Source organism: Nitrospira sp. BLG_1 (assembly GCF_047338595.1).
Classification (GTDB): domain Bacteria; phylum Nitrospirota; class Nitrospiria; order Nitrospirales; family Nitrospiraceae; genus Nitrospira_D.
In genome coordinates, this window is sequence record NZ_JBLFBO010000018.1 from 1 (window position 1) to 50,523 (window position 50,523).

The 50,523-nt window shown below is 57.7% G+C and carries 43 protein-coding genes; 7 read left to right on the forward strand and 36 right to left on the reverse strand.

What is annotated here, in order from left to right:
- The 3 genes from ACMTNU_RS13450 to ACMTNU_RS13460 all read left to right on the forward strand — a co-directional run.
- The coding region (locus tag ACMTNU_RS13450; RefSeq protein WP_413935771.1) for a hypothetical protein at positions 1-334 on the forward strand (334 nt) is incomplete at its 5' end.
- A 12-nt stretch (positions 335-346) separates the two neighbouring features.
- Positions 347-490, forward strand: a complete 144-nt coding sequence (locus ACMTNU_RS13455; RefSeq protein ID WP_413935772.1) for a hypothetical protein — start codon at positions 347-349, stop codon at positions 488-490.
- Between the two features lie 571 nt (positions 491-1,061).
- Entirely contained in the window at positions 1,062-2,423 is a 1,362-nt protein-coding gene (locus ACMTNU_RS13460) for a sigma-54 interaction domain-containing protein (protein ID WP_413935773.1), read from the forward strand.
- 48 nt (positions 2,424-2,471) lie between these two features.
- Here ACMTNU_RS13460 and ACMTNU_RS13465 read toward each other — a convergent pair whose 3' ends face one another.
- Genes ACMTNU_RS13465 through ACMTNU_RS13590 form a run of 26 tightly spaced genes read right to left on the reverse strand, consistent with a single transcriptional unit; the run spans position 2,472 to position 39,673 of the window.
- Positions 2,472-3,455, reverse strand: a complete 984-nt coding sequence (locus ACMTNU_RS13465; RefSeq protein WP_413935774.1) for a pentapeptide repeat-containing protein — start codon at positions 3,453-3,455, stop codon at positions 2,472-2,474.
- A 53-nt stretch (positions 3,456-3,508) separates the two neighbouring features.
- On the reverse strand, positions 3,509-4,051 hold the full coding sequence (locus tag ACMTNU_RS13470) for a hypothetical protein (RefSeq protein WP_413935775.1): 543 nt from the start codon (positions 4,049-4,051) through the stop codon (positions 3,509-3,511).
- Entirely contained in the window at positions 4,048-10,632 is a 6,585-nt protein-coding gene (locus tag ACMTNU_RS13475) for a DUF4157 domain-containing protein (protein WP_413935776.1), read from the reverse strand. Before ACMTNU_RS13475 ends, ACMTNU_RS13470 begins: the two co-directional genes overlap by 4 nt.
- Positions 10,633-10,658: 26 nt before the next feature.
- Complete coding sequence (locus tag ACMTNU_RS13480; protein WP_413935777.1) at positions 10,659-11,093, reverse strand: hypothetical protein; 435 nt, start codon at positions 11,091-11,093, stop codon at positions 10,659-10,661.
- The gene (locus ACMTNU_RS13485; protein WP_413935778.1) at positions 11,090-12,283 is read right to left on the reverse strand and encodes a DUF4157 domain-containing protein; all 1,194 of its coding nucleotides are present in this window, start codon (positions 12,281-12,283) and stop codon (positions 11,090-11,092) included. The genes ACMTNU_RS13480 and ACMTNU_RS13485 overlap by 4 nt, the downstream gene beginning before the upstream one ends.
- A gap of 4 nt (positions 12,284-12,287) precedes the next feature.
- Complete coding sequence (locus ACMTNU_RS13490; RefSeq protein ID WP_413935779.1) at positions 12,288-14,432, reverse strand: ATP-binding protein; 2,145 nt, start codon at positions 14,430-14,432, stop codon at positions 12,288-12,290.
- Positions 14,429-16,159 carry a hypothetical protein gene (locus ACMTNU_RS13495; protein ID WP_413935780.1) on the reverse strand — a complete coding sequence of 577 codons (1,731 nt, stop codon included), beginning with the start codon at positions 16,157-16,159 and terminating at the stop codon, positions 14,429-14,431. Before ACMTNU_RS13495 ends, ACMTNU_RS13490 begins: the two co-directional genes overlap by 4 nt.
- Entirely contained in the window at positions 16,156-16,380 is a 225-nt protein-coding gene (locus tag ACMTNU_RS13500) for a hypothetical protein (RefSeq protein WP_413935781.1), read from the reverse strand. The genes ACMTNU_RS13495 and ACMTNU_RS13500 overlap by 4 nt, the downstream gene beginning before the upstream one ends.
- Before the next feature lie 2 nt (positions 16,381-16,382).
- Entirely contained in the window at positions 16,383-18,638 is a 2,256-nt protein-coding gene (locus tag ACMTNU_RS13505; RefSeq protein ID WP_413935782.1) for a hypothetical protein, read from the reverse strand.
- Positions 18,639-18,641: 3 nt separating this feature from the next.
- Positions 18,642-20,351, reverse strand: coding sequence for a hypothetical protein (locus ACMTNU_RS13510; protein ID WP_413935783.1), 1,710 nt, complete (start codon positions 20,349-20,351; stop codon positions 18,642-18,644).
- A gap of 38 nt (positions 20,352-20,389) precedes the next feature.
- A complete protein-coding gene (locus tag ACMTNU_RS13515) occupies positions 20,390-22,966 on the reverse strand; it encodes a YncE family protein (RefSeq protein WP_413935784.1) in 2,577 nt (858 codons plus the stop codon).
- Between the two features lie 26 nt (positions 22,967-22,992).
- Complete coding sequence (locus ACMTNU_RS13520; protein ID WP_413935785.1) at positions 22,993-25,185, reverse strand: phage tail protein; 2,193 nt, start codon at positions 25,183-25,185, stop codon at positions 22,993-22,995.
- A complete protein-coding gene (locus tag ACMTNU_RS13525) occupies positions 25,182-27,155 on the reverse strand; it encodes a putative baseplate assembly protein (RefSeq protein WP_413935786.1) in 1,974 nt (657 codons plus the stop codon). The genes ACMTNU_RS13520 and ACMTNU_RS13525 overlap by 4 nt, the downstream gene beginning before the upstream one ends.
- Before the next feature lies 1 nt (position 27,156).
- The gene (locus ACMTNU_RS13530) at positions 27,157-27,570 is read right to left on the reverse strand and encodes a GPW/gp25 family protein (protein WP_413935787.1); all 414 of its coding nucleotides are present in this window, start codon (positions 27,568-27,570) and stop codon (positions 27,157-27,159) included.
- Position 27,571: 1 nt separating this feature from the next.
- Positions 27,572-28,342: a hypothetical protein gene (locus tag ACMTNU_RS13535; RefSeq protein WP_413935788.1), complete on the reverse strand. Its 771-nt coding sequence runs from the start codon at positions 28,340-28,342 to the stop codon at positions 27,572-27,574.
- A gap of 10 nt (positions 28,343-28,352) precedes the next feature.
- Positions 28,353-28,865 (reverse strand): phage baseplate assembly protein V, encoded by a 513-nt coding sequence (locus ACMTNU_RS13540; protein WP_413935789.1) that lies wholly within the window; start codon positions 28,863-28,865, stop codon positions 28,353-28,355.
- A complete protein-coding gene (locus ACMTNU_RS13545) occupies positions 28,862-30,124 on the reverse strand; it encodes a phage late control D family protein (protein WP_413935790.1) in 1,263 nt (420 codons plus the stop codon). The genes ACMTNU_RS13540 and ACMTNU_RS13545 overlap by 4 nt, the downstream gene beginning before the upstream one ends.
- Positions 30,121-30,864 carry a LysM peptidoglycan-binding domain-containing protein gene (locus ACMTNU_RS13550; RefSeq protein ID WP_413935791.1) on the reverse strand — a complete coding sequence of 248 codons (744 nt, stop codon included), beginning with the start codon at positions 30,862-30,864 and terminating at the stop codon, positions 30,121-30,123. The genes ACMTNU_RS13545 and ACMTNU_RS13550 overlap by 4 nt, the downstream gene beginning before the upstream one ends.
- Entirely contained in the window at positions 30,864-31,049 is a 186-nt protein-coding gene (locus ACMTNU_RS13555; RefSeq protein ID WP_413935792.1) for a hypothetical protein, read from the reverse strand. Before ACMTNU_RS13555 ends, ACMTNU_RS13550 begins: the two co-directional genes overlap by 1 nt.
- 2 nt (positions 31,050-31,051) lie before the next feature.
- On the reverse strand, positions 31,052-31,606 hold the full coding sequence (locus tag ACMTNU_RS13560) for a phage tail protein (RefSeq protein ID WP_413935793.1): 555 nt from the start codon (positions 31,604-31,606) through the stop codon (positions 31,052-31,054).
- Entirely contained in the window at positions 31,603-33,624 is a 2,022-nt protein-coding gene (locus tag ACMTNU_RS13565; protein WP_413935794.1) for a phage tail sheath family protein, read from the reverse strand. The genes ACMTNU_RS13560 and ACMTNU_RS13565 overlap by 4 nt, the downstream gene beginning before the upstream one ends.
- An 18-nt stretch (positions 33,625-33,642) precedes the next feature.
- Positions 33,643-34,098: a phage tail protein gene (locus ACMTNU_RS13570; protein WP_413935795.1), complete on the reverse strand. Its 456-nt coding sequence runs from the start codon at positions 34,096-34,098 to the stop codon at positions 33,643-33,645.
- A 17-nt stretch (positions 34,099-34,115) separates the two neighbouring features.
- Positions 34,116-37,583, reverse strand: a complete 3,468-nt coding sequence (locus ACMTNU_RS13575) for a phage tail sheath family protein (protein ID WP_413935796.1) — start codon at positions 37,581-37,583, stop codon at positions 34,116-34,118.
- Positions 37,584-37,615: 32 nt separating this feature from the next.
- Positions 37,616-38,791, reverse strand: coding sequence for a hypothetical protein (locus tag ACMTNU_RS13580; protein ID WP_413935797.1), 1,176 nt, complete (start codon positions 38,789-38,791; stop codon positions 37,616-37,618).
- Between the two features lie 13 nt (positions 38,792-38,804).
- Positions 38,805-39,431 carry a DUF4255 domain-containing protein gene (locus tag ACMTNU_RS13585; protein WP_413935798.1) on the reverse strand — a complete coding sequence of 209 codons (627 nt, stop codon included), beginning with the start codon at positions 39,429-39,431 and terminating at the stop codon, positions 38,805-38,807.
- The gene (locus ACMTNU_RS13590; protein ID WP_413935799.1) at positions 39,428-39,673 is read right to left on the reverse strand and encodes a hypothetical protein; all 246 of its coding nucleotides are present in this window, start codon (positions 39,671-39,673) and stop codon (positions 39,428-39,430) included. Before ACMTNU_RS13590 ends, ACMTNU_RS13585 begins: the two co-directional genes overlap by 4 nt.
- A 555-nt stretch (positions 39,674-40,228) precedes the next feature.
- Between ACMTNU_RS13590 and ACMTNU_RS13595 the strand changes: the two genes are divergently transcribed.
- Both ACMTNU_RS13595 and tnpA read left to right on the forward strand, forming a co-directional pair.
- Entirely contained in the window at positions 40,229-40,426 is a 198-nt protein-coding gene (locus ACMTNU_RS13595; protein ID WP_413935811.1) for a transposase, read from the forward strand.
- Positions 40,381-40,584, forward strand: coding sequence for an IS200/IS605 family transposase (tnpA, locus tag ACMTNU_RS13600; RefSeq protein ID WP_413935812.1), 204 nt, complete (start codon positions 40,381-40,383; stop codon positions 40,582-40,584). Before ACMTNU_RS13595 ends, tnpA begins: the two co-directional genes overlap by 46 nt.
- A 495-nt stretch (positions 40,585-41,079) precedes the next feature.
- Here the strand turns inward: tnpA and ACMTNU_RS13605 are convergent, their stop codons facing one another.
- The 8 genes from ACMTNU_RS13605 to ACMTNU_RS13640 all read right to left on the reverse strand — a co-directional run bounded on the left by ACMTNU_RS13605 (position 41,080) and on the right by ACMTNU_RS13640 (position 47,600).
- Positions 41,080-41,832: a hypothetical protein gene (locus ACMTNU_RS13605; RefSeq protein ID WP_413935800.1), complete on the reverse strand. Its 753-nt coding sequence runs from the start codon at positions 41,830-41,832 to the stop codon at positions 41,080-41,082.
- Positions 41,833-42,196: 364 nt separating this feature from the next.
- A complete protein-coding gene (locus ACMTNU_RS13610) occupies positions 42,197-42,571 on the reverse strand; it encodes a DUF4870 family protein (RefSeq protein ID WP_413935801.1) in 375 nt (124 codons plus the stop codon).
- Positions 42,572-42,849: 278 nt separating this feature from the next.
- Positions 42,850-43,155 (reverse strand): RNA recognition motif domain-containing protein, encoded by a 306-nt coding sequence (locus ACMTNU_RS13615; RefSeq protein ID WP_413935802.1) that lies wholly within the window; start codon positions 43,153-43,155, stop codon positions 42,850-42,852.
- Positions 43,156-43,427: 272 nt separating this feature from the next.
- Positions 43,428-43,724 carry a hypothetical protein gene (locus tag ACMTNU_RS13620; protein WP_413935803.1) on the reverse strand — a complete coding sequence of 99 codons (297 nt, stop codon included), beginning with the start codon at positions 43,722-43,724 and terminating at the stop codon, positions 43,428-43,430.
- A gap of 623 nt (positions 43,725-44,347) precedes the next feature.
- On the reverse strand, positions 44,348-44,617 hold the full coding sequence (locus ACMTNU_RS13625; protein WP_413935804.1) for a hypothetical protein: 270 nt from the start codon (positions 44,615-44,617) through the stop codon (positions 44,348-44,350).
- Positions 44,618-44,674: 57 nt separating this feature from the next.
- Positions 44,675-45,046, reverse strand: coding sequence for a hypothetical protein (locus ACMTNU_RS13630; RefSeq protein WP_413935805.1), 372 nt, complete (start codon positions 45,044-45,046; stop codon positions 44,675-44,677).
- A 790-nt stretch (positions 45,047-45,836) separates the two neighbouring features.
- Positions 45,837-46,571: a response regulator gene (locus ACMTNU_RS13635; protein WP_413935806.1), complete on the reverse strand. Its 735-nt coding sequence runs from the start codon at positions 46,569-46,571 to the stop codon at positions 45,837-45,839.
- Positions 46,572-46,649: 78 nt separating this feature from the next.
- A complete protein-coding gene (locus tag ACMTNU_RS13640) occupies positions 46,650-47,600 on the reverse strand; it encodes a hypothetical protein (protein ID WP_413935807.1) in 951 nt (316 codons plus the stop codon).
- A 335-nt stretch (positions 47,601-47,935) separates the two neighbouring features.
- Between ACMTNU_RS13640 and ACMTNU_RS13645 the strand changes: the two genes are divergently transcribed.
- Both ACMTNU_RS13645 and ACMTNU_RS13650 read left to right on the forward strand, forming a co-directional pair.
- Positions 47,936-48,421 (forward strand): thermonuclease family protein, encoded by a 486-nt coding sequence (locus tag ACMTNU_RS13645; protein WP_413935808.1) that lies wholly within the window; start codon positions 47,936-47,938, stop codon positions 48,419-48,421.
- 624 nt (positions 48,422-49,045) lie between these two features.
- Positions 49,046-49,546: an NUDIX domain-containing protein gene (locus ACMTNU_RS13650; RefSeq protein ID WP_413935809.1), complete on the forward strand. Its 501-nt coding sequence runs from the start codon at positions 49,046-49,048 to the stop codon at positions 49,544-49,546.
- 139 nt (positions 49,547-49,685) lie between these two features.
- On the opposite strand, the gene ACMTNU_RS13655 is transcribed toward ACMTNU_RS13650, so the two are convergent.
- Together ACMTNU_RS13655 and ACMTNU_RS13660 are read right to left on the reverse strand one after the other, a co-directional pair.
- Positions 49,686-49,988 carry a hypothetical protein gene (locus ACMTNU_RS13655; RefSeq protein ID WP_413935810.1) on the reverse strand — a complete coding sequence of 101 codons (303 nt, stop codon included), beginning with the start codon at positions 49,986-49,988 and terminating at the stop codon, positions 49,686-49,688.
- Between the two features lie 167 nt (positions 49,989-50,155).
- Complete coding sequence (locus tag ACMTNU_RS13660; RefSeq protein WP_086425239.1) at positions 50,156-50,503, reverse strand: 4Fe-4S dicluster domain-containing protein; 348 nt, start codon at positions 50,501-50,503, stop codon at positions 50,156-50,158.
- Positions 50,504-50,523 lie beyond the last annotated feature (20 nt).

Genomic DNA, 50,523 nt, shown 5'->3' on the forward strand with positions numbered 1-50,523 from the left:
CGGCGGCGTGAGACTGTCATTCATGGCGTCCACTATTGACAACCGGGGTCAAACCACGAGCCGGATTCACCGCACCACGCATGAACGATGGAGGGTTCAACATCTCCGCGATCGTACGACCAAGGCAAAGGTGCTTGATCGTCAGCAACGCCAGACGCACCTGCCGAGAAAACAGCGCGAGGTGATGCATCACTACCAACAAGTCATGAAGTCGCTCGCACGATCGGATCGCGGAGAGGACCGACAACTGGCCGTGGATCTCGTGCGCTATCTCGAGGCACCTGATCGTACTCCGGAGACTGAGAGGGAACGAGGGAAGGACCGTGAACGATGAGACGTTCTGCCATTGACACCATTAGGAGACAACGGCAAAGACGATCGGCACACGATGTGTGCGCTTCTCAATGATGCGAATCTGCTGCCGGAGATTTATGTGGAAGAATTGCAGAAACTGCTGGAGGGGAAGGAGAAGCTGGTCATGCAGAAATAAGCCCGTGCGATCTCTGATCATTGGCGCGGTGTTGCCAGTACACGAGTCGTAATTGCATCTGCTCCTGAGTTTTTAGCCACACCTCATTTCTCTCTTGATCAGCACAGCCAAACCATGGTTCCGAAGCAGCTCCGGGCGGACCAAAGTGTTTCATTGTGAAACAGTTATTATTCCTCATCGCCGTATCTTTTTCGATTCATAGTGAATCGAATTGGATACACGTGAAACCTTCGGTCCGTCCCCACCTATCTACCAAATTGAATTCACATCAAAATACTTGTCGAGTCTAAGTGAAGAAACACCGCGACGGTCAAGCATCATTCTTGCTGAGGATATTGAAAGATGCGAGACATTGTAGAGATCGATGTCTAGTAGGTTTACTTTCATATGGAGTTGGTTTAAGAGATGACGCACAGCAAGTTGTCCGGTCGGAGCGTGTGTCCGAAAAGAGCCCGTGAGAGTCACACTGCATCCAGTGTGTTGAGTGCACTCGAAGTGGCGCGTCGCTGCGCATAATCAGTTTTCGTTTTCGTGATTTCCAATAGGATTCTGCCGACACGGGAGAGCAGACATGGCCTGCACTGCACTTCTCACAGGTGTTCCGCCGCTCACGCCTGCGTCACTCACCGACTTCGAGCGCGTGCTGCGGAACTGTGATCTGGATCCTCAAGTTATTCCGTTTGGCGATCGCTTCTGTCCCAACAATCTATTGACGGTCGGAGTTGCCATGCGTCGGGGGCCTGGGATGAATGTTTTCTTCTGGGACCCGAGTTTCTGGACTCTCCTCAATTTTAGACAAACCACGACAGAGCTGTATGAGGTGCTGCTGAAGGGTTGCATCGATTTTATTGCGTGGCCCTGCTGTGAGGACGAACTGGCCGCTCGCTTGCGACGGGTGAAGGCACTGAACGATGAGCAGAATGCCCCCAACGGTCAGTCGGTGAGTGCCGACGTCATTCGGGATCTGAGTTTGGTAGGTTGTTCAGACTGTTTCCTGTCGGCATTGCGGCTGACGGAGAAGTTTGCGCGGTACGAGGTGCCTGTGCTGCTCGAGGGCGAATCGGGGACGGGCAAGGAACTGTTTGCCCGTGCGCTGCACTACCTGGGGCCCCGCCGCGGCCAGCCCTTCGTGCCGGTCAATTGCGCTGCACTACCAGACACCCTCATCGAAAACGAACTGTTTGGGCACGTGTCCGGGGCGTATACCGGCGCCCACGGTCCGATGGATGGAGTCATCGCTCAGGCTAATGGCGGCACGCTGTTTTTTGACGAAGTCCACTGTCTCTCGCCAAAGGGACAGGCGACTCTGCTGCGTTTCGCGCAGGACCTGCACTATCGTCCCCTGGGCGCATCGACCCGGCCGCGTCGGGCTAATGTTCGACTCGTCGCTGCGACCAATCAATGCCTATGGGACTGTGTGTGCGACGGACGCTTCCGTGAGGATCTCTACTACCGACTCAACGTCGGTTTCGTCCGCTTGCCGCCACTGCGCGAACGCAAACAGGACATCGTCGCATTGGTGAACGACATCATTATCAAGCTCTGCACGCGATACGGGACGGGCCCACGCCGGTTCGATGCGCCCTCGCTCGCTTGGTTATCAGCTCAGCCGTGGAAGGGGAATGTGCGAGAATTGGAAAATGTGATTCAGCGGGCCTTCATGCTGTCCGATGATCCTGTCATTCGCATTGATCCTCGCTGTGTCAGTGTTTCCCGTGACAGCCAGGCGACGGAAATGAATCAGGAAGCACTCTTTAAAGACGCCAGACGGCGAGCGCTGCAGGAGTTCGAAGCAGACTATCTTCGCAGGATGTTAATTGTTGCTGCCGGCAACGTCACCGAAGCAGCGCGGCAGGCGGGCAAAGACCGGCGTGTGTTCGGGCGGCTGATGAAAAAGTATGGGATCGATCGAGGAGAATTCGTTTCTGACTAAGCCATCGACTGAGGCAGAACCATCATTGCCTGTCGCCGTCTTCTCAATTCATGAACCCTTCGTGAGCCGTTCGAGGACCTCGTCCACAGTTGCCGATTCATCCATCCTGAGTTCTTGCCTAAGCCGACGGATGAGGTCCATCGCCTCAGGCGGCGGGCTGTCCTTGTTCGGCTGCCTGAGCATAGTCAATAGTCTGGGCACCGCATCATCGCCCAGCGCTTCAAGAACCTTGGTCACGGCCTTCAGCGTATCGTCATGGGGCCTGTTTCTCGGTGAGGTAGACCGCTGTAGGGCAGCAACCTCCTCAGTCAATTTCGCGGTTGTCTCGACATCGATGACACCTTGCCGCCCAGCCGTCTGGAGGATTTCAGCGACAATGGGGGCCATAGTGCCCGCAAGAGCTTTGAACTCAACAGGCAGCTCTGCCGTCGCCTCAGCCTCCTTCGGCAGCGCCAAATTCTCGCCCACAACGCCACGGAGATCAGCCCCCCGTAAGTCGGCTCCCGTGAGATCGGCATCGGTAAGATCGGCCCCGCGCAGATCCGCATCGACAAGTTCAGCGTTTCCGAGCCGGGTGCCGCGCAGGTCGGCCCCGCGAAAATCGGCGCCTGACGCCGAGACACCCTCGAGGTTCGCCCCACGCAAGCTGGCACGGGAAAAATCCGTATCGGTCAACACGGCCCCTGTCAGGTCGGCGCCATCGAAGCGCGCGCCGCGTGCTCTGCAGTTCTCGATGCGAGCCCCCACGAAGGTTGCGCCGTTCGCTCGTGCTCCATCCAGATCGCACAGGCGCAAGACCGCGTCCGTCAAATCCGCTGCGTCCAGGCGCGCATCACGTAGGATGCAGCCTTTCCACTTCACCTCTGTTAAGGAAGATTCCCGCAGATCAGCCTCTTCAAGATCGAGGCCGTCGGCGCGCAAGCCCGCCAAGCGTAGCCCGCCCAAATTCGCTCCCTTGAGCATGATATTGCGTGCAGTACGGGAAGTTGCCTGGTAGGACTTGAGCATGTCCGCCACGGTTTCTTTAATCATCTGGGGTACTCCGCCAGTCTACCAATCGCCGAGCCGAGCGCACTTGTACTAACCTATGGTATCCTTTCAAGCATGATGGCCTGTCCTTGCGCCACAGTGTGGATAAGGGCGATCTTGGCTTCGAAGGTCAGCTCCCTGAGAGAGAGTGCGCGCCTGCCACGCCAGTCGTCTTCGATCGCAAACCCGAGGATCTCTTGGCCCTCTGAAATCCTGAGCCGACATTCGAACTCTTGCTGCTTGCCCTCAGTTAGGAATGCCCCCATTATACAGAGAGCGCTTCGCAGCTTCTTGAAAGCTATTTCGAACATCTCGCCTGCGGCGTCCTTCAGCTGCAGCGGCCCGCCGTCCGTAAGCAGGAGTGCTTCCAAGCGCAAGACCGGCTCAGCCGCGGATCCGAGTCCATACAGTTCGACGGCGCGGATGGGCCGTCCGCCCGTTTCGATGCGCGGCTCTACGGCGTACAACTTAACCCACTCATCGCCGATATGGACATCATAGGTGTCAGGGCGAATGCTCCGGTGAGCTATCATGTCGCGCAAGGCAAGTTTTGTTCCGATCGAATGGATCTGAAGATATGGCTCGGTGCTGGCAGTCATTGTGTCTCCCTAGAAGTTCTCAAGTCCAAACCCTCGTCGATCTCACGCTGCATCATTTGTTGGATGTCGTCAACCGATAGATCCAGGAAGGGATCTCGTCCAATCGTGTGCGGCAATTCTGATACAGGTACCTCCGCTGACCGGGGAAGAACAAGGGGCCGGCCCTGGGTGTCGGTTCCACTAGCCATTTGGATCTTCATCAGCCTTTGAAGAGTCTCGACATCATGAGGAGTCAACCCAAATAGTTCATGATGACGAATCATGAAGTCTTTGACGTGCAGTTCATACACCGGATACGGGAAACGCGTCTCGAAATCAGGCACCATGTCTTGCACATGGTGAAGCACTTCTTCAAGAATCTCGATCTTGCGAGGATTCTCGCGGTGCAGAATATGAGGATTCCCGGGACTCATCTCAGCATTGGTTCTGCTCTCCATCCAGTCGAGCCAACGCTCGTGCCCTCGTGTGACCTCCGTAAGCTTGAGCAGTTCGCCCTTCGCGGTTTGTTGGCGCCCGACCCAATCCCGCAGCTCGGGGGACGCCACTTCTGAACCGCGAATCCATCGGAGATCACCTTCCTGTGCCCATCGATTGAAGAACTCAAGCTCTTCCTGGAGCCTCATTCTAGCTCGCGCAGCCTGGTATTCGTTGATCTCGCCACTACCGAGGCGCGCCTCGACTTCTTCAATTGCGTTGCGGAGGCTGTTGAGCTGAGTCAGAATCTCGGAATCTGCGCCACTTGTTCCTCGGAGCCGCTCTACATCGTCGATTAGCTCTTGCGACGAACGTCGCACCGGTATCGTGGGCTGTTCACCACGTGGCGTGTGAAGTGGTCCACCCTCGGATCGACGTGGGTGTAGCGCCGCACCTTCTTGCTCACGTGGGCGCACACGTGGCACAACGCCTTCTTCGGTCGGCCGCGGCCGTGCGTCAGCTGGCGTTTCAACCGGCGGCGCAGACCCACCCGGCGTACCGGAGGTTCTGGGTGCAGGTATGTCGTGAACCACGCCGCTGCCCGGGAGAATGAAACGGTTCAGTTCATTAATCAGACTGCCAGGTATTTCCAGCTGCCCTTCAGCGAAGCGAACATCGACTAAGCGTGGTTGGCGACCCGGTAGCGGTGCAGTCTCGTGTTCAGGGATGGCGGCAGAGCGGGCAGCGCGCACCCAGTTCTCGTCCACCTCGAAGCGGATGATTCGTGCATTACCTTGGCTGTTCTGCATCACGAATTCGACCGCGCGCTCGAAGGAGCCGAAATTGAGATGTGCAGCTGCCCCGCCTTCCACGCGCACGTTTCCCTGAGCATCGACATGCACCAAGCTACGGCTGCGTTCACTTTCGACACGGAAAACCATGCGCCCGCCACTTTCGCCAGACAGTAAGGGGCGAACTAGGCGAGGCAACAGAGCTGGGTTCCGTTCGACGTCGGATAGTGGTACCCGAACAAGGCCGGAAGCTTCGGCTTGGAGCCCCGTGAACATCGTCTCGATATCTTCTGGACCAGGGAGGTCTTCAGTGGCGGAGCGACGACCTGACGCGAATTCTTCGGCCTCGCGGCGAACGGCGCTGGCACGTTGCTCAAGGTCAGCCGCCCTGTCAAGCATGCGAGCGGCTTCTTCACGAAGTGCACGTGCACGACGTGGGTTATAGGCTTCTGCTAGACCCGCCTGCTCTTCTACACTGATGGCTCGATTCACGAGACCGTTAGCTTCTGCCATCAGAGCGTTCGCCTGATCCTGGAGTGCGCCAGCGCGTTGGCGTTGTTGCAACGTTGCTTCTCCTGTAGCACGCGATGGCGCGGGGCGTGTGTCAGCACCCAAGCTGCCTGCTTCGACTCGCACCAAAGGTCCTGCTTCCGCCCTCGCGATCGCAGCCTCGATTTCAGCATCCGTTAAGCGTGGGAACAGGCCTTCGCCTTCTGACGCTTCGATACTTCCACGGCGTGGCACAGCTGAGGGTTCTGTTTCCGCCGCCTGGGGCCTGGTGCCGGTTTCTAGGGCTTCCTCGCGCAGCGAGGTGGGTGGTTCGTCAGTAACTTGTGCCCGGCTCGCTAACGGCGACTCGATTTCTGGTCGCGCACCGAACATGCGCCCGCCGAAACCTTCGAGGCGTTCTCCAAGCCGAGCGCCAACACCGCTGGGGTCGAAAGTGCGGAAGCGTTCAAGGGCGCGGCCCGCGCGAGTGGTCAGCTCAGGACGGGGTTCTGGGGCTCTACCACCGTGCATACGCGATATGCGAGCTGCCACTGCTGCCGAGGCCGCCGCGGAGGCGATGCGGGTGGGATCGAGCTTCTCTCCGGTGATGGCCGATGCCGCCAATTCGATACCCAAGCCAACAAGTGCACCACCGGCCACCTGGCCGACTGCCCCGCGCCGCGCCGCTGCCGCGCCAGCGCGCGTAGCTGGTGACGGGGCGCGAGGTGCCAGGACAGGCGGTGCCTCAGCGTGCGGCGCACCAGCACGGGGAGTGGACGTGTGTGGTGTGGCGGCGTGCGGCGTTGGGGCATGGGCTGCGGGGGGATGTGGTGTGCTGGGGTGGGCCCGGAAGCTCACGCCAGACATAGCACCGGCCATCACAAACCCCTGCCAGTTGAACTGTTGGCCGAAGGCGAAGTAGCCGAACGTCTGTGTGAGCCCTTCCGCCACGAGATCCGAGGTCACCGTGATGGCCAGCTGCGTGACTGCGCGCGCCCCCGCCGCCGCTGCGCCCGAGGCAAGGGCTCCACCCGCGAAGCCTAAACCACCGCCGATGGCACCGCCAATCGCCCCCATGACCATCGCGGTGACAAGACCCTCGTGCCAGGTCTCGCCCGAAGCCCAGTTGTTGAGGATCTGAATCAGACCCGCGCTCACCGCGCCAACGAGGGCACCTACGAGTATCACCGCAAATAGGCTTGCCCCCGCGCCCAGCGTCACGATGCTGATGACCGCCGCCGCGATGATGACCACGATGATGAGGACAATCGCGAGGACTTTCTTCCAGGCAGGCTGCTCTTTCTCCGCGGCTTTCCACGCCTCACGCGCGATCTGGCCGTCAAGCTCACCAAGCTTGTCGCTCAGTTCCTTCTCCAACCCTTTCAGTGATTTGCCGAGCGCCTCGTCGATCTTGCCACCGATAGTCCCTAGCGATTTGTCGAAGCCGGCGACGGCCTTTTTCATGGCGGTCGTCCCTTCGGTCGCACTTTGTTTGGCCTTTTGGACGTGGTTCTTGGTGAGCTGTCCGAAGGCGCGGCTCGCGCCGGTCATCAAGCCGCTCATCTGACTGCCGAAGCCACTCTCCGACTGGGCGCTGAGCTCATCGTTCTGCGCAGTGATTCCCGCCAAGCCATTCAGGGCCGCGGCACCCGAATTGGCGATCGATCCCTCCGCCGAGGCCGCGCCCATTTCCATCGTGCCAAGCAGCGTGCCCATGCCACCGCCGAGCGAGGTCTCGATGTTGGCTAGGATTTGCGCGAGCGTCGCCGGATCGGGAACTTCGCTGCCGGCGATGCGTTCGCGCAACCCCGTGAGTGATTGGTCGAGCGAATCCATCGCCGCCGAGATGCCACGCGCCAGGTTGGCGGCGCTCGCATGGGCCAACTGCTCGATAGAGAGTTGATTCACATAGCCGGCGTCGTTGACTGCCTGCCGCTGAGCGTGTTCCTGGGCAGACAGGGCCTTCACTGTTGTCGCCAGTGCCTTGTCGATCGCAGCGAGGTTGTGGGTACGCGCGAATCCGAGCCCTTCGAGTGCCTGTTTGCGTCCGCTTTCGAGCCCCGAAACGAGCTTGTCATGAGTGTCATCCAGGGTCTTATTGACCTGGCGCGCTCCCTCGATCACCGCACAGCGATATTGCGTGCGCAGCTCCTTGAGATCGTAGCCTTTCTTGTTGGCCGTTCTGAGAAAGGTTTTCTTGTACCCGGCCGCGGTCTTGCAGGCCGCATCTTGTTGGGCTTTGGCACGGCGTACGGTGAGGCAGCCGTCCCAGAATCCGTCGTCGCTGTAATCGCCTTTGCATCGCTCATATTGGTGGGCGTGCTCTTGTCCGCGTGTGATGGCGCGATTCGAATATTCGGGTCCCTTGTCCTCATGCTGCTTACGACCCGTCGCGAAGCGGGAGGTTACGTCTTCAAGGCCCGTAGTCTCCTTTTGATCGACCTGGTCGAGCGACGATATGTGTTGCGCATCGAGCGCGGCAATGGCGGCTGTCGTCTCCACCTCGATTAGCGCGACGTTGCTTGCATACTCAGCGTGAACGTGGGCGCGTGCCATTTGCGCCGCAATCATCGCCTGTAATCGAGCCTGTACGATGCGCGCAGAAATGTTTAGTTTTTCACTTTCGATCGCGGCCTGTATATTCGCCTTAGTAGCCTCGGCCAAGCCGCCCAGTCGTGCGGGGACCTGTTCGCGCGCAAACGCCACGGCACCGGCGACCTGCTCGGCCACTCCACGCATGAAGGACTGCACCTGCTCGACTGCCTTGTCCCGCTTAGCACTTTCGCCGCCCGGTGTAAAGGTTACGCCTTGTTCCAAGTTGCGGGCACGAATGAGTACGGCGTCCAGGCCACCCGATTCGGTTTCATACTCGATCACAGCACCGTCGCGCCCGCTTTCCGCACTGCCTATGGAACTACTCATCGAGCCGGGCGCTTCTGCACCAGGCTCGGCTTCGGCCTTTGCAGCACCAGCCGAGGTGCTACTACCTTCGGAACTCTTGGCGGCGGCCAGTGGTGTGACTGCGGCACCTGGTGCGGCGCCACCGGCCGCCGGAGCTACCTCAGCCGCAGGCGCTGCAGCAGGACCCATACTGCCCGCCACCTGCTGGGCGCCTTGGGTCATCGCTCTTGGAGGACACTGGTCGGGCTCGGGTTGCCACGCGTCGAAAGTGACTCTAGGTTCTTCCTGTGACTCGCCGGACCGTTCGTCCGAGCTGGGTTCCGGTGCGTTTTCGGGTGGCGGTGGCGGGTCGACGTTGTAACACGGCGCATTGATCCCGCCACCACCACCCGGGGCCGTTGGCGCCTCTGGGGCCGATGCCGGTGGTGGGGTGCCTGCAGCGGCCGGTGTACCGGTACCACCCGGGGCGGGTACGGCTCCGTCCACCGTGATTCCGACTGGTGGTGTTTCTCCTTCTCCCCCTTCCTTGGCGGCTTCGAGGGCGATGCCTGCTTCACCACCATCCGGTGGTCCAGTGGCCTTGCCAGAAGCGGCTTCTTTCCCCTTGCCTTTGGCACTCGGTGTGGACATTGCGGGGACCCGCGGAGGCGGTTCGATCAGATGAGTCGCGCCGGACGTGAAGCGATGCTGCACTATCTGTTCTTGCGCGACATTCCCACCACTGGCGCCGGTCTGTCTTCCAGAAGGGTTTGGCCTGGCGACTTCGTCAAGGAGCTCTTCAGCCGATCGACCACCGACCACTGCATCAGCGACACGATCCGCATGTTGCTCCCAACGGTCTCCAGCGCGTCCAACGTTGCCCGGCAGACTCAGGCCTTGGCGTTGCTGGATCACGTGCGCTGCCTCATGCGCTGCCAAGTGGAGATCCGGCGACTGTCGGAAGGCGATGCGAGGCCCCGACGTGAAGGCGAGGGCACCTATGTGCCGGTTGGCAGTTTCAGCGGCGCCGCCCATACTGCTGCGCACGTGCGAGACATCGTGGTGCCCAAACGAGGCCTGTATCCGATCAGCATGGGGGAGGGGCGAACTCGCATTGCTCAGGCCGTGTTTGGCCTCACGATGAATTAAGGTGGCGCTGCGGACCGGTGCCTTGGCCCTATCCTGTTGGACTGGCTCCTCGTCCTGGCAATCCGTGCACTTTGCCTGTACGCAGGTCGGCTCGGTGAGATCGGTACAATCCCACAGTTGCACTGGTTCTTGCTCGATCGTTTGGTCGGCACCCGCTTCCTCTGCATCGCACCCTGCGCATTTCGACTGTACAGGCTCTTCTTCGGCAGCTGCACCTTCAGCCTCGCACGTTGCACATTTCGCCTGCACTGGTTGCTCTTCTACCATCGTGTCTTCGGCTTTGCAGGCCGCACACCTTGATTGCACCGGTTCCGTTTCGCGCTGCTCGTCCTCAGTTTCGGCGGCACGTTGCATGGGTGGTTCCGCCATAGCTTGCTTGCTCTGCACGCAGGTGGGCTCGGTGAGATCGGTGCAATCCCACAGCTGCACCGGCTGTCCTTCTGTACTCGCCTCCTCTGCCACGCAGGTGGCACATTTGGTCTGCACAGGCGTTACGGCGTTACCATGTTCTGTGCGTGTTGACACGAGATTCGAACCGAAGCCCGAGTGGGAGGAAGATTGACGAGGGGAATTTGCTGATTGACGGTTGTTTTGCTCGAGTGACGTTATCCCGTGATTGCGGAGGGTTCCCGGTCTGGCGCTGCGTTCTAGCGCTTTCTGTTGAAGTGGGTCATTGGGGTTGTCGCCGTTGAGGTTGCCATGGCGAAGGCTTCCCGAAAGTACGCCTTGTAACTGCAGATTACCGGCCGTGTGGAACGCAGTGGGCGAGGCCTGCCGTGTACTGGTAGTGACCGGACGCTTCGCATCAGGAGCTGACGAGCGGGTCTTTTGCTGGGTAACGGTGGTCGCTCCCGCCATGGGTAGCCTCGTTCAATGTGGGAGCATCATGGGCCTGGACTCGCTGGCGCGCGATGGCCGGTGTCGACGATGAGGGCGTAGGCACGACCATTTTCCCATTTCACAGCGATGGAGCCATACACGCCCAACTGGCCGCTGGCCGCATCGGCGGGTGTCTTGGCTGAAGGCTGCCACCAATCTGGCGCAGCAACTTCTCTAGGAGACGACCAGTCAATCGGCAGATGCACATTGGGTCCGCTGACCGAGAAGGGCGTGAGGCCACGGGCCAGTACGAAAGCCTGATAGTCGTTCATAGACGTATCAAAACGGACCAATGCCTCCTGGTACGCGAGGTCGCCGCTCGGTTGCCAACAGAGGTACCGTACGTCACGTGCAGATCTGGGAAGTGGCGCTCCCAGCAGACGCGCAGCAGTTCGCCGATCAAAAAAGGCAAACAAACCACCGCGGCTTTTAGAAGTCATGGATTCAGATCCTCAGCTGATTGAGCACCGACTTCACCACCACCCACTTCGGTTTCCGGTCCACCGACTGAGCTTGCAGCACCTCCCACTTCGACATCGACACCAGCCCGACCGGCCTGATCGCCGACGTGTTGCGGCGTCCCCCCAAACCAAAGTGCCCCTGCGTCGCTGTCTTTCTGTATGCAGGGTGATGGTACACTGAAGATTTCGAACGGCTTGCCGGGCAGAAAGACTGCTGCTACCCGTGTCTTCACTTCCCCCGCCGTCGAACGTCCAGAAGTTCCAAATGGTTTTGGATCAAAGTCCCACACGTCGTAGAACTCCATGCTACCGGTGAAGATCCAAGTGCCGTCGGAATTTACCGTGAGCACACCTTTGTACTGTATGGTGAAGTTGCCCAAAGTGCCGTTGGTTAGGGCTTGTCCTGGACCGTTCACTTCGATGTATTTGCTAGCCGGTGCTGGTTTACCGGCTGCATTAGATACCCGGGCCTGTGTCTGCAACGCTGTCAACTCGGAGGCGAATCCCGGGCTGCGCCTAATATTGACAATGGGATTAACATTTATCATATCCCATGGCATTAAGGTGATCGGTGTGCCCGTATCGTCCATGTAGTTGTCAAGGAACATGCGCGGGAGGTAATGATCAAAGAAGGCAAGCCAAGCACGTCTCTCAATCCAGGTCGCCGAACGCAGATGCAGGCCAGATATGCCCTGCGAGACATGCGCCAGCTCGTGGGCCATCAGATCACCATCGTCTTCGCGCTCGCCCCGACCGAGCCAGATATGGGCGCCATCTGCGAAGGCGCGCGCACCCAGCATTCCGGCGGCTAGCTGAGCATCACGGTCGGCATGCACCCGAATTGCCTCGGCATTGAGGCCCAGACCTCGTTCGGCCAGCTCGCGCATTTCGGGGTGTAGCGGCCTTCCACCTTGGGGAGGTGTGAGGGTGCTGGCCGTCGGGCTCCCTTGGCCCAGTCGAACCCGGTCGCCTTTGCGTATGCGGTCTGCCGCCGTGTCTGCCTGTTGCTCCAAACCCTCTCGCCCTTCATGCGCCTGGGCCGTCAGGTTGTCGAGTTGAGCAGCACTTCGCTTACGACGACGAAACCGGGCGAAAGCTCGACCAGCATTTGGTCGGTTCTGATTGCGAGAGGATTCCGGGGACTTGGGTGAAAAGCCGTGCTGTGCCATGTCCCTATCTGCCGTGCACCAACCCGTGGTACTGCCTAAATCCACTCACCGCCGGGGGGCTTCCCTGTTTCTGCTGGTGGCGGGCCATCGCCTGGACGATCTCGGCCATGCCGATGACTTGCCGCCCAGCGCTGGCCAGGAAGGCAGCGTCCAGAGAGATCATCTGAATCTCGCCTCCCGAGGTCTCAAACTGTTCGGCTAGGAACCGGAAGTCCACGTCCTCGCCGAGCGGTGCGGCGGGTGGAAACATGCCACGCCACAGTCGCTCACGTAGGACTGCATCTGGCTTGGGGAAATCTATTACGTAATGCATACGGCGGGAGAAAGCCTGGTCCAGGTTCTTGGCTAGATTGGTCGCGAGAATGACGACGCCCTCATGTTCCTCCATCTTCTGGAGCAAGTAGGCGATCTCGATGTTGGCGTAACGGTCATGGGCATCCTTCACTTCGGAGCGCTTGCCGAGCAATGCGTCGGCTTCGTCGAAGAAGAGAATCCCGTTGCTATGCCGAGCTGCAGAGAAAATGCGGTCGAGATTTTTTTCAGTTTCGCCGATGTATTTGGACACCACTGTGGCGAGGTCGATGCGATAAAGATCGACCCCTAGGTCGTTGGCGATGACACTAGCCGTCATGGTTTTCCCAGTGCCCGATGCACCGGCGAAGAGAATCATCAGTCCGTTTCCACGACCGGTGCGTTCAGCCATGCGCCAGCGTCCATAGACACGTTCTCGCTGAGCGATCGCCGCAGCGATCTCACGGACTTGGCGCAAGGTCGTATCAGGTAGCACCAGGTGCTCATAGCGATGCGGTTTCACCACTCTCGATGCGAGTTGCCCGAGTGATTGCGTGGAGTGTCGGCGTGCAGCCTGCCAGAGGGCGTCGTGCAGCATGGCAGGGTCGTCAGCCTGGTATCGTGCGGCGGTTTCCGCCGCGGCGGCGATGCGGGAACTCGGTAAACTAAAACGCTCGGCCAGGTTGTCCACGAACAAGATATCTGGCTTCACGCCCAGGCTGCGCAAGGCGCTCGTCCAAGTCGTAGCCCTGTCGTCGGCGCTGGCCTGGGGCAAATGCAGTTCGAGGTAAGACAGATCGGCTATGCCTTCGGCCCATGGGGCGTCGTGCGGTACAGCCCAAAACACGGTGAGACCAGAGGAGGCCAACTCCCGTATCTGTTGGGTCAGCTGCGTGTGCGGCGCTGGTTCTCGTGGATATCCACCCAGTTCGTCGAATACCACCACAGTTGCATCGGAGAGCAAGGCGACTAGATACACGCGGGTGCGTAAGGTGGACCACCCGCCGCCGGTCTCTCTCGTGAGCACGCTCAGCGGCAGCGTCAAGACACCTTGGCCATGGCTGGCAGTGTAGAGACGTGCAGCAGCAAATTGTTCGATGGGTGTCTCACCTGTACAAATGACCAGGCCCGGACGTAGCGGATGCCGGGCACTGAACTCATGCACAGCCGCTCGCGCTGATGCGGAGAACAGTTCTAGGTCGACGGTCAACGGTGGTATGATCCGGACGGCATCGGGCAGCCGTGCATCGGCCAGCGGAAGGTCTAAGAGGTAGTGCACCGTGGGCGGAGAAGCGACGAAACCCTGTGCCAAACCGGAACGTGATTCGCTCGGCTCCAACCAGTCCAAGAACCCGAGGACGAATAGCCTTCCGCATATGCTCAGTGCTGCACGCCTAGACGCATCACCAAGACCATCCAACAGCCGCAAGGCAAGGTCAACGGTTGGGTACTTACGGGTTATGTCGTTGTTGAGGTAGGCGTAGAGGGTCTCGTATTTCAGGGAAAGTTCTGGGGCGATGGCGAACAGGAGCAGATCGGTTTCGAATTCAGACAGACCAAAACGCGTCGCGAGCCGAGCCAACGGCGTCTCGGTGCTCCGCAAGGCGCGCAGGGCTGATGCTTCGCTACTAAGTTGCTTCACCGGATCAGCGGTTCCTCCCGCTCCCACCGACTGCCGGCGCAGGAGTTCATCCACCTGTTGGTCGGAAATGTACAGACCGCGCAGCTCGTCTAGCGACAGCTCGTAGTGCGCGCGCAGCCTCAAAATTTCTCGCTCCAACAGCCGGTCGAGCCAGGTGAGATCGGCTTCGTAGCTCAAGGCAGTGGATTGTGGCGTGACGGTATCCATTGGTTTCATGGCTCGTAGTCCAACACGAAACAACGCTCTGGTGGCCCAGTCCACCGCACGGTCCCCCTACCTATGCCGGTGAGATTGAGCAGCACATGCAGCGGCGGACGTGAAAGCTGCAGATATCCCGTGGATTCCAGAGTGGCAGACCCCTCTAGGAGATTGTGATAGAGGTAGGGTAAAGAGGTTCCGGTGAAGCCTGGAACCCGATAGGCAAAGCGACGCATCACGATCTGCGCCATGTGTACGAACAGCCGCTGCCACGGTTCAGGCAAACCCCAATGCATGGCCAGGTAACGCCAGTCGTTACGAGCACGGCGGGCGGCAGCGAGACACGCACGCCACGAGGGCGATGCAATACATCCTGGTGGACGTGAATTCCGCAATTCGTCGCACCATAATCCGCTCGCTTGATCGACAATGGCCGATAGAGTCCGGCCTCCTGTCCGCAATGGTGCTGCAATGCGAACGCCGCGAGTGTGACCACGTGCGCGTTGAGCCAGACAAGCCAAGGCCGCGGTTGGATCGCCCGCTGCCAGCCACTCGTTCAAGGTGGGAAGATCGATGTTGGGTGTAATGCCAAAGACATCGCGCCAGAAGGCTTCGCCTGCGAACTGTTTGGTGCGTGGCTGCCCAACGCATTGCGCCATCACCAACCAAGCTGTGAGACCACGTGCAGGCACCTGTTCGGTGTGAGGGAGTGTGCCGGTCAGTGCATCGTCGAGTAGATTGTCGAGTTCGGGTAACAGGAGAACCAGGCCGCCGAAGGCAGTGCGAACAGGTTCGACGCCATTGTGGACCACCGTGTCTAATGCTCGTGAGGCCTCAACCCGCAACAGCTCTGCCAGAGTGGAACGCCACTGTGGCCAGGCAGCTAGTGCTGCCCACCCTTCTGCATCCCGTTCGGTATCCGCTGCCACCAAGGCACCTATATTTCCCCGCCGAAGTGCTATGACTAAGGTCTCGGCGTCGCTGCGCATGGCGAGGGCTGGTAGCTTCGCTGCGAGTTTGATCCACCGTGCCAGGTTGGAGGTCGGATCAAAGCCGGCGCGCAGGGCTGCAGAAAACAGATACAGCGCGGCTACGAACCAGGGTAGGGCCTGAAGATGTGGCGCGTGCTCCCGGTAGAACGCCGCGAGCGTGTCGGGTTCTGTTTCTTCAGCACTTTCGCTGGCTGAAAGTTCATCCAGGATGCGTAAGGTCTCACGACGGGTGAGCACCACTGCCAGTTGGTTCCAGACTTCTTTCGATAAAATCGAGAGGACTTCCCGACCGAGTTCGTGATCTTCCACTAACACTGTGCGAATCGCGCTGGCTGGAGGTAGTGCAGAAAGCCCAGCGAAGGGCCGGTAGTACCAAGCGGAACTGCTGTGTCCGTTGGAGAGATCGGAAATAAACTGTACACGATAGGCGGCGGGTGAGGCAAAGCGTAGTATGCCGTCACCTCCGGATTCGACGGCGTTGACAAGAACCTTGGTGAACTGGTAAGCCCACCGCTCCACGAGGCGTTCAGGTTTCTGACTCAAATCTAATTGGCAGTCGAAGACCAGCGACTTGACCAGCACCACCTCCCCAGCATGGGTTGAGAACCATGGTGTAAGCCTCGTGGTCAATTGGCTCAGTAGCCCATCGGTGATATCATTCAAGTCGGTGCGCATCCGCTCCGGCTGAGCGGAGTTATGCGGTACAAGAAAATCATTGTGCCAGCGGTGAATGCGTAAAACGGATGTGCTCACGGTAGCGTACCTGGTGGTTGCGCTGTGGCAGGCGAATTGCCAGCCTCTTGATTCAAAAGTTCCTGCAGTACCCGCATCGCCCCATTGATACGTAGCAGTTGCTCGCGCACCGCGGTGATCTTGGATTCGTACTCAGCAAGCAACCTTTGCCCCGATGCAAATTCGTCAGACAAGGTGGCCAAACGGGTTTCAATCACGCTGCGATTCATCGTCTTGTTCATCCTCAAGCCCTAGGACCCAGGGCGATGAAGTTGAAAGCGCTGTCCTGATAGGCGGCTTCAGCAGTATGATCATCGTCCTTGCTGTGCAATTCGAAGCCGCTTATGGTCGAGGAGACGACGGTGAGGAAATTATCTTGATTGAGTGAATCGACCAAGTTAGCGACCACCACAGGAACGGACGAGAACGCGTTGCCGTATGTGATCCCGTAACGGCCTTCAGCTATGCGGCTGACGCTGAAGCCCGAGCCTGACTGTTGCACACCTCCTGAGCTAATACGTCCCGCTACCATCCGCAGATTGTCCAGGCAACCTACGCCGAAGAAATCCCCGTTGGCGCCAAGTTTGATGTTGCCGCGTACGTCTAGACGTTCGGCCGGTGTGGCGGTTGCGATCCCAAGATTTCCCGATGCGGTCACGAAGAGCTTGTCCCCACCAGACCAGAGGCGGGCCACGTGGCCTGTCGAGTACCAGACCCAGCGTTCGCCATTAGCAGGAGTCTCGATAGCTCCGTCTTCTCGGTTGCCAAAGGAAAACCCAGCTCCTGCACCGCCAGTGTGAATCTCCGAAGCCTCGACGTGCAGGCGGCGAAAAGGCTGGAGAGTGCCGACGCCGACATTACCTCCCATCAACGCAAGGTCTGGGGAACTGTTCCGTGCATGGCCGATCCAGCTCGAAAACTGTGGGCCAGTCTCTTGGCCCGTACCTGTCTGTTGAAATTGGATACGCGGAGGATCGTCAAAGTCGCTCAGTACCAGGAGAGGCGCCAATTGATCCCCATACTGCACCCACATTCGACCTGTGTCATCCCCGTCGCCGACCTGTAACCACCTGTTGGCTCCGAGGGCATTGCCCGTAGGGGCTGGCACGTTGCGGATGTCCAGCTTGGCATCCGGGGCCTGGGTACCAATGCCCACGTTGCCACCATTGTGGAGAAAGAGTCGCGTCTCCGTTGGATCTGTCTCGGTGAAGTTCAAGCCGTTCTTGTTGGCACCGAAATTCATCTGCCATGCCAAGGTGCCGTCAGCGGCTTCGAACCCCATGAGATTGCCAGTGTCGCCAATGGCGCGTATAGTCAGAGGTAGAGATAGAAGGGTATTGAGGGTTCCGATGCCGAGCTTGGCATCTTGCTGGATGTAAACGCCTGGCTCAAACTGGAAGTCTAAAGCACAGGGATCGGTGCCCTGCACCGTCGCCTTTCCTATCGTCAAACGAGTCGGCCCGTCAGTGCCCTGAGGTGTGCCGAGCAAGACCTGTAAGTCAAACCCATTGTGTTCGTTCCGATCGGGTCTGCGACGTAGGGCCAGCGGAACGCCGCTCTTGAGATAGTCCGTACCTTGGGGTTCCCGGAATTCCAGTCGTGATCCATAGAGTCGCGCATCACCGGTGAAGCGACTGTTCCCCTCTAGCCAGATCATCTCGCGAAAATTCAGCTGGCCGTTGCAGGTTACCAGATCGGTTTCCTTGATGGCGCTCAATGCACATATCTGATCCGTGCTTACCCCCGCCTGCCGAGTGCTCCACCGGGGGCGTAGGCGGATCACGCCAGAGGCGGGATAGATATGCCCGGTGACCAAACCGGCTACTCGGCGAAAAATGAGTGAGGCTTTCTTATCCGCCTCGGTGTTGGCTAGCAGGCTGCTGCTGACCTTGTTCCACGGTACCTGTCCTACTGGTATCAGCCAGAGACTACGGGCTTCGGCGTCTGGGAACGTCTGGGCGGCGACCGAGCCATCGCAGGCCAAGGGTTGATTGGGGAGCGGATCTCCCAGCGCTTCGCGGGCATCGACGAAGGTTTGCTCATCCACCACCACACCGCTTTCGCGCTGGTCCACTGTGACACGCGGGCCTACTTCGACCACGACAGATTCCGCTACTCGGGCGAAGGCATCGCTGCATTCGCAACTTTGGAAGCCGGCCCTTGTGCCACTGAAAGGCGTCTCCTCGAAGCGTATCCAGACATTTACGGTACCACTGGGTTGTTGAGCGAAGAGATCGGTGGTCAACTTGTAGGGCATGGTTACCACGAGCAGCCGCCCGTAACCATCAACTGCAACACCAGGTGTCAGGAAATATTCCACCTCTCCGGTGGGCGAAGTACCTTCCAGCAGCTCAATCCCAGTGACAATGCCCCACGTATGAGCGCCCAGCAGATGACGGGCGTCGTACTCCCGGGCATATTTCAGGAAGGCCTGGAGGTCGTCGGCACCCAAGTACTGGCCTTCGAAGAAAGTGGGTCGTTCGGCAAAAACGGCACTCATGGTCTAGCCTCCTTTGCCCTTTTTGAGTTTCGCAATTTCTTTGTCCTGTGCATTCAGTCGGGTCTGAAGGGTGGCCATCTGTTTCTTGAGAGTCGTGATCTCGGCGTCCTCGCTAGCGAGGTCCTTGCCTCCGAGAAGTTGCCCGAAAGCTCCGGTGGCGATTGGCTCGAGTATCTGATTCAAAAGCAAAAATTGGGACAGGTTGGCGGTTTCTGTCGAGGAGAGATGTGCTGCAGTCTTGTCCTTGTCGGCGAGGAAAAAGCTCTCGACGAAGGTCTTCGGATCCAACCCACTCTGTTGCCGCACCATGGCGCTGCGCAGGAGCGATGATACGCCAGCCAGTCGTTCAGGATCAGGCACTTCCGGGTTCAAGCGCTTCTGGGCCCGTTCAGCATACGTAGGCGGCATAACGATCGTGCCTGCGCCGTGAGGCTGCCCGGCAGCCGAGGCATGGGAGATAGGGATCGAGGAATCCTGTTGCGGCTTCTGTGCCATGATCTGGAAGCAACAGATTTGCTCCAGCAGGCAGCGCAGCTGTACCCCGAAGGGTAGGATATCAAGCCAGTATTGTAGAGTCGGGAATGTGGTGACGATTTTACGGTAATGGGTCCAGTTGCAAATGGACAGTACCCGACAGGGATCAGAGCTGACCTTTAAAGTGGCAATGGGTACCCGTGCGTCTGGATGTGCGGTGGGACAGGGTGGCAACAAGGCAGAACAGAAACAGGCCAACAGAGCATCCACCCAAATAATAATGAGAAGTCCGACGGTCTCCTGGATCAGAGGTAGATTGTTGGGGTTGTTGGGAGGACATACGATGGCATTGAGCCGTGCCAGTAACTCGCAGTTGTAACCTGGTTTAGAGGTTAAATAACGCTGTAGAAATTCTTTAAAACTACACATCCACTGGTGCAGGGTTGAAGGATCGTCAGGGTTGGGCAGCTTAGGCACTCGAGCGATCAGCATTTCCAAGCAGCATTGAAAGCGTTGGAAGAGCTCGGAATCCGGGTTCAAGGACAGGGGGGCGCGCTTGTCGTCTCGTCGGCAGGGATCCGGTTCATTCTCTGGTTTGCGGTAGACCTCGAACTCAAATCCCTCGCAGATGACTGTGGGCTCACACTGAACCGGCGCGGTGCGAGGTTTTTGGGCAGATACTGTCTTGCAGGTGCAGGAGGTTGGGGCACAGCCACATTGGCAAGGTGTGCCGTTGCCGGTCATTAAGGGTTTCACGCCGCGCGTGGGAGCTTCGGCGTAGCGTATCGCCAGTATCCATTCAGAATCTTCATCACAACCGGATGGCTGAGCGTGTTGAAAGGGAGCACAGGGCTGGTTGAGGCGCTCGGCTTGTCGACAGGCCTTGATTAGAGCGCAGACATCGACCAACACCGGCTCACACACGACTATGTCATCGCCACAGGGGCTCAGAGCGTAGCCACAGCCGACCACCACACCCTTGCCACACGCATCACAGGTCACTTCCAGCCCATTGACCACTCCCCAGCCGTGCAACTGGCGGTTGTGCAACCGATTTTTGGCGCGGATGTAGTAGTCGAGCCGGTTGAGATCGTCAGCGGTCAGTACCTGTCCAGCGAAGAAGCGTGGACGGCATAGACATTCCAACTGGCCGCAAGTGGAACAAGGCTGCGGCTTAGGCTCGCAGGTCGTGGGACTCGCAGTCTTCATATTGGTGTAGCGGTTGATGACGCTGCTCATGGTAAAGACTCCTGGTGTGCGTTTGCTTGTCCTTGTTCTCAGATCATGATGTCGAACCAGCTTCTGAATGTGCCACCCTCCACGCCGTCGCCGGAGAAGCGGTCGTCTCCGGGTTGCATCCATTCAGGCACTTCCCCTGGAGACGGCGGTCCCGGTGGACTCGGATCTTTCAGTTTTGGTAGGTGATCGCCGTCCAGCGCGCGCAGTTCCTTTGTCTTGTGGTGTTCTCCCCGGATGAAATCGCCATCGATGATGATGTGGACGCGTAAGGCCAGCTTGTTTGGTCCGGTTTCTGCGAGATTGAGGAGGTTTGTCGGAAGTTGTATACGCAGAGCTGTCACTCTGCCGCCGGCCGTAGGTCCTGGCGTGAACTTCGATCGAGCATCGCACTTCTTTTCAATACGGCCACCAATCAGTCGGTCGTTTAAGGAGAGATCGCACCAACACCATTGGGGCACTTGTTTTTCCTCATGAAATCGTCCGATGCTGACGCGGACGCTGTTTTCGTGAATGTCGGCATTCAGCATGGGGGTGTCGAACACTACTACCAGTTGCGTCCGACTCTTAAAGCCTTCGCGGTTTACGGTTTCGCCATGTTTCCAGTTGAAATCGCAGATGTGCGGCAGATCCCAGTCTAGGCCGGCCCCATCCTGACCGGGTGGTCCTTGTGGTCCAGCAGGCCCCATCGGGCCAGCCGGACCCTGAAGACCGAGTGGCCCCTGCAGTCCTTGTGGACCTTGAGGACCAGGCACGCCTTGCGGACCAGTAGGCCCCTGCTGTCCTTGAGGCCCCTGAGGGCCCGGTGGGCCCTGTTCACCATCACCTCCACCCACACCATGGTCGAGAATGCAGCTGATAGCCTTCGTGAGGTCGGCTACACTGGGCACGACAACGCGGCCCAGGTCGTTGTCGATCCGGGTAATACCAGCCACCGCATCGGCAATAGGGTCGCTGGGCGGGATGGTAGGATTCTCCAGCTTGTGCCCAGGCCGCCAGCGCTGCACGGTGGCCAAGATCACGCAATCGAGGGTGTCGCAACCGGGGCAGGCGTGGCGCTTCAAGTAATCCCCGCAGTCGGCATCATGGATGTCTAAGACCGCCACCCCGTCTTCGTAAGCAGCATAGAGATGTCCCGCCAAGGCTAACCCAGTGCCTTGATCGCCTATGGGCAAGGGCACACCTAAGGCCAGTCCAGGGTGAGCGGGATCGGTGAGGAAGCGGTGCAGATTGACGCTGATGACTTGAGCGGGGCCGGCTGCCGGCTGCATGAGTACGTAGGCCAAACGGCCTCCAGGGGCGATGGCCAGTGCCATGGGTGGTTCTGGTAGTGGGATAGTGCCTAACGCTGTGCCATCAGTCTTGCCGAACTTGAGCTTCTTGGGAGTATTTTCGATCCAGGTGATAACGTCGGGCGCAGTGCTTTTCACCACCTCGATGGCGACGATGCCAGAGCCCGTGATCGCCACGGTCTGCGGGTTCAGGTTGGCTACTGTGGTATCGAAGTGATGAATCGTGTTGGAGGCTTCCGCCGCGTACAGCGTAGTTCCATCGCTGGCGAGGGCCGGACCGACAAGTGCCACGTTGACTTGCGCCGAACGATTGGCGATGGGAGAGGGTGGTGTGGCACCGACATTCCACAGCTGGATGACGGACTTCGTGGCCGTAGAAACGAGGCTCGCCAATTCGCCTGATGGCAGAACCAACAGACTCACCTTGGCGCCCGCACTGTCTTGGATGGGCACGCTGGCCAGCGATGCGCCGGAGAAAGCCGCTGGAGTCGAAGTGTCGAGCACTTCCAACGTCGCACTGGCTCCACCAGCGCCAGCAACGGCTGTGAACAGTCGCGAACCGTCCGAGTTGGCACTCAGGGCCAAGACTGATTCGGTAAAAGTCTTGGGAGCGATCGGCGCACCGGTATGGAGATGGAATTGCTGAACGATACCGCCATTTGGGGCGAGATCTGCCGTGGCGTAAATCCTCTCTGAGCTCTCATGGGCCAGGGCAGCTTTGGCTCTCGGGAGCGCCAAGGTGGATACCCATTCGAGAACTGGGGCAAAGGGCACCGCAGGGGCCGGCAGAGGGGGGTCCACCAGAACGTCGAAGGCATACGTCTCGAGAATACGGTTCGGTGCGCAGCGCGTGTCGTCGCACCCACACTCGTCGTACAGTACAGGTACGTCTTCAGTAGGACATTCGTGGTAGCGGACGCAGAACTGCAACGCATGGTCGATTGCTTCTCCCCCGCTCGCTGCGGCTTGAATCAGCTTGGCAACGGCGGGGAAGGTTCGGATATCCACCACCTCTTCGTTCAAGACCAGGATTTCGTTCCCGCAGCAGTCCAGTGCCGTGCCCGGTTTGATGACCACATAGTGGTCGCGACAGGCGGGATTGGCATGGGCCACGACTTCTAGACCGCAGACGACACCAGTGCCATGCAGACGCTGGTGGTGGCGCTTGAACTTTTCGACGACGTATTGTTGTTCCACGTCGAAGTCCGGCACGTCCATCAGCTTGCCGAAAAAATAGCTGTTGCGCAGCGGCGTTTGCGGTTCACATGTCGGGCAGGTTGACTTTGGGCATCCCTGGGTGGATTGCTCATGGTTCACATGGGACATCGAAGCACCTCGTTGTAATCAATATGTCATGGCAGGATCGTTTTTCCTCCGACACGGGCATCACCCACTCGGAAACGTGGACTCGGGTCGACGCCGCCGGTCAGCACGGTGGCGCGCCCCAAAACTCCTCCGTCCAGTTCTACTGGCGCAGTGCACCAGCCGATGACTGCGTCTAAACCCAACATGGCTTGGACTCCAACCCGAAAACGAGGCTCGACCGCGATAACCTGGGTTTCCACATGGGCGGGTCGTTCGAGGTCGACCAGCCGCTTGAGTGCACGAGCCAGGCTGGGATCGCGGACACAGGCCGCAGGCACGAATACCGAGAGCTTGTGCGCATAGACATGGAACAGATCGCGGCAAGGGTCCTGAGTCTTCTTGAGCTGAGTCACGCCGACCTGGGCCCCCGAAGGCGCATCCGGAACGCGAAACTCGCCGGGACCGCCGAGACGGCTGCGATTGACGATGCGCTCACCCCAGAGCTTCGCGTTGTCGGACAGCTTGGCATGGCCCAGCATCATCCAGCGCCGCAGATGAAAATGTTCGAGCAGCAGCCGGGGTGGACGCCAACATGTTTTGCTCGGCACGACGCAAGGTACGCAATCGGCCCGCTTTGGTTGAAAGTCGGTGTAGCGGTCAATCGCCAGGAAGAGGTAAAGACTCTTGCGCAAACCCTTCAACGTGCCCCGCCAGGGAAAGAGCTGTGGTGCGGCCTTGAGATAGGCGCGCCGGCGTTCCTCGGGCCAGTTGCGCTCCAACGCCACGCCTACCCAACCGGCTAGCCAACCGAGGAAATCTCGCTTCGCGGGTGGACCGGCCGGGCAGGCCAGAGGGTCGAATAGCCTCGCCTGACGATCGATAGTGGTCTCGATAGAGCGGAATTCTCGATCGAAGAGGGCGAGCCAGCGGTCGGTGAAATCGGCGGATACCGGTTCGGCCCCAAACACGGCGGGTAAATAGCGGCGTAGGCTGATGCGTGGGAACTCGATCTCCACCGAGTCAAGCTGGGGCGTTACGGAGCCGTCTCCCTGAAACTGCAATTTCAGCCACAGGTATCGACCGGGTTGTGAGCGCAGCAGAAAATCGATCTGGCCGGACAGAGGCGCCACTGCATCGGGGTTGTGCCAAGTCCCGGCCAATCGCCATTCTTCTACCGGTCTTAAGGCCAGCAGATCGGCTGGCTCCTCACTTTCAGCAGTCCACGAGTACACTGTCACCCGCGTGCCTGGTGGAAGCGCACCGGTGAGGATTGCACGGTGCCAGAGGCAGCGTGTGATCTCGCTGTCTAGTGCCAGACTGACCCACATGCCTTCCTTAGGATAGACCGGAAATGGTAGCTCTGCGGTGGTGAGTTTGCCCGACGTGTCGAAAATCGGTGGCGGGTTGGCGTGACACCGGCCTATATCTGAGAGGTCAAGGGCACCACCAACAAGCATACGTACGGGCAGTGGCAGGAAGCGGTTGATAATTTCCCCAGGCCGTGTCGGGGTTCCAATGATCTTGCCACTGTCTGGATCGAGCACCAACACATGTGGCTCGCCTTCCACTCGGATATAGATCCGACCGAGGCAATCGACGGCCAGCGAACGCACCGCGCCTAGTTGGCCGAAAAATCGGCGATGGCGTCCGTACGCTGAAAATACGTGTATACAACCGTTGGCGGGGTCGCTGACGACGACGTCGCCGTTTAGCATCACTGCCGCATCTTCCGGTTGCCATGGGACCAGCCCCTGCAGTACGGGCGAGGTCCAGACAGCCTGCACGGTACCGCTGACCGGATTCAGCACGAGCACGCGCCGATGGCCGGTATCGCACAGATAGAGTCGGCCGCAACTAGCGGCGATGCCTCCCGCATCGAGCGGCAGGCGCGGGTCCTTGGGGTCGCGACCGACACAGGGCCAATCGCTGAAGCGGCAGGTGCAGGGGTCGAAGCGGCGCAATCGGCCCTGTGCGCGATCGAACAACACGAGTGTATTGCCGGGTAACAGTGCGACATGATCGGGCCAAGTCAGCCCGCCAAAGCTGCCGGAGGGATCGTTGAGCTGGGCACCGGTCCCCGGGAGAGGAAGCAGAGTTAATCCGCCGTCTCCTGGTGACGCCTCGACCTGTTGCGTCAGTGCCGGGCTGGGTTCGGTACGCCAGCCGGCTCGTCGGTCCAGTCGATAGTGTAAAGGATCGTGTGGTGGACGAGAGATGGGTGGTAAGTACAGCGCGTTCATAGCCCGTCCTCATAGCGCACGCTGATGCTGTGAATGCCGTTTCTAAGCAGCGCGTTGTCTTCCAGAGGCACGTCGGCGCAGATCTCAGCGGTTTCGCCCTCCAGTGTGAGCGTGAGGCTGACCACCCGGCGTGTACCGGGTACCAGGAGTCGCTGCAAGACCAACGAATAGAAGATATCGCCGCCGAAGGGCCAGCCCAAGCCTACCTGGTCCAAACTGCTGTCTTCTCCACCGGTCAGGGGGTGGAAATAGCGTTCCAGGGCTGCTAAGGCCAGCTCCTTCACTTCAGCAAGATCCGCATCGTCTTTACAGACTAGTTCGGCCGTGACTACGATCTCTCGATAGCGCGGGGCGATGACGTACAGCTCCGTGGTGGCGAGTCGGCGTTTATCCAGGTAGGCACAGACGGTTCTCAACGTGCCTTCGGTTGGCATGGGCGCCTGGTCCTCAGGGTCGTCGGGTTCAGGCAAAACGATGACGCTCACTACGCCGGGCACAGCGACGCCGGGAAAATCTGGATGGAAAAGCGGCAGGGCCTTAGCCCTCGCGATGCCCCCAGCCGCCCGCGCATGCAGCTCGAAATCTTCTTCGGTGACCGCCCGGTCATGGCTCTTAAGGGTTTGCGGTACGCGCAGCTTGGCTTCGTCCAGTGTCTCCTCATCGCCGCCGCCGAAGGCAGGAAACAGATTGCCAATCTTGGCACTATCGATTCCGCCCACGGCGCCTCGCAACGAATTGATCTGTCTAGCGCCGACATTGCCACGCAAGCCCCCGCCGAAACGATACTGCCGGGCGATGATGTTGGCGCGCCGGTTCGGATTGGCAACCGGGATACGTCCCTCCCGGCCATCGCCGAAGCGGACTTCGCCAGTGGTGCGGTTCAGCACGTAATGCTGGTCGTCGGGACCGGAGGCAAAGAAGTCGGCGACCTCTTGCCACACCTGCTCGCCGTCGCCTTCATCCACTACCAGACTAAGGGTGCGATCCAGCACCGGTGCGCTGGCAAGCATGAGCACTTGTTCCGGGCGACCATTGCTGCCACCCAAAATCTCGCCGTCGATGGTTTCAGCCTGCACCGCCCTCACCGTATTCGTCCGTATCGCGAGCAGTGTTGGTGCATTCTGGTACGCTCCTGCGGTGAGCCTTGCACGTATCCAGTAATGTGGGCTGGCAATCTTGCCCATGGACGAGGCCACCATCCGGCCCTTGGGCGGTGCATTAAGGTACACATGGCCGCTTCGGGTGAACGCGGCCGATTCGTCCTTGAGGAGGTCCAAGGGAAACCAGTCCTTCCCATCCCAGAACTCCCACTGCAGGGTCACCGGCGGCGGTATGGCAGTGCCACAGGTGGCGTAGAATGGTCCGGATGCGCGGAGCGTTTTCACCCACACCATCAGGTTGATCTCTACACTTGGGAAGTCCAGAGTCGAAGCAAAGCCCAGCAACAGGGCAGACCCAAGCCGCGCAGTGGGGCCGAAGGGTTGGAAGCCTAGGGTGACGTCTGCATTGGCGGGGCTCAGGTCTTGGATACTCACACCGTTGTCGGTTTGTACTGCATCGAGTATGGCGGTAAGCGCGATGAGGGCCCGTTCGGTCTCGTATACTACTGATCGTCCCTGCTCATCAGACAGTTGAGTTTCCACCTGGGTGTGCAGGGGTACGATGACAGAACTGACGGCGAAGGTTGGTTGAACAGGGAAGGTAATTTCAGCCTGTGCCGAGCGTGCTGGGGTCAGTTCCATGCCGAGCAGTTCCAGGAACTTGAGATAGTTGAGCTTGGGCACTTTACCGAGCCGGGAAATCAACAGCTCCGTCATCCAGCCGAACAGTTGTACGACCGCCATGCCGGGCTCGTTCTCGTTCACATCGGTCCACTCCGGCGTGTAGCGAGGAATGCGGGTGCGTGCCTCGGTGACAATGTCAGAATAACGTCGGTCATCGATCTTCGGGTACTCGGCCTTCAGCGGCATGTCAGGCGGCCTCCGTGATGTAGAACGGATAGACGAGATTGCCCATCGCATTGTTGGCGCGTACGCGGTACTCAATGCGGATCAAGAGCAGGCTAGGCTCGGCGTTGGTTGTTTCCGGGACCACACTCAACACATCGATGCGCGGCTCGTGTCCTACCAAGGCGCGGCGCACATGCTCGACCGCCATGGCATGGGTGGCGGGGTTGTTTGGGGCGAACAAGAGGTCGTGGATACCGCAGCCGAACTCGGGTTGCATAAGTCTCTCGCCCAAACGTGTACCAAGGATAAAATAGATTGAATCTTCGATGCGGCCATCGGTCCGGGAGAGAGCTAGTTTGCCGCGCGATGTTATCTGAAGGGGGAACTTGAAACCTGTTCCTAAGAATGCACGAGTGTCATCGAACGGCGTGGTCATGTTAGCAGCCTCCCACGACTTTGGCGGCGAGCTTCAGGGTCTTTACTAGCTCATCTAAGGTATTCACTGCGTCCTGCATTTTTTCCAAGTCGTCCGGTGCGGCCACTGCAGGAATCTTGATGGGGTCGACACCCGCGATGCCGAGAAACGGTTCGGCCAATGACAGCAGCAGGACGATGGGTTCGATGGCTGAAACCATGTGCTGGGCCGAGGTCTGAGCATTTTTCTGCGAGCATTCCAGGGCAGCGAGAAGCTCGGCGTTGCCGGCGGCTTGGGCCGACTGTATCTGAATTGCTAGACCGCCCATAACGTTCATGATGCTCTTGAGCTGGCCGACGATACAGGAGAGCAGTTTGATGATCAGACACAGGAGGTCGCGGACGAACAACGGTATGCCCGCTCCAGTGAACTTGGAGATGCACTCAATGAGGGGCGGAGCGGCCTCGATCAATTTCGGTAAGGCCCCCGCGACCTTGGGAACATCTAGTTTGCCCAGGCCAGTCACTACATCGAGCATGGGCTGTATCACCTTAACGATCTTGAACAGGCAATCAAGGTTGGCGAGAAAGGGGGCCAATTGCAGCACCAACGAGAACGATAGGGTGCAGTCGTCGGGTATGGCCTTGGTGATGTCAGCGACGCCCTTCAGTGTGCCACCCATGGGTAGGTTGATCTCTACCTTGCCGGGTTGGGGCATGGGAATGCAGATGGGCTTCTTGAGGAACTCCTCCAAGTCTGGCGGTAACGGAATGTCAATGGTCTTAGTCGCCATACCATTTCCTCTAAATCGGCGGTCCGATCTTGCGGACCAGGCGCGTGCCGATATGTACATCACCGTCTGCCAACAATTGCAGGACACCCCTGCTGTGGATGACCACCCGCCCGTTAGTCATAGTAACCACGTTGCCGTTAGCGTCTTGGATGATGAGGGCACCTTGATTGCCGCCCGTTGGGGTCGAATCGACGAAGCGGATAGTGTGGCCGTTTCTTGACCGGATCATGCGTTGACGTTCATCCTGAGATGGCGGGGGCTGCTGCGGGTTCCACAGAAACCCGATGACAAAGGGATGGTCTAGGTGTCCGTGGTCGAAGGCTAGGAGGACTTCGTCGTCGATTTCCGGCATGAAGAACATGCCGCGATCCCCACCCGCCATGGGTGCAGCGACTGAAACCCACCGCTTCTCCGGTCCCGATAGCCACGGGTAGTTGACCTGGATGCGCCCCTGTCTTTCCGGGTCCTGAACAGCAGTCACCTTTCCGATGACGATGCCGGCACTGCGTTCTCCACTGTTCATAGCCGCACTCCTGTGTCAGGGTCTTCACGGCGTGCTGAGAACTTGGTGATATAGCCACTCTGGTTGAAGGTGTGGGTGGTTTCGGTGACGAAATACACACCGGACAGCCGACCGCCGATGTTAGCGAGATGGATTTTAGAGCCAGCCCGAAGATTGGGCAGACCTATGGTGGTGCCCTGAACTTTCACCAGCTCCCTGGCGTTGCCCAGCAACATATCGCGGGCTAGTTGCCTGGCCTCATCCTCGGTGAATATGGGGCGGGTCACCACTCGTTCTTCTCGGGGGTCGCATTGGTTGACGATCTCGGACAGCCCCGGATTGAGGCCCCGTAACTCGGGGGCGTCTCGGTCGACCGAAACCTCGATGGGTTGCTGCCTTACGCGGTCCCAACCCTTCACTGTCACCTTCTTGACTTGGGTGGCGGTGGTCAGAGTGACTTTGAGATCGATCAACCCACTGCCCCAGGCCAGTTGATAGTCAATGGGCCCACTTTGGCTAGTGGAAGGCCCGAAGTAGAGGAACTCTTCGTCCCGCTCCGGCCGCCAGGGATTAGGAGGCCTGCGCACTTCAACCACATAGCTGCGGACGCGTGCGCGACGCCAGAGGAAATCGATATCGTACTCGTTCTTCTGGCCGACAAATACCAATTGAGGCTCTCGGCTGCGTGCGGCAGTATCAATCTCGATGGGCATAGGAATGCGGCGGGCATCCTGGCCCCTGTTGCGCCACTCCGGATCGGTGAGGCCCTCGAAGCTCTTGGCGATGTCGCTGTCTCGTACCGTGCTCATGCGCGAGTTTGGCCAGTGTCCGTCATACTTTTTGCGGCGCAAACGGTGCAGGATGTTGAGCGCGCGCACCGCCAGCGTATGTGGGCCACCGGAGGAAAAGGTGGGTTCCATAGTGGTGAAGGTGCCGGTCATTATCTCGGTCAGGTCTCCGGCATAACCGAGTTTCAGTGCCACCCGCTTCTGGCATGGCTCGAACAAGGTCTCCAGTTCTCTCAACGCTGTGTCGTTGCGGCTTTGTTCATCGCCTTCCGAACCCATGTACTTGAAGCGGTTGCGCTTGGAATCCCAGTTGCCGACCACCAGCTCGAAGCCGTCGATCTGGTCGATGTTGTCCTTGTAGGTGACCTCCGTCACGTCTCGTAGCACGGCGTTTTCAAGCTGGACACCGTCGATGGCGATCTCAAAGCGCGGCACCCAGAAGCCTTGGGCGCGACTGCGCGATTCGCTTGCGAGAGTGGCAAGTTCGGTCATCTTGCCCCCTGGATAATGGCGGGGACGGCCAATATCTGTCCGGTTGCGAGCCGTCTCGGATCCTCGATGTCGTTGGCCTCGGCGATCCGGCGCCACTCGCCGGGAAATTCGTAGTAAAGGGCAGCGATGGCGGATAGGGTTTCTCCTGCGGCCAACACGTGGCTATGGGTCCGGTCTGGCGAACTAAGGCCCAATTCACCAAGTTGCCGCTCAATGGGCTTGTACTCGCGGAGCACCAAGGTGACCGTAGCACGGAGTGGCACGCCTTCGGGGCTGAAGAGAGTGAACTTCTGGCGTACGCTTTCGACCACACCGGTGAAAGCGTTACGCCTCTGATTTCCCTCTTGCCGGCCTACCTTGTGTGCGCCCTCATTGACCCACGCGGCGTAGAGACTGTCGCCGGGAAACTTGGCGTTCCATGAAAAGGTCACGACCGGTGGTGCGTGGCGAGCCGGGATAATCTTGACCAGTTGGTAGAACTTGTCGGTCTCCTCTGTTACTGAGCGGGCATTGGCGCCCATGCCGTCGTCCGTGGTATCGCAGAACAGCTCTAGGGTTAGTTTCTCTGCATTACCGCGGATGAATTGCTGGATAGGCGCGTCCAAGCCCGGGATGTTGATCTCGGCGATCTGTGCCTGTTTCTCGAAGGACAATTCCTTGGGATTGAATTGAACATTGAAACTAATAGGCTTGCCTTTGCCGACATCCACACTAAACGTTCCCTTTGACGGAATACTCATTAGTGCTCTCTCCCTACTTCGGTACTGGATGTCCGCTCTCGCATCACGCGCTGGTCGTGGGCCATTTCCTCACGCACGGCGGCAAGCACGGTGTCCACGATTGCCCTTAGAGTTTCTGGCGCCAATGCCGAGCGCCCATCGATGGCGCGGACCCGGCTGATGACTTCGTCGATGATGACCTGCATGGCTAAAACAAACTCCCTATGGCTTGGACGGCACCCCTAACAGCTCCGGCCAGACCTGACGCACCGCCCATTAACGTGATTCCCTCGTGGGCGATGGTCAGCGTCTCAATAGCGACATTGTTTTGCTGGGCGTTGAGCTGTGGGGCCACGTACTTGATCGGTAGACCGCGACGAAACTTCCAGACTGTGTGGGGTTCGTGCTTCTCGTTCATGAGGATAATCACACCGTCCTTGCGCTTGGTGACGCCCTGAGTGAACCCGTAATACCAGTCGAACAAATCTGTTTTCTTGGTGATGCCTTTTTTGAGGGTGATTTCCCCCCACTTGGCCCGCTTGGGAAACTTCAGCACGGTCCCGTTGTTGCCCCCTTCTTCATAGTCTTCGGTCTCCAGGGTCATCTCCAATCCCGTGCATTCGCTGAAGCCGGCAAGCGGATTGACGAACAGAGGCGTCAGAGCGATCGAGGTTACCGCGGCGGCTCCCGATGATGTGGAATCCAGCAGGTTGATGCGGAAATTGTATGCGAGAGTCGGGTCGTTACGTGTAGCCAGGCTCATGGTTGTATTTCCTTTGGATCGTAAAGTGTCACGAGTAAGGTGTTGTGTTCCCGACCAACTCGTAGCACGATGAATTCGCACGGTGCGGCTGGGGCGATACCGACTAGGGCGATGAGTTGGCCCAGATCCCGTGCCTCGGGCGGCGTGGTTACGTCATCGCAGCGTACGAAGTAGCTTTGTTCTGGTGTGGCACCGCGAAAGGCCCCACGTTCGTAAAAGACCTGCAACAGCGAGGTCAGACTGGCTGTGACTGCTGTTCGGGTGGTTGCGCCGTTCGGTTCAAATACGATGTCACGCAGGATGATTTCGATGCCTTTCTTCAGCGTCAAAACCAGTCGTACGATGTTGATGAAACGCCAGTCAGGGTCGTGGCTTAAGGTTCTGGAGCCAGCCAGAACTTGCGGACGCCCGAATTCGCTGCGCACCACGTTGAGGCCAGCGAGATTCAACTCGCCATGGTCTGTGTCATCGAAAACACGACCTAAGTCGGTGAGGCCGAACAGCGGCAGATTTCCCGGTGCCCAGTGTACTCCGGAAGCAAGGTCGGTCCTGGCGATGGCGCCTGTCACGTGTCCACAGGCTGGAATTCGGCGCGTCGGTGCCGTCCTGCGCGGCTCAATCACTTCCAGCCAAGGAACGTAGAGAGCACCGTAGCGAGTTTCGAACTGTCCTCGCCACAGCATGAGTTCTTCTCGGGCGCCAGCGGAGTCGGTTGCTAGTCCGTATGGAACTGATAGCACGGCAAAGCGGTCGCCCTGGGTTTCGCAGTGGGCAAGGAGAGTAGCTTGAAGCCGTGCGATAGTAGCGTTATCGAAAATCGGAGGCAGCTCATCCGCCGGCACAGGCTGATGAAAGATTTGTGCCGGTGCTGGTGGAAGGCAAGGCAGACAAGGGTTCCTCGGTGGGCGCGGTTGCGGTTGGTAAACAGGTTCAGGATCGGGACGGATATGGATGTCCGGCATAGCTACCAGAGCGATCTCTTCGCTCCCGACCAGAGATTGAAGGCCGCGCGTCTTCCGCTGCCTTACGAAGTCGCTGTCTCCAGGCGCCACTGGTTCGCCGACAAAATCGTATTCGCTCAGCAAGGCGAGGCCATCGATGCCGCCAGTTAACGCGATTGCCAAACCGGGGGTAAATGCTAGCGGTTGAGGAATCGCCGACTCGTCTTCGACGAGCGATTGGATCACTATCGGTTCAGGCGATCTGGGAAAATCGGCAGGACGCTCCCACTCTCCTGAGCGCAGCCAATACGGCCGATAGTCAGGTGTTGCTAGCACTCGAGCGATAAAGCGCTCATGACTTGCTACGAGGTGGAGGTTGCGGTAGACCGCACGCACCCCACCGTCTTCTCGCACGGTGAGCCCATAAGCCACGCCTGTGATGCGCAACGGTTGAGTCGAATCAATATCCGCTAAGGCTCGGTCGCTGGGTAGTCCACCGCCTGGTTCAGGGTGAATCCAGTACAAGCGGCGACGCTCGCAATCCACGGCGGAGATGACCCGGTGAGCGGGTAGCTTACCTAGCTGCTCGATGCGAACCAGGGTGCCACGCTCGAAACCAGCAGTAGAACCGACCGTGGCATACCGGGACGTGGTCTCGACGGGACGGCTGATCGCGGTGGTACCGGATTCGAACATCCATTCGAGGGTCAAGGCGTTACCCCAGGTGCCTGAGGAACTGGCTATTATCTTGAGTGCGGGCTGAGCAGCAAGATTGGCTATGGTTGCTGCAGCAGGTTGAGCACCACCGATGGCATCGCGACTCACTACCCGAACCACCCAGCAGCGGCGTCCGCCATTCTCGAAAAAGCCACGTACGGCATAAGCAAGATAGCCAGCGCCCGTGAATTCGCCGAAGTGGGCCTGAAACTGACGGAACGACTCCACTGGCACCGGCAGATCCACGGGACCACGCTGAGCAATGCCGACGAACGCTGCGATGTCGGTACGCAACACAACCGACTCCGGTGCGGTGGCGTCGGCACGCTCGATGTAAATAGAGGGACGGGTGTAATACATGGTTGTGGTGACGATGGTCTAACTCCCAGCGCCTTCTAGCTCCAAAGTGAGCCCTTCGTGGACCAACTCCATGCTCTCGATGGCCACCTCGTTGCCGATGGCCTTGAGCCCGGGGCCCTCAATCTTGTTGACCCAGGCGTTTTCGAAATTCCAGCGCATCACGTCCGCGTGGGCTTCGTTCATCAGGATAACGCTGCCGTTTCGTCGGATATTTTCGCCATTGGCGATCTGCTGATACCACTGCCACAGGCTGTTATCCTGGACATAGCCGCGCTTGAACATGAGGTTGGCGTATTTTCTAAGGCCGGTGAGCTTACGCACATTGTTGATCGCGTCAGTTCCTTCCCGGTAGTCCACAGCGTCGCCTTCGGCGGTGAGGCCGCTGACTTCACTGAAAGCCGCCACTGTCAAGCCGTCGATCTCGACACGAAAGTTAAAACTACGGAACGGGTCCGTACGGATATCAGTGGGCATGGGTCAAACCTCCCTCTCTAGATTTCTGCGTCGGCTGTCCACAGGCCAATGCGTATAATCACGAATTCTGCAGGCTTGACCGGTGCAACGCCGATCATACAGATCAGTCGTCCGTTGTCGATGTCGTCACGGGTCATCGTGGTCCTGTCGCATTTCACGAAGAATCCTTCGGCAGGCGTTGTGCCTTCCAAAGCGCCGTTACGCCAGACCGTAGTCAGAAAGTTGGTTACTGCACGACGGACCCGTGCCCACAGTTCTTCGGCGTTGGGTTCGAAGACAACCCACTGCAAGCCTCGGTCGATGGAGTCTTCCAAGAAGATCAGTAATCGCCTTACGTTCACGTATTTGTAGTCGGTATCACTGGTGATGCAACGCGCACCCCAGACACGCACTGCACGGTTGCTGGGGCGAAAATCTCTGATCACGTTGATGTTCTGTGGGTAGGGATTAAGGATGTCTTGCTCACCTTTTGTGAAATATCGTGTCAGGCCGGTGAGGCCTCGTACCACCTCGTTGGCTGGTGCTTTGTGCACGCCGCGCTCGTTGTCTACGCGAGCGTAGATTCCTAAGATATGGCCGGAGGGCGGGATGGGGAATTGGCGCAAGGTTGCCAGGCTGGACGGGAACGGGTCGGGAATCATCAGCCATGGATGGTAGAGCGCTGCGTATTTGGTGTCGTACTGCTGCCGGTGGATCTGCACGTCGGTCAGCGTGTCGTTCTCCGGCGCTGGCCCGTCGAGTACGGCGAAGCGGTAGCGCATCTCCTCGCAATGGTCGACGACAGCCTGCTGCAGAGCCGCGCCGGTTTGGCCAGGGATGGCCACGAGCGACACGTTCTGCAAGTTCTTGAGCGTATAGAGCCCGGTGCGCAGGGTAGGCTCACTATTGTCAGCGCCGACATACATAGGGTCGTTCATGAGGGCGACCGCATCGTCCCCCGCGGTGAAGGGTAGCTCTCCAAGCGGATGTCGCGCGATACGCGTCAACCCGGACGGCATGACGTCGACCAGCGCTTCTGGCCCAAGTCGTATGGCCTCGCGATCGGCCAGTGCGCCCAGGTCATTAACCCGTACGTAAGCTGACGCCCCTTCGGAACGGAGATCCCAACGACGCAATGGGATGCCGAGATCGTCGGTTGCGTTGCCGAGTGTCCAGGTGGCTCCGACAATGCGCATCACATAGCGGCTGTGACGTGGGTCCATGGACAGATGGCGGAACAATTCCTGGTCGAGGAGCGTGTCGTTGCGGGTTGGCACGGCTGGATCGGGTCGTTGGCGCAGCATGACGACCAGGCTGAATTCGCGTGAACGTACGCGCAGGTTTTGGCCCGACATCTGGGCATTGTTGTGGGCCGTCATGTGTGCGGCCTGCAGGCCAGGCGGGTCGAACAGCGCCAATCGGTTCGAGCGATCCACCCGACGCACTTTAAGAAACGGAAGGTTCAACACCTCGCCATCAGCATCGACAACTTCCAATATGGTGCCTGGCTCAACGCCAGTAAGTGATGAGAGTTGAAGGGACGAGAACATCCCCGGTCCCGGCGGTGGATTGGCGCCGAACACCTGAGTATTGGACACCAGGCCCTGTGTCTCCTCTCGGCAACCCACCATCAATCTGTTACCCCAGGCGCCGGCATCAAAGGCGCGTACTTCCAGAAGACGCTGGCGCTCCAGCACGGGCTGGCCGGCGTCATGGCCAAACGTGAGTGCCGCATTCAACTCGATTTCACGGGGAGCCGCAGCAACGGCATTGCCAGCGATGCGGTGAAACACCGTCGTGCCGTCAGGGAGAGTGAACTCCATCACATCGTTGGTGGCGTAAGATGTGCCGTCATTGATAAGCAGTGCCTCGGCCCCCGCTTGAGCACCGAGCACGAGGTAGACCGGCTGGCGGGTGGTTGCACCCGTGATGATTTGACGTCGCACAACGGTCACGAATGCTGCATGGGCCTGACGCAACGGTTGTTCTAAAAGAACCGCGCCAGCGTCCGGTGGTGCACCCCGCTCGCCTGTCACGTCGCGCACGATCGCGATTTCGTCGGTACCGATACGAATCACGTCGCCGGCAGAGAGACCTAAGCGATCGTCGAGGGCGATGGACAAGGTTCCGATCGTGACATCGGCGGTGAGCGTCTTCGCGGGCACTTCCACCGTAGCCGTCGCGGGAGCAGCACTCAGGGCGTTCCGTAAGGTGATGGTGTTCGCAGCAGAGTCTATGGCGTCGATGATGCCCTCTTCTCCGGTTCCGACGTCGAAGGTCAGCGTCATTCCAATAGCAAGACTGGCGACACTGTTTAGCGTCAACGTAGGTCCGGCGGTCAGTACTCCCTGTATCGTTCTGTCATCGTCAGCCGCGGAAACCAGGTGGCCAACGGTGCCGGCCGGATAGGCGGAATAGCTGCGCAGAAGGAGTGGTAGGGTGCTGAGCTCGCCGATGCGATGAGCTTCCTGGTTGTCGGTACCCGGCTCGAAAAGCATGACGTTGTTGACGGTGGTGAATGCCGCAGGTAGTGGCTGGGTAGCGAGGTAAACGAGCAGATCGCCACTATTGGCTGGAAGGTCGAGAGTGTCGCCTGTACCGCCCGTGGAATCCAGAATCGTGACTACCGTGGTTGGCGCATCGTGTGCGTAACGCAAGGGTTGGGCTAACGTGAGGCGTACTTGGCCTGCGGCTGGTGACGTGGCCTGCCGAGCGTACACGTATTCGGCGGCAGGTGCCGTACCTACCTCTACCACCAACCAATTGGCGGCGGCAGTGCCGGCTGGCAGGGTGGCGACGAGGGTCGCGTCGTCGCCACTGTCGACAAGGATCTCAGTGGCACCAGGTGCCGTGTTGTCTACCAGTTGGAAAGTCGAGTCCGTGAACGGAGCGCCAGCTGCTGCCACAACCAACGCGCGAACCGCAGTGCCACTCCCGTGGGCGTTGTTCAGAGGAAGGTCCAACGCCACATGCCGCGCATTGACTCCTAATGAGGCAACCTGTCGACATTCGGCACGGCTGCCATCGCCGATCCGTATCCAATCGCCGGGGGGGCCAGCAGAAAAATTGTTTGGATCGAGCACGTAGAGTAAGGGCCGATTGACCGGAGTGCCAGTGCTCTGCTGCGCCGAGCGTAGTAGTACGGTATTACCGGGGGACGTCACGGCTGGATCGGCGAAGAAGAGATCGCGGTTGGCATTGGTGGCGATATCCGGCAGCACACGGGTCACGTACGCGCGCTTCCCTCCGTTGATGAAGAAGCCTTCCACCGCATGGGGCAGGTAGCAGTGCGCATGACCTGACCCATCGGTGAATTCATCTATGGGTAGACGTCCGCCAAACATGCGCTGGTATTCGCCGTAGCTGGTCACGAGCTGCGGGACATTGACAGGACCCCGTTCGGTCACTCCGACCAGGCCGGTCGTGCTGGTACTCACCCCTTCGATAGGCTTGTTCCCTGTCTGGATTTCCTCGACGTAGACACCAGGTGCTAGATATTCAGGCATAATGTTCTCCTAACAAGTGTGGAAGACTTCGTTCATGGGAACATCACCGTGAGATGGCTCTCTGCCAATCGGTAATCAGGTGTGAACCGTTCGTCGGGTGGGGAGGTTAGTCCCAGTCGCTGTGCATGCAGCGCAACCATCGCCACGCGAGCGATGGGTGGTAGCCGAAAATATCCGTCTGCATCGCTCACACCGCTATATAGCTCAGCCTGGTGGTACTCGGGCGTACCGCCACCATCATCCAGCTCTACCGTTATCCCACTGGTGAGTCCCGCCATACCGTTTAGAAAAACTGTCTCATCACCCGAAATGGCGGCTCGGGTCAGGCTGTTCGCGGCACCCGGCGGCGTTAGATTGGCTGGTTGAGCTATAACCCCATCCCGATGGGTATAAACGAGCGGGTGGATCAGTGTGACCCAAGCAGGTTGATCGGCCGCCGAAGCAGTGTCGACTCCGGCAATGGGTATGCGCTCCACGCGCACTGGATCGCTGCTTTCAATGATCAGCAGCACGCCTGTAACCAGACCGATTCGATTGGATAGACGAAGCCGTGTCTCGCCGACGCTTGCGGGCAAGAGCAAGTTTTTTTCCTGACCGACCACGGGAACCGCATCGCGCCGCTGCAATTGAGTGATGCCAACGGCACGAGAGGCATAAAGCGGAGGCGAAAGGGCGAGTAAATTGGGCAGTTCCATGACAGTGCTCGGATTGATGTTGGCGGGTGGGAAAGTCGGCCAATAACCGGCGATATCCACGGTAGCCCCTGCGACCACAATGGATGTCAGGCTCGCCCGTCGTAACGTGCGGCCTCGAACCGTGGTCGACGCGCGATGCAGCCCTACATCGCCTAGGTCCAGTGCAGAAAACTGGTCAGGAAAACCTACGATAGGCCCAAGTGTTCCGCCCAATTCGACAGGAACATAGCGTGGAGCGCTGGCCCGCATGGTGACAGTGACTGGAGACACGTCCAGCTGGGGGAAAAGGCGACCAGGTAAGCCAACCAGCCCCACTACGCCTCCTCGTGCCACACGTGGTGTCAGCCCGGTTCTGTCGGTGGTCAAATCGACTTCCGAATCCATTGGCTGCCCCGTCAGCTCATCGACGAGCCGAGCGCGCAAGATGGCACGCAAACGATTCGCAGGCGCAGGCACTGGATCTGGGCAAAATCGATATGTCCAGCGCTCCGCCTTGACAGTCCGGCAACTCATACAGCTCTCCGCGTCATGGCTGTTCCACCACTGCCGCCACCCCCATCTCGTCGATTACCGAATCCACGGCTGGCTGGTCGCGAGAAGCGCGACCAGAGGTAATTGGTACGACGCTTACTTCGTAGGACACGCACAATTGGTATGAGAGTTCGAGGGCATCCCAGACGCGGGTAATCTCCTCCAGGGTCAAGGGCTCCAGACGTACGAAAATTTCCAGCGGCTGCCCAGCCAGGTCGGCCAGCAAGCTCGAGCCACGCAAACTTCCCAGATCGTTAAACACCTGAAGCACCTTTCCCAAGATGTGCTGTTCGAGTTCGGGTGCCTGAGGACGCGTATCATGACTGACTATAGGTGCTACCAGGTAGTGTAGCCGTAGTGGAAGCGGTGGTTGCTCAAACTGGTTTGTGGCAACTCTGCGTGGGGGTTGATTCAGCGTCTGCTCGTCTCGCTGTAGTCTGTACAGCCACAAGGACACGCCTTCGCTGTTCATTTCGACGAGTTCCTGCGGCGTGAGTAAGCTTACCGTCATAACACCACCTTGGCCCGGGTCGAAAAAGGTATCGAGATCGGGGTCTGTCACAAGCGCCTGTCTGAGCAACTCTCGCAACGAGACACTACATGACTGAATAGCACTCTTCATGATTGGCTTTGGCTTTTCTGGTCGAGGCCATAATAGAACGTTGCTCCGGAAGCCAAAATCCGCTTACCGATTTCGCCATGACTGACAAGTTCTTGGAGCGCCATTTCAACCATTTCGACGTCGACCTTATTCCGTAGGCCAGTCAGCCACCATCGCCAAATTCCCTCTGCGGTATCCCCTGCGGAGCGGTTTTCACGCAAATAGACACGTATTGCTTCTGCTACGGCTGTAGCAAGCTCCATAGGAGGGATACACTCCCCATTCAAGAGCCACACAAAATAACTTCCCGTAGTATCAAGAAACATGTCAGGGACTAGAAGATCGTAACCAATGGAATAATTAGAGAAAGTAGCGCGAGATACTTGGGGATATGGGACCATTCAGTCCAGGTTGCTGCTTGCGAATCAAGCTATGGCTTTGGAAACGAAGCATTGCTCGCGTTTCTGAGAAGTCCCACAATATTGATAAAAGTCCCACCGCATGAATTAACAGTCAGACATCGCTGCTTGGTGGAGTGTTGCTGGATTCGTAAAATGGCGGCGGAATCAAAGCGGGAAATCTCTCTTGAGGGTGGTGGCTCCGAGCTTGCAGATTCTGTAGATCAATGCTCTCTCCGATTCTCCTAATATGCGAATCTTCCCAACCGATTCCACAGTCTGCGCAACGACCCCTTTCCACCAAAATTCCAAAGACGATGTAGTACCCTACGAAAACTTGTATTTGAGTGCCACACCCGGAAAGGCGGGGATGAAAAATGCGTGCGGCTGCTGGCAGCACCCATCGGGTCGAGTCGTGGCATGGCCCTCAAGCGAGCCAGCCACTGTGTGTCTAACACGCGCTATCATCTGGTGTGGACGCCCAAGTATTGGAAATGGGTCCTGCAAGGGGCCATTCGGGATCGGGTGAAGGTCTTATTTCTGGAGATTGCGGGGCATCACGGGTTTGAGAGATTGGGGAATGGGAGGTGGACAAGGATCACGTGCATCTGTTCGTGAGTGTTCCGCCGAAGTACTCGATTGGGCAGGTCGTAGGGATGTTCAAGGCGGTGAGTGCGAAGGAGATTCGGGCTGAGTTTCCCGAGGTGCGGCAGCAGCTACGGGGTGGGAGTTTTGGGAGGAGGACTATGTTGTGCGCACGGTGGGGGATAGGGTGACCGCAGACGTGATCAAGAAGTACATTCGGTTACATGAGGCACGGAAGACGGGGGCCGATCAATTAGACCTCTTCTAGAAAACTCAGCCCGGCAGGGCGGGGTTCTTTACTCAGAGTCATCTGCTACCACGCTGCTACCAGGATAGGACAAACCACCCCCATCTAGGCCCATCTTGCCTACCTCCTGAGCTGTGGTTTCTTGTGGGTTTAGGTTGTCTGAGGTTGGATCAGGCACAGTTCGTAAACCGCAGGTCGCCCGTTCAATCCGGGTCGCCGGCTCCATAGCGTGCCAAGCTATCTCCACAATAGACGGGATCTATAGACGCGGCTGTCTATCTCTATCGCGTCATTGAACGGGTGAACTGGATTTGCAGGGGAGTACACCCCCTGCATGGGGATCGTACAGGGGGCTGGCCCTCTCTGCAGAAATCGGTGAGGCAGGTTTCAAAACCGAGCCAATGAGTGGGTATCCATTCTGCCTGATTGACCATCCACTCTATTCAGAATAGACGACCAGTAGAAGACCAAAGAGAACTACGGATCCCCCCCAGGCGACATCCCACCACTTCCTCACCTGAGGTGATACGCCGGGTAGCCAGGACGCTAGTCCTTTCGACAAGCCTGCAAAGACACCGACGCTACCCAACATCGCATGATGAAGGTCGATTCTAGCGGCACTGGGATGATTCGCGTGTGAGTGGATGAAGAGTAGGAGGCTGCCGGCCAAGGTTAAGAACACTAATGGTGCCGCCCAGGCTGGATGTCTAACACGCCCCGTTCGTCGTAGTGCCTCGCATACGGCCATGACAATGGCAATGATTCCACTGAACTTGTGCTCAATAATTTCCCGATCTTGGCCAGAAAATGTTTCGGCAAAGCTGAGGGTGCCGATCGGCCACGCATCATGGTCGCTCCAGATTATATTATAGACTCCAACTACACTGAGGATGGCTGGCAGTGCAAGGCGAGTCCATACGGACATGGGATGTTCTAGTGTGACGCTTAACTCAGCAAATCCAAATAGCATGTCGCTGACACCAGCGAAGTGATGGTTAAACTCCGAGAAGGCAATGCCTTCCGGTGATCCTTCCCAGCGTCCGCCCGGGTGACTGTGAGGATCAGTACTAGCACCAGGTTCAGAGGAGACATCCTGCTGACCTGCTGGAGTCTGCGCTTGTAGGTCGGAAACGCTCGTAAGTGGGAGAATGAAGATCAGAAGGCCAAATAATAGGTAGGACCAGCGATTCATATTCAATGAGGACTCCTAACGAGAGCCATTCGGCTTCTGATCCTGCGAACCATAACACACATTACGTAGTACGGCCACAGTAAATATGGGAGAAGTTGATCGAGGGAAAGCTATGGGGACGAATACCGATGCTGCCTTCTCGAGGGGCATGTGGCTGCCTGAGTGATTCAAAAAACACTCTGACTTACTACCGGGGTAGTTCTGGTTGAGGCAGGTCGTCGAAGCGTCCTCCATGATCGAAGGGAACGCAATCCATTTCCTTTCTGTCGTGATGGTGTAAAGCGAAGCACATTCTCAACCCCATGGTGGGATAGGGATGTGGTGAGTCTATAGCGGTATCGTATGCTCGTGAGGACCATGAAGTTCACACGTACATGGGCCTATTCTCATTGAGAGTCACCCAGCCACGAATAATGCGATATACGAACCAGAGTCCGACCAGACTGATCGGTAGCCACATGAAGAGGAGGCCGATCCCAAAGGTCACGATGATGAAGATCACGCAAAGGGACATCCACAACAGTCCAAACCAGAACGTTCGAATTTGCCAACGAAAGTGGGACTCCAACCAAGTGCCGCGCACGTCGCTCCGCTTGATGTAGTTAAGCATGACCGCGATGATCGAAGGCCAGCCGGTGAGAAATGCGCCGACCACTGTGGCTGTGCCGATGATGCCGGTCAGCAGGTTGAATGCGTGTAGGGCATATACAACCTTGGTCCAGGTGAGCAGTGAATCCACGAGTTCGTTCCATCCTCACGTTCTGTGGTGAGTCTTCTATATATCCGACGCGATGTGCAGCATACTCACCATATTGGACCTCACGCAAGATCACGTATTCCACACGCCTGATGCCGCTCCTCTGGGGGGGGCATAACAGAGAACCGTGAATATGGAGTTGGGAGGTTGGGAAACTCAGAGTGAAGCCAGTCGCGGAGACTAATGCTGAATCAAGAGCAGAAAAAGGGGCGCCTCAGTTGAGGCGCCCCGTCAGTGAATCACCTCGAACGTGCGTCGCGTTAGTAGCGGCTACGCTTTGGCCCACTACTAAAACGACCAGCTCCCCCAGACCGAGGTTCCATCGGTTTGGCCTCATTGACGGTTAAGGATCGCCCATCCATTTGTGATCCGTTCAAGGCCGTAATAGCCGCCTGAGCCTCTTCGGTGGTCGACATTTCAACAAAACCGAATCCACGAGATTGGCCGGTGAACTTATCGGCGACGATACGGGCCGACTCCACGGTTCCGTGCTCAGCAAAGAGGGTGGTCAGTTGCGATTCGGTCGCTGCGTACGGCAATCCGCCGACGTATAATTTTGTACTCATAAACATATCTCCTTCCAGGTGTGATGATATGGCCGAGACTCGAGAAATAGTTTGCGAGGGGAAGGAGAGGGCCGAAGACGCAACCAGGGAGGCGGCTTAGGTCAGGCTTCCGATCAGGTTTCTCGGTAACAACAACATCGGTGATGGGCCATTATGATCTTGTTTCATGCGAGGCCCTTCGCGATGAGACTGCGGCATCCTAGCAGGTGGGGGAGGAAATAGCTATTTGGCGCCTCGCATGAGCGGCATCCGTTCTGTGCTTTCAAGATGAATCACTGGTTGCTCGATGATCGAGGCCCATGCCAGATCAGGTACGGTGGTTTTTTCATCGCCTCACCTGCGTTGGGGTAGAGACGCAGGGTGTAGCTGTAGGCCTGTTCTTGGGCAGTCAGGCATGTGGATGAAGAGAGGAGGTGACTCGCGATATTGCGGAAGTCCGTGCGATCATCGGTTTCGACGACAGTATAGACTGAGCAGGAGAAGTCGCCCTCCTTCGAGCATTCCGTGCTGATCGCGAGGTAGGATCCATCTGAAAACGTCATGAGTGGTTCAAGGTTCAGACGGCTCATTTCGACTCCTATTGTCGTCAGGGGTTTGGGTGTATGGCCCAGTTTTTGGGGAGAGTCGCGATCGGTAAACCACGCGCACCATAGCCATTAAATTCTACGGAATAACCAATGCGCAAGGATGTACTAGTGACCTCAGAAGCCATAATATTGCGAGAAGGTGAATGGTCGGATATCGTGTCTGGGCATTAATCAAGAACGGCCTGGGGAACTATCTCAACGATCGTACGTGGAGTGAACCTGCCCGATGTCAATTCCATCGCTGGAGAGATGGGGCTAGGGGGACAATTACCTTATCAATCTCGAACGGTACTCTTATGAATACGAAAAATATTGCTCTGTCTATGGTCCACCTACGCTGAAGTAAACCATAGGCACCTGCTATAGAGATGGCACACTCGCCTAATAGAGTGGCGGTTGAGGACCCCAGTGTAACCCAGCGAGATCCGGGTCTTCGCCTTCTTGAGCTGGACGGTCAGGCTTGTTCGCCTTCCGCTCTACGCGGCGCGCTTCTTTGTCGCGCTGCTTCTGTTGACGTGACTTTTCTCGGTCTCTCTTCGCGGCTGTAGTTTTTCCTGGTCCTCCGATGATGGCCTCCTTTCGGGTGCAAGGTGCTGACGTTCTGGTTACGACGAAGCGGGATTCCGTTTACGGCCAGACACAGATCGCTTGGCGCCTGGCCCTGAGCGCCCATCCTGCTGTTGAGAGCGGGACACTGTATCGGGACTCAACCCTTGACTAGCGGCTGATGTAATTTGACGACGAAGGTCTTCAATCGAAGTTGCCGATGACGATCCTGCCGGATCTTGGAGTCCCAGCTTCTCCCACCGCACCTTGGTCCGAAGTACGACTCGCCTCCGTTTATTGGGGGATTTCGTTCCCCATGATGTTTTCATGCTAGCTCCATGTGACACGTTTATGTGCAGACCAGCGGCTCGATGTCGGAGTTACCGTCACCGAGACTTTACACGGGACGCAGGTGCCTTTTCGGTCGCAGCCACAAACCGATCTTCCGGAAGAACGGCTCGGAGCCGGTCCGTGAGAGATCGCCGATACAGTTCAGATTCACGACCGATCAGAACTAATTGGTTGGTGTCGATCAGAACATTCAGATATTGCTCTGGAACCAGCAATCGAGTCCCCCCCTCCACCTTGACGCGATACTGTGTTTTCCCGTCGGGATTTCGCTCCGATCCGGAGACGATCTCTGTGAGTCCGTCGATAATTCCTTCGTACGCTTCCGATCGATGACGCACTCGCGTGCCGTTCGGAATGCGGACCCAATGCTCTGCGGATGCTGGTCGGTTATTACTCGCGGTTGTCATAAGAGATCCTCTCCGAGTCTAAGTACCCAGTGCGGCTTGTGGGCCTGACACCAAACACTGTGCTCTTGGGAATTGTTCATGTTGCTACAATTCTGTCCGGCGCAGGCTGTGGTATTCTCGCACGCACCGCAATGGCTCACAAAGAAATCTTGCCCAGGGAATTCACTGCTGACGATCGCGCAAACACAGTGTCGGGAGGGATTGGCGCGAGGAGCAAAATTCGTATTTGTTAGTCTAGCATACCAAGGCTACAATTGCGAATGTGACGTAACTTCAGTGGTTAAGGTGAGTCGACGGGGCTGGACTGAAGTGACTGGTCAATACCGTTTTCATTCGCGAATAAGTGTGAGACAAGGAAACGCTGTGGAGCGTGGACAGAAAGAAATGAGCCTTCACCTGGAGAAAGAATTCTTGTAGGGAACAACTGCTCGACACCGTTGATCAATAATGCAAGGAGTAGAACTTGCCAGAGCCACCCTCAGACAATGCCCCTGCCAAACTCCTGCCGACAAAACCTAACGGATGTCCTCCTTCGCAAGTTTGATCTTTGCACTCAGTTCATAAAACCGGCGCTCATCAGCGCAAAAACGACGATCCCGCCTAAAAACGCTGCATATAGAACCGCCCATCCTGGCTCAGGCTTTGGCTCGTCGAGAATGTGTACATCACGCATGGTGGGTGACCTCCTTGCATGATAGGCACATTAGATTGAGGTGTTTGGCTCGTCCTCCCTGTTCGCTCAGATTGTAAGGGAATCGAGAGTTCCTTCTCCATCGCCCCGAGGATGGAATTATGGCGTACACCGATTGGGTGAAAGATGATGCGGCGGGGGGGTGATATTACTGGCATTAAGAAATGCGATGATGGCTTCAACACGTCCGGCGACCGATAACTTCTGATAGATGTGATGCAGATGTGTTTTTACGGTATCAACGGAGACGCACAAGTGATCGGCAATCTCTTTGTTGCTTCGGCCGGCTGCGGCAGAACACAGTATTTGGTGTTCGCGGTCGCTCAGAGGAGACAGTCGCATGACATTGCCCTCATGGGCGGGGCGTAATGAGCCAGGAGCATTGTGAACGAGCCGGTCCGGCATGATCGGTGACAGAACATGTTCGCTTCGAGCGGTAGCCCGGATAATATGGAGGAAATCTGTTTGATCGGTGTCCTTCAGGATATAGCCGAACGCTCCGGCCTGCATGGCGGCAACAATTCTGGTGTCTTCATCGTACCGGGCCAACAGCAAGACTTTTGTGTCAGGCAAATGTTGATGGATGAGTTTAGTGACCGACTCAACGTCGAGATCCAACATGTCGACGTCCAGAAGGACGATATCGGGTTTGTGTTCATGAGCCAACCGGTAGGCTTCTCGACCATCCGTCGCCTCGGTCACGTCAGCGATATCTTGCTCCCGCTCTAGGAGCAGCCGCAAGCTTTGCCTGAACAGTCGTTGGGCTTCGACAAGAAGCAGGCGAATAGGCTTGGATCGAACTCCCCGATCGGTTCGCTGCGTCGCACTTTTCATAGTCGGGACCTGACCGGCGCCTGACGGCTTGTCTCATGATGATGCTGTCAGACGCCGGTGTGACCGCATAGACTCTTGTTAGGCAGCCATACGAAATGCCCAGCGGTCTATGTCTTGTTTCCGCTGGGCGATCGCCTTTGCCTCTCTGCTCTGTACCGCCAAAGAGAGACCTCCCCAAAAGACGGTAGCCAACAGGAGGCCGGCGGCCATCAAGTAGCTCATCGGGATCTCCGGCCAGGATGCCGGTTCCGTAGAGGCGATGACGATCTTTTTAGAGATGCTCGGGGCAAGTGATGGTGTCATCAGGTCTGCTGGGATTTCACTCCGTGCCGCAGCCACGATCAAACTCGCCAGTTGCTCCTGATGTGCCGTTCGCCGTTTTTCAGCCTTCATTTGTGCGTGGACAACCTGCACCAGCGAGGACCCGAGTCGCTCCTGAATCGCGCCTGCCTGGAGCCAGTCGTGTTGGGCCGCTTCGACGATGCGGTGTCCGAGCAAGGCTTGCCACGTAGAGGCGAATTCGTTGTGCAGGCGCTGTCCTTCGGATTCGATCGTACTGATCATCCTCATGTTGTACATTGTGGCATACTGATCAGCCGACAAGAGACCGTTCCGAACGCCGCGCTTCGTGAAGTTAACGATCGCCAGCCCCATGACACCCTGCAGACGGGCGAGATGATCCGCTGGGACAGTCATCCCTTGTTTGAGGACATTGCCCAGCCATCCGCTCGAACCAGATTCCCAGTCATGATGTGTCATGGTGATCCTATTCCATTCAGACACCGAGTGAGCCAGGACCTGATTGGACTGGCGCTCAATGAGCGCTTGATCAACGATTGCCCGCCCGATGGCTGACTGAAGCGCACCTGCGCCGTTCTCCATATAAGCAGATTGTTCTGCAGCAAGGATGTGCGGTGGGACGGCTTGATAAGTTCCATTCACAGCAAGAAACAAGAGCAGCGCTCCGAAAAGAATGGCGCACATCCCGACCCCGACGATGATATCGATGGTGTTGTAACGGTATGACATGTCTACCTCCTTGCCACATCGCGCCACCGTTGGAACGGCGTTGTTAGAGTCACAAGCCCGATGACAGGACGCAGCGGTAACTCAGTGAGGAGAGTGAGATGATATGACAGAAAACGCGGACCGTACCGACCATTTCCAGTCGATAGGGGTATTATTCTCGATACGAACATGGCCACCACCTCCTGCTCGATGAGGCGGTATCACTAAGTTAGCCTACGCCTTGTGGGCGCAGAGGGTCAAGCGTGGATCCTGCTCCATTGTCTTCGTTTTTCAGGCCGCTGCTTCAAATTGAGAAAATGTTGGTCAGAGGGCCCGAGACGGGTAGCATGGGAATTATGAAAACACACCATCTCCTCCTGTACGCCCTGCTAGCTTTGCCTACGCAAACCGTCGTCGGAGCAGAGTTCGTCGCACGGGTGCTGACCGTGCATGAAGGGGACCGTCTGACGATTCACTATCAAGAGAGAAACCAGACGGTTGCTCTTCGCGATGTGGATTGCCCTGAGCTGAAACAACCTTACGGGAAGCAAGCGAAACATGCAGCGGCGGCGTACCTTGCCAATCGCGATGTCATGGTGAGGGAGCTGAAAAAGGATCAGCGGGGCCGTATGACAGCCGACATTTTACTCACGGATGGACGAAACATCGCCCACGAATTGGTCAAAGAGGGACTTGCCTGGGTCCAGCCTGGTGAAGTCCATGATCCAGCTCTCAAAGATATGGAAGAGCTGGCCAGAGCCTCCAAGCACGGCCTGTGGTCTGAACCTGATCCCATCCCACCGTGGAAGTGGAAACCTGCGAAACCAGCTCGTCGCAATTAGTGAGAGAAAGAACCGAAGCGACTCTTCAGGTGAGTGACCTGTCGGGATGCATTCACTCCCCATCTTCTGTGGATAACTATGTGGGTAAGTTCTGTTTGTCAGGCAAGACGCAACGAGTAGCGCGCAAATCTATCAAAGTGCCTATTTTGCGGGCATCCGCTCTTGCGTCTATGTACCACAAGGAATAGTGGTCTAAGTAGACATTCCTGATTTTCTTGCATATTCCTAGAAAAATCATTCGCTGTTATCCACTCAGTCAGGCTGATAGCCATGCTATTCCCAGTCTGCTGACTGGCTATCCACAGGTTGTAAAGTTTTCTGGGGATGAGTCTCTCTGCAGCAGGAGCGAGGATTCTTTTCTGTCAAGGGATGAGTCACAGAAAGATGGCTCTATTTTGACCGGAAAAGCAGTCTGTGCATCGGGCCTCTTGTCCATGTCCTACTTGGCGAAATCTGAGAGTGTTGTATGCCGTTCGATATGGCGTAGGGGAGTCGTTGGAGTTCCATCGGTAGCTCACGGTGTCATCGTGAATCTCTCAATCCGACCGATATGTCTCAGTGCGCGGGATCGAGCTGGTTATTGGGGTCGATTCTTTGAGTGGAGTGGCGTAATCTATCGGGCATATGGCTATTCCTGAGTTCATCAAGTCCCTTCGTGCAAAAATCGGAACGGACTTGTTGCAAGTGCCGACGGCGACAGTCATGGCCTATGATGACCGAGGGCGGTTGTTACTTGTCAAGGATATGGCGTCAGGTTTGTGGGGGCCACCAAGCGGTATCGTCGACCCCTACGAGCTGCCATCAGATACGGCGGTGCGAGAGGTTTGGGAGGAAGCCGGGGTGTACGTCGAGCTCACACATATTCTTGGCGTCTTTGCCGGAACGCCGTTCTCTGGTGTGTATCCGAACGGTGACCAGCTGTCAGTGGTGGCGACTGTTTTTTCAGCAAAGCCGATTAGAGGCATCCCTCGAGCCGACTATGAGGAAACCTCTGACGCAAGGTTCTTTCATCCGAACGAGCTTGAGAAGCTATCCTGTTATCCCCATTTCCATGTAATCCGCCAGGCGGTTGGCCAGTCCCAACCCTACTTCAAACCGGCTACCTGGTGTCCTGAAACTCCATAAGTGGTCTTGTGATTTTTCTTGAGCATTGTGCAGCTATTGCCGTACAGAGAAGTTCTGGCGCGGCACATTCGTGTTCAGTGGCAAAAAGGATGAAGCGAGTGGCCGTCAGGAAGTAAAAGTAGCAGAAGCCTTGTCTGGCCTATTGCTCGTCTTTGGAGGATTCTTCGCTCTGTTTGAGCCAGAGTTCAAGCAGCCTGGTCTCGCGTTCAGATTGGGAAATGTGTTCCAGCGCAAAGGCACCGTTCAGGCGATCTTCATAGAATGCCCGTTGTTTGGCGTAGGTTTTCTTAAAGGCTTCGGTTTTCAGAGTCTTCCAATTCGCATCGGAAATGCCAGCCTGGGACCGCAAGAGGTTGATCTCGATGGCCTGGAAGGCAAAGACTTTCGCGAGCACCTTGATGACCGTGGCATTCGTCAGGAATCTGGGATTCTTTTCAGACATAACTCAACGCTGCAGTTCTGGTGGGGCACACAAGCCTGGACCGATGCTGTCTCTGCATCCTGCGGGCGATCCTGACTCACTCTGTGCCCTCGACAGGTCGAGACCTATCGAGGGCACGAAGAGATTTTAAACAGTCTGCTCCAATCGGAACAGTGAAGTGGAACCGTTCAGTTCCGCACGCCGCTCCACACTTTTGCCGGATCGATTGCCTTGTCGGGATTGAGGGTCTTTGCCCGTTCCAGCAGGACATCGGTCCCCTCCGGATATAGCGGATCAGAAATACAACAGTTGTCAACCGGACAGACCGCTGCACATTGTGGTTCGTCAAAATGGCCGACACATTCAGTGCATCGATCATGAGCGATCACATAAATATTGTCGCCCACGCCTTGACCGTCACCCACATGCAGGCCCTTTTCTTCTGCGCCGCTGCGCGTTTCGAAGATGGCCTCGTTCGGACATTCCGGTAAACAGGCGCCGCAGTTGATACATTCGTCGGTAATCAGCAATGCCATGATCCTGGTCTCCTTCTGCT

Bases quoted from the DNA above. Each gene is read 5' to 3' on its own strand.
- ACMTNU_RS13585 (WP_413935798.1), bottom strand. From the start codon at position 39,431: ATGAAGAGTGCTATTCAGTCATGTAGTGTCTCGTTGCGAGAGTTGCTC.
- ACMTNU_RS13540 (WP_413935789.1), bottom strand. From the start codon at position 28,865: ATGAACAGTGGAGAACGCAGTGCCGGCATCGTCATCGGAAAGGTGACT.
- ACMTNU_RS13575 (WP_413935796.1), bottom strand. From the start codon at position 37,583: ATGCCTGAATATCTAGCACCTGGTGTCTACGTCGAGGAAATCCAGACA.
- ACMTNU_RS13580 (WP_413935797.1), bottom strand. From the start codon at position 38,791: ATGAGTTGCCGGACTGTCAAGGCGGAGCGCTGGACATATCGATTTTGC.
- ACMTNU_RS13640 (WP_413935807.1), bottom strand. From the start codon at position 47,600: ATGTCATACCGTTACAACACCATCGATATCATCGTCGGGGTCGGGATG.
- ACMTNU_RS13550 (WP_413935791.1), bottom strand. From the start codon at position 30,864: ATGAGTATTCCGTCAAAGGGAACGTTTAGTGTGGATGTCGGCAAAGGC.
- ACMTNU_RS13650 (WP_413935809.1), top strand. From the start codon at position 49,046: ATGGCTATTCCTGAGTTCATCAAGTCCCTTCGTGCAAAAATCGGAACG.
- ACMTNU_RS13510 (WP_413935783.1), bottom strand. From the start codon at position 20,351: ATGAGCAGCGTCATCAACCGCTACACCAATATGAAGACTGCGAGTCCC.
- ACMTNU_RS13525 (WP_413935786.1), bottom strand. From the start codon at position 27,155: ATGCCGCTGAAGGCCGAGTACCCGAAGATCGATGACCGACGTTATTCT.
- ACMTNU_RS13485 (WP_413935778.1), bottom strand. From the start codon at position 12,283: ATGGCACAGCACGGCTTTTCACCCAAGTCCCCGGAATCCTCTCGCAAT.
- ACMTNU_RS13460 (WP_413935773.1), top strand. From the start codon at position 1,062: ATGGCCTGCACTGCACTTCTCACAGGTGTTCCGCCGCTCACGCCTGCG.
- ACMTNU_RS13615 (WP_413935802.1), bottom strand. From the start codon at position 43,155: ATGAGTACAAAATTATACGTCGGCGGATTGCCGTACGCAGCGACCGAA.
- ACMTNU_RS13625 (WP_413935804.1), bottom strand. From the start codon at position 44,617: ATGAAAACATCATGGGGAACGAAATCCCCCAATAAACGGAGGCGAGTC.
- ACMTNU_RS13535 (WP_413935788.1), bottom strand. From the start codon at position 28,342: ATGGCGACTAAGACCATTGACATTCCGTTACCGCCAGACTTGGAGGAG.
- ACMTNU_RS13660 (WP_086425239.1), bottom strand. From the start codon at position 50,503: ATGGCATTGCTGATTACCGACGAATGTATCAACTGCGGCGCCTGTTTA.
- ACMTNU_RS13505 (WP_413935782.1), bottom strand. From the start codon at position 18,638: ATGAGTGCCGTTTTTGCCGAACGACCCACTTTCTTCGAAGGCCAGTAC.
- ACMTNU_RS13595 (WP_413935811.1), top strand. From the start codon at position 40,229: ATGGCCCTCAAGCGAGCCAGCCACTGTGTGTCTAACACGCGCTATCAT.
- ACMTNU_RS13500 (WP_413935781.1), bottom strand. From the start codon at position 16,380: ATGAACAAGACGATGAATCGCAGCGTGATTGAAACCCGTTTGGCCACC.
- ACMTNU_RS13565 (WP_413935794.1), bottom strand. From the start codon at position 33,624: ATGTATTACACCCGTCCCTCTATTTACATCGAGCGTGCCGACGCCACC.
- ACMTNU_RS13490 (WP_413935779.1), bottom strand. From the start codon at position 14,432: ATGAAACCAATGGATACCGTCACGCCACAATCCACTGCCTTGAGCTAC.
- ACMTNU_RS13475 (WP_413935776.1), bottom strand. From the start codon at position 10,632: ATGGCGGGAGCGACCACCGTTACCCAGCAAAAGACCCGCTCGTCAGCT.
- ACMTNU_RS13590 (WP_413935799.1), bottom strand. From the start codon at position 39,673: ATGGAGCTTGCTACAGCCGTAGCAGAAGCAATACGTGTCTATTTGCGT.
- ACMTNU_RS13480 (WP_413935777.1), bottom strand. From the start codon at position 11,093: ATGACTTCTAAAAGCCGCGGTGGTTTGTTTGCCTTTTTTGATCGGCGA.
- ACMTNU_RS13470 (WP_413935775.1), bottom strand. From the start codon at position 4,051: ATGACTGCCAGCACCGAGCCATATCTTCAGATCCATTCGATCGGAACA.
- ACMTNU_RS13520 (WP_413935785.1), bottom strand. From the start codon at position 25,185: ATGAACGCGCTGTACTTACCACCCATCTCTCGTCCACCACACGATCCT.
- ACMTNU_RS13645 (WP_413935808.1), top strand. From the start codon at position 47,936: ATGAAAACACACCATCTCCTCCTGTACGCCCTGCTAGCTTTGCCTACG.
- ACMTNU_RS13515 (WP_413935784.1), bottom strand. From the start codon at position 22,966: ATGTCCCATGTGAACCATGAGCAATCCACCCAGGGATGCCCAAAGTCA.
- ACMTNU_RS13605 (WP_413935800.1), bottom strand. From the start codon at position 41,832: ATGAATCGCTGGTCCTACCTATTATTTGGCCTTCTGATCTTCATTCTC.
- ACMTNU_RS13545 (WP_413935790.1), bottom strand. From the start codon at position 30,124: ATGACCGAACTTGCCACTCTCGCAAGCGAATCGCGCAGTCGCGCCCAA.
- ACMTNU_RS13465 (WP_413935774.1), bottom strand. From the start codon at position 3,455: ATGATTAAAGAAACCGTGGCGGACATGCTCAAGTCCTACCAGGCAACT.
- ACMTNU_RS13655 (WP_413935810.1), bottom strand. From the start codon at position 49,988: ATGTCTGAAAAGAATCCCAGATTCCTGACGAATGCCACGGTCATCAAG.
- ACMTNU_RS13630 (WP_413935805.1), bottom strand. From the start codon at position 45,046: ATGACAACCGCGAGTAATAACCGACCAGCATCCGCAGAGCATTGGGTC.
- ACMTNU_RS13555 (WP_413935792.1), bottom strand. From the start codon at position 31,049: ATGCAGGTCATCATCGACGAAGTCATCAGCCGGGTCCGCGCCATCGAT.
- ACMTNU_RS13530 (WP_413935787.1), bottom strand. From the start codon at position 27,570: ATGACCACGCCGTTCGATGACACTCGTGCATTCTTAGGAACAGGTTTC.
- ACMTNU_RS13635 (WP_413935806.1), bottom strand. From the start codon at position 46,571: ATGAAAAGTGCGACGCAGCGAACCGATCGGGGAGTTCGATCCAAGCCT.
- ACMTNU_RS13560 (WP_413935793.1), bottom strand. From the start codon at position 31,606: ATGAGCCTGGCTACACGTAACGACCCGACTCTCGCATACAATTTCCGC.
- ACMTNU_RS13620 (WP_413935803.1), bottom strand. From the start codon at position 43,724: ATGAGCCGTCTGAACCTTGAACCACTCATGACGTTTTCAGATGGATCC.
- ACMTNU_RS13570 (WP_413935795.1), bottom strand. From the start codon at position 34,098: ATGCCCACTGATATCCGTACGGACCCGTTCCGTAGTTTTAACTTTCGT.